The 57671-nt window shown below is 65.7% G+C and carries 43 protein-coding genes and 1 CRISPR repeat array (1 of these 44 running past the window's edge); of the genes, 17 read left to right on the top strand and 26 right to left on the bottom strand.

From position 1 onward, the window contains the following. The 8 genes from K6142_RS15225 to K6142_RS15260 all read left to right on the top strand — a co-directional run. A partial coding sequence (locus K6142_RS15225; RefSeq protein WP_190245403.1) for a UxaA family hydrolase occupies window positions 1–117 on the top strand: 117 nt, incomplete at its 5' end. A 114-nt stretch (window positions 118–231) separates the two neighbouring features. Further along, complete coding sequence (locus tag K6142_RS15230; protein ID WP_190245404.1) at window positions 232–1200, top strand: tripartite tricarboxylate transporter substrate binding protein; 969 nt, start codon at window positions 232–234, stop codon at window positions 1198–1200. 72 nt (window positions 1201–1272) lie between these two features. Beyond that, window positions 1273–1731 (top strand): tripartite tricarboxylate transporter TctB family protein, encoded by a 459-nt coding sequence (locus tag K6142_RS15235; protein WP_190245405.1) that lies wholly within the window; start codon window positions 1273–1275, stop codon window positions 1729–1731. A gap of 12 nt (window positions 1732–1743) precedes the next feature. Next, the gene (locus K6142_RS15240; protein WP_190245406.1) at window positions 1744–3252 is read left to right on the top strand and encodes a tripartite tricarboxylate transporter permease; all 1509 of its coding nucleotides are present in this window, start codon (window positions 1744–1746) and stop codon (window positions 3250–3252) included. A gap of 84 nt (window positions 3253–3336) precedes the next feature. Next, window positions 3337–4050, top strand: coding sequence for a TerC family protein (locus K6142_RS15245; protein ID WP_190245407.1), 714 nt, complete (start codon window positions 3337–3339; stop codon window positions 4048–4050). Between the two features lie 196 nt (window positions 4051–4246). After that, entirely contained in the window at window positions 4247–5497 is a 1251-nt protein-coding gene (gene larA, locus K6142_RS15250; RefSeq protein ID WP_190245408.1) for a nickel-dependent lactate racemase, read from the top strand. 471 nt (window positions 5498–5968) lie between these two features. Further along, window positions 5969–8002 carry a methyl-accepting chemotaxis protein gene (locus tag K6142_RS15255; RefSeq protein ID WP_190245409.1) on the top strand — a complete coding sequence of 678 codons (2034 nt, stop codon included), beginning with the start codon at window positions 5969–5971 and terminating at the stop codon, window positions 8000–8002. Window positions 8003–8334: 332 nt separating this feature from the next. Further along, the gene (locus K6142_RS15260) at window positions 8335–9384 is read left to right on the top strand and encodes an Ldh family oxidoreductase (protein ID WP_190245410.1); all 1050 of its coding nucleotides are present in this window, start codon (window positions 8335–8337) and stop codon (window positions 9382–9384) included. Between the two features lie 158 nt (window positions 9385–9542). On the opposite strand, the gene K6142_RS15265 is transcribed toward K6142_RS15260, so the two are convergent. From K6142_RS15265 to K6142_RS15275, 3 genes are all read right to left on the bottom strand, one after another. Continuing rightward, window positions 9543–10274: a GntR family transcriptional regulator gene (locus K6142_RS15265; protein ID WP_190245411.1), complete on the bottom strand. Its 732-nt coding sequence runs from the start codon at window positions 10272–10274 to the stop codon at window positions 9543–9545. A 297-nt stretch (window positions 10275–10571) separates the two neighbouring features. Then, on the bottom strand, window positions 10572–12032 hold the full coding sequence (locus tag K6142_RS15270) for a sigma-54-dependent transcriptional regulator (RefSeq protein WP_190245412.1): 1461 nt from the start codon (window positions 12030–12032) through the stop codon (window positions 10572–10574). After that, entirely contained in the window at window positions 12017–13135 is a 1119-nt protein-coding gene (locus K6142_RS15275; protein ID WP_012613110.1) for a sensor histidine kinase, read from the bottom strand. Before K6142_RS15275 ends, K6142_RS15270 begins: the two co-directional genes overlap by 16 nt. 342 nt (window positions 13136–13477) lie before the next feature. Here K6142_RS15275 and K6142_RS15280 point away from each other — a divergent pair, with 342 nt between their 5' ends. The 5 genes from K6142_RS15280 to K6142_RS15300 all read left to right on the top strand — a co-directional run bounded on the left by K6142_RS15280 (window position 13478) and on the right by K6142_RS15300 (window position 22392). After that, window positions 13478–13939 (top strand): response regulator, encoded by a 462-nt coding sequence (locus tag K6142_RS15280; RefSeq protein ID WP_190245413.1) that lies wholly within the window; start codon window positions 13478–13480, stop codon window positions 13937–13939. Between the two features lie 35 nt (window positions 13940–13974). Further along, window positions 13975–16809, top strand: a complete 2835-nt coding sequence (locus K6142_RS15285; RefSeq protein WP_190245414.1) for a PEP/pyruvate-binding domain-containing protein — start codon at window positions 13975–13977, stop codon at window positions 16807–16809. 419 nt (window positions 16810–17228) lie between these two features. Next, window positions 17229–18929 carry an ATP-binding protein gene (locus tag K6142_RS15290; RefSeq protein ID WP_190245415.1) on the top strand — a complete coding sequence of 567 codons (1701 nt, stop codon included), beginning with the start codon at window positions 17229–17231 and terminating at the stop codon, window positions 18927–18929. 202 nt (window positions 18930–19131) lie between these two features. Next, window positions 19132–19491 (top strand): response regulator, encoded by a 360-nt coding sequence (locus K6142_RS15295; protein ID WP_190245416.1) that lies wholly within the window; start codon window positions 19132–19134, stop codon window positions 19489–19491. 141 nt (window positions 19492–19632) lie between these two features. Next, a complete protein-coding gene (locus K6142_RS15300) occupies window positions 19633–22392 on the top strand; it encodes a PEP/pyruvate-binding domain-containing protein (RefSeq protein ID WP_223380928.1) in 2760 nt (919 codons plus the stop codon). Window positions 22393–22675: 283 nt separating this feature from the next. Here the strand turns inward: K6142_RS15300 and K6142_RS15305 are convergent, their stop codons facing one another. The 3 genes from K6142_RS15305 to K6142_RS15315 all read right to left on the bottom strand — a co-directional run bounded on the left by K6142_RS15305 (window position 22676) and on the right by K6142_RS15315 (window position 25738). Further along, complete coding sequence (locus K6142_RS15305) at window positions 22676–23392, bottom strand: superoxide dismutase (protein ID WP_190244620.1); 717 nt, start codon at window positions 23390–23392, stop codon at window positions 22676–22678. Window positions 23393–23769: 377 nt separating this feature from the next. Continuing rightward, window positions 23770–24489 carry a hypothetical protein gene (locus K6142_RS15310; RefSeq protein WP_190244621.1) on the bottom strand — a complete coding sequence of 240 codons (720 nt, stop codon included), beginning with the start codon at window positions 24487–24489 and terminating at the stop codon, window positions 23770–23772. Between the two features lies 1 nt (window position 24490). Further along, the gene (locus K6142_RS15315; RefSeq protein WP_012613102.1) at window positions 24491–25738 is read right to left on the bottom strand and encodes a sulfite exporter TauE/SafE family protein; all 1248 of its coding nucleotides are present in this window, start codon (window positions 25736–25738) and stop codon (window positions 24491–24493) included. A gap of 607 nt (window positions 25739–26345) precedes the next feature. Here K6142_RS15315 and K6142_RS15320 point away from each other — a divergent pair. Continuing rightward, complete coding sequence (locus K6142_RS15320) at window positions 26346–27101, top strand: HAD family hydrolase (protein WP_190244622.1); 756 nt, start codon at window positions 26346–26348, stop codon at window positions 27099–27101. A 51-nt stretch (window positions 27102–27152) separates the two neighbouring features. Here K6142_RS15320 and K6142_RS15325 read toward each other — a convergent pair whose 3' ends face one another. Further along, window positions 27153–30275, bottom strand: coding sequence for a PAS domain-containing hybrid sensor histidine kinase/response regulator (locus tag K6142_RS15325; protein WP_190244623.1), 3123 nt, complete (start codon window positions 30273–30275; stop codon window positions 27153–27155). 423 nt (window positions 30276–30698) lie between these two features. Here K6142_RS15325 and K6142_RS15330 point away from each other — a divergent pair, with 423 nt between their 5' ends. After that, complete coding sequence (locus K6142_RS15330; RefSeq protein WP_012613099.1) at window positions 30699–31298, top strand: ferritin-like domain-containing protein; 600 nt, start codon at window positions 30699–30701, stop codon at window positions 31296–31298. A 476-nt stretch (window positions 31299–31774) separates the two neighbouring features. Here the strand turns inward: K6142_RS15330 and K6142_RS15335 are convergent, their stop codons facing one another. The 10 genes from K6142_RS15335 to cas3 form a co-directional block, all read right to left on the bottom strand. Then, a complete protein-coding gene (locus K6142_RS15335; protein ID WP_190244624.1) occupies window positions 31775–32092 on the bottom strand; it encodes a hypothetical protein in 318 nt (105 codons plus the stop codon). A 282-nt stretch (window positions 32093–32374) separates the two neighbouring features. Next, complete coding sequence (locus tag K6142_RS15340; RefSeq protein ID WP_223380929.1) at window positions 32375–32629, bottom strand: hypothetical protein; 255 nt, start codon at window positions 32627–32629, stop codon at window positions 32375–32377. A 324-nt stretch (window positions 32630–32953) separates the two neighbouring features. Next, a complete protein-coding gene (locus tag K6142_RS15345) occupies window positions 32954–33112 on the bottom strand; it encodes a hypothetical protein (RefSeq protein WP_190244626.1) in 159 nt (52 codons plus the stop codon). 204 nt (window positions 33113–33316) lie between these two features. Further along, window positions 33317–37109: a CRISPR direct-repeat array (repeat unit 32 nt; unit sequence GTTTCTATCCACGCCCCTGCGTGAGGGGCGAC). 186 nt (window positions 37110–37295) lie between these two features. After that, window positions 37296–37586 (bottom strand): CRISPR-associated endonuclease Cas2, encoded by a 291-nt coding sequence (cas2, locus tag K6142_RS15350; RefSeq protein ID WP_190244627.1) that lies wholly within the window; start codon window positions 37584–37586, stop codon window positions 37296–37298. A gap of 2 nt (window positions 37587–37588) precedes the next feature. After that, on the bottom strand, window positions 37589–38620 hold the full coding sequence (cas1c, locus tag K6142_RS15355) for a type I-C CRISPR-associated endonuclease Cas1c (protein ID WP_190244628.1): 1032 nt from the start codon (window positions 38618–38620) through the stop codon (window positions 37589–37591). Then, window positions 38620–39387: a CRISPR-associated protein Cas4 gene (cas4, locus tag K6142_RS15360; RefSeq protein ID WP_190244629.1), complete on the bottom strand. Its 768-nt coding sequence runs from the start codon at window positions 39385–39387 to the stop codon at window positions 38620–38622. The genes cas1c and cas4 overlap by 1 nt, the downstream gene beginning before the upstream one ends. Before the next feature lie 9 nt (window positions 39388–39396). Continuing rightward, window positions 39397–40263: a type I-C CRISPR-associated protein Cas7/Csd2 gene (gene cas7c / locus K6142_RS15365; RefSeq protein ID WP_190244630.1), complete on the bottom strand. Its 867-nt coding sequence runs from the start codon at window positions 40261–40263 to the stop codon at window positions 39397–39399. Window positions 40264–40287: 24 nt separating this feature from the next. Further along, window positions 40288–42072 carry a type I-C CRISPR-associated protein Cas8c/Csd1 gene (cas8c, locus tag K6142_RS15370; RefSeq protein WP_190244631.1) on the bottom strand — a complete coding sequence of 595 codons (1785 nt, stop codon included), beginning with the start codon at window positions 42070–42072 and terminating at the stop codon, window positions 40288–40290. Continuing rightward, window positions 42069–42737, bottom strand: a complete 669-nt coding sequence (gene cas5c / locus K6142_RS15375; RefSeq protein ID WP_190244632.1) for a type I-C CRISPR-associated protein Cas5c — start codon at window positions 42735–42737, stop codon at window positions 42069–42071. Before cas5c ends, cas8c begins: the two co-directional genes overlap by 4 nt. 99 nt (window positions 42738–42836) lie before the next feature. Continuing rightward, a complete protein-coding gene (gene cas3, locus K6142_RS15380; RefSeq protein WP_190244633.1) occupies window positions 42837–45059 on the bottom strand; it encodes a CRISPR-associated helicase Cas3' in 2223 nt (740 codons plus the stop codon). Window positions 45060–45467: 408 nt separating this feature from the next. On the opposite strand from cas3, the gene K6142_RS15385 reads away from it, so the two are divergent. Further along, on the top strand, window positions 45468–46781 hold the full coding sequence (locus K6142_RS15385; protein WP_190244634.1) for a site-specific integrase: 1314 nt from the start codon (window positions 45468–45470) through the stop codon (window positions 46779–46781). A gap of 1242 nt (window positions 46782–48023) precedes the next feature. On the opposite strand, the gene K6142_RS15390 is transcribed toward K6142_RS15385, so the two are convergent. From K6142_RS15390 to K6142_RS15430, 9 genes are all read right to left on the bottom strand, one after another. Further along, window positions 48024–49619 (bottom strand): cobaltochelatase CobT-related protein, encoded by a 1596-nt coding sequence (locus K6142_RS15390; protein ID WP_190244636.1) that lies wholly within the window; start codon window positions 49617–49619, stop codon window positions 48024–48026. Between the two features lie 72 nt (window positions 49620–49691). After that, complete coding sequence (locus K6142_RS15395) at window positions 49692–50459, bottom strand: Fic family protein (protein WP_190244637.1); 768 nt, start codon at window positions 50457–50459, stop codon at window positions 49692–49694. A gap of 76 nt (window positions 50460–50535) precedes the next feature. Continuing rightward, window positions 50536–51561 (bottom strand): DUF3150 domain-containing protein, encoded by a 1026-nt coding sequence (locus tag K6142_RS15400; protein WP_190244638.1) that lies wholly within the window; start codon window positions 51559–51561, stop codon window positions 50536–50538. Between the two features lie 45 nt (window positions 51562–51606). After that, on the bottom strand, window positions 51607–51894 hold the full coding sequence (locus tag K6142_RS15405; protein WP_190244639.1) for a hypothetical protein: 288 nt from the start codon (window positions 51892–51894) through the stop codon (window positions 51607–51609). 76 nt (window positions 51895–51970) lie between these two features. Beyond that, window positions 51971–52267, bottom strand: a complete 297-nt coding sequence (locus K6142_RS15410) for a hypothetical protein (RefSeq protein ID WP_190244640.1) — start codon at window positions 52265–52267, stop codon at window positions 51971–51973. 104 nt (window positions 52268–52371) lie between these two features. After that, window positions 52372–53349, bottom strand: coding sequence for an AAA family ATPase (locus K6142_RS15415; protein WP_190244641.1), 978 nt, complete (start codon window positions 53347–53349; stop codon window positions 52372–52374). 101 nt (window positions 53350–53450) lie between these two features. Next, entirely contained in the window at window positions 53451–53810 is a 360-nt protein-coding gene (locus K6142_RS15420; protein WP_190244642.1) for a hypothetical protein, read from the bottom strand. Beyond that, a complete protein-coding gene (locus tag K6142_RS15425) occupies window positions 53752–55044 on the bottom strand; it encodes a hypothetical protein (RefSeq protein ID WP_223380930.1) in 1293 nt (430 codons plus the stop codon). Before K6142_RS15425 ends, K6142_RS15420 begins: the two co-directional genes overlap by 59 nt. A gap of 94 nt (window positions 55045–55138) precedes the next feature. Further along, window positions 55139–55852 carry an ERF family protein gene (locus tag K6142_RS15430; RefSeq protein ID WP_190244644.1) on the bottom strand — a complete coding sequence of 238 codons (714 nt, stop codon included), beginning with the start codon at window positions 55850–55852 and terminating at the stop codon, window positions 55139–55141. Window positions 55853–57283: 1431 nt separating this feature from the next. Between K6142_RS15430 and K6142_RS15435 the strand changes: the two genes are divergently transcribed. Next, on the top strand, window positions 57284–57671 hold the start of the coding sequence (locus tag K6142_RS15435; protein ID WP_190244645.1) for a DUF499 domain-containing protein. 2432 nt of this gene lie beyond the right edge of the window; the window shows 388 of its 2820 coding nt (coding positions 1–388); the start codon lies at window positions 57284–57286; its stop codon lies off the right edge, out of view.

Raw genomic sequence — 57671 nt, forward strand, 5'->3', positions numbered from 1 at the left:
GGCGCCGGCGACAAGCTGGTGGAAATGGCCATCCGCACCGCCAACGGCCGTAACACCGCCGCCGAAGTGCTGGGCCACCGCGAATTCGTCCTTACCCGCCTGTACGAAAGCGCCTAGTCTGTATGCCTGCTCCCCTCGTGGACGACCACGGGGGGAGTTTTCCCTTGGTATCTGGGACTGTAGGTTTATAGGTCAACAAGCCCGGCCTTCCTGGCCGGCAGGAGAAAGGCCATGAAGAACCGGTGCTACAGCCTCCGTAACGTTCTTGCCATTGCGTTCCTGTGCGTCGCCATGCTCTGGACCGCATCTGCCTCCGCAGAAGACAAGTTTCCCTCCAAGCAGCTCACCTACGTGGTGACCTTCGATCCGGGCGGTCAGTCCGACCGTGAGGCCCGTCGCCAGCAGAAATACCTGCACCAGATCCTGGGCCAGCAGATCGTTGTCGACTACGTGGTAGGCGGCGGCGGCGCCGTGGGCTGGAAGGAACTGACCCGCACCAAGCCCGACGGCTACACCTTCTACACCATCAACACCCCGCACATCATTCTGCAGCCCATGCAGCAGAACGTAGGCTACAAGACCGAGCAGATCGTGCCCGTGGCCATGTTCCAGAGCACGCCCCTCGGCCTTGCGGTGAATGCCGACAGCCCGTTCAAGACCATTGACGATCTGCTGGCCGCGGCCAAGAAGGATCCGGGCGGCGTGACCATCGGCGGCTCTGCGGCATTCTCCGGCCACCACATGGCCACCCTGCGTCTTGAAAAACTGGCGGGCCTGAATTTCAGCTACGTGCCGTTCACCGGTTCCGCCCCCCAGATGACCGCCATCCTCGGCAACCATGTGGATGCCGTGTTCGCCAACTCCGACGACCTCGTGCGTTTCAAGGACAAGCTGCGCGTGCTGGCGTTCTCTACCGAGCAGCGCTTCCCGCACTTCCCCGACGCGCCGACGCTGAAGGAAAAGGGCTTCGACATGGTCGACTCCATCGACCGTGGCGTGGGCGTTCCCGTGAACACCCCGGCCCAAGCCATCGCCACCCTTGAAAAGGCCTTCCTGGAAATTGCCAACAACCCGGATATCCAGAAGGAAATGCGCGACCAGGGTTTCGTGCCCCTGTCCATGGGTCATGAAGCCAGCGTCGCGTACATCAAGAAAGTGACCGCCGAGTACACCGAACTGGCCAAGTCCATCAAAAAGTAACGCGCACACGGGGGGCAGGGCCGGTAGTGCCACCGGATCTGCCCCCTTATGCATCCGAAGAGGGGACATTCTATGCGGACACTCCGCTCTGCCGACATCGTGAGCGGCATATTCATCTGCCTGTTGGGCGTGGCCGTCACCATCGCGGCCATGAACATTCCGGCACTCATGGGCGAGCGACTGCCGTCCAAGGCGCTGCCGCTGCTGTGCGGCGTGCTGACGGCTATCGGCGGCGTGCTGCTGGTCGTGCGGGCCATAAACTACAAGGGCGAGGAAATTCCCGTCGACTGGCCGGCCGCCGACGGTTGGCGGCACATCATCGTCACCCTGGTGGCGCTGGTGGTGTACATCGCCGTCATCAACCTGCTGGGCCTGCCCGTTGCCAGCATGGTTTTCGTCGCCGTGCTCGTGCCTTACCTCGGCATGAGTGTTCTCGCCGGGATTCTCTCCGGCCTCGGCACCGCAGTGTTCATCTACCTCATGATCCACTACCTCTCGCTTAGTTTCCCGCTCGGCGTGCTGGGTTCATAGGAGAGTCCGCTCATGTTCTTCTCATTCGACTTGCTGTTCCAAGGGTTCGTGGTAGCCATGAGCCCGGAAAACATCATGTGGGCTTTCGTGGGCTGCTTCATCGGCACCCTCGTGGGCGTGCTTCCCGGCATCGGCCCCTCCAGCGGCATCGCCATCCTGCTGCCCCTGACCACCTTCCTGCCGCCCACCCCCGCCATCATCATGCTGGCCGCCATCTACTACGGCGCCATGTACGGCGGCTCCACCACCGCCATCATGGTTAACATCCCCGGCGAGGCCTCGTCCGTGCCCACGGCACTGGACGGCTTCGAGATGGCAAAACAGGGGAGGGCAGGCGCCGCACTTGCCATATCGGCCATATCATCGTTCGTGGCGGGCACGGTCAGCCTGCTGGGCCTGACCTTCTTTGCGCCCACCCTGGCCAGCTTTGCCCTGTACTTCGGCCCGCCCGAATATTTCGCCCTGATGGTCATGGGCCTGTCCCTGGTGGTCAGCCTGGCCGGCAAGGCGCTGTTCAAGGGCCTTGTCAGCGCCATCCTCGGCCTCACCGCCGCCCTTGTGGGCCAGAATCCCCTGACCGGCGTTGCCCGCCTGACCTTCGGCTCGGACGAGCTGATGGCCGGGGTCAACTTCATCAGCGTCATCATCGGCCTGTTCGCCCTTGGCGAAGTGTTCTGCAACGTCGAGCAGCGCATCACCTACATGCTCGACAACCGCAAGGTCGAGTGGATGCCCAAGTGGGCCGACGTGTACCGCTGCCGCTGGGTCATGCTGCGCTCGTCCATCGTGGGTTTCTTCATGGGGCTTCTGCCCGGCTGTTCCCCCGCCGTGACCACCTTCGTGGCCTACGACATGGAAAAGCGCCTGTCCAAGAACCCCGAAAGCTTCGGCAGGGGCGCCATTGAAGGCGTGGCCGCGCCCGAAGGCGCCAACAACGCCACCTCCAGCGGCGGCTTCGTGCCCCTGCTGGCCTTCGGCCTGCCCACCGGCCCCGCCCTTGCCGTGCTGCTGGGCGGCCTGATGATGTACGGCCTGCAACCCGGCCCGCTGCTGTTCCAGTCCGATCCCACCTTCGTGTGGGCCATCATCGCCTCCATGTACGTGGGCAACCTGATCTGCCTGCTGCTCAACCTGCCGCTGGTGGGCATGTGGGCGCGCATCGCCCTCATTCCCTTCCCCGTGCTTGGTCCGCTGATCCTTGTGTTCGCGGTGCTTGGCGCGTACAGCATCCGCTTCCTGCTGTTCGACGTGTGGGTGACCCTGGCCTTCGGCGTCGTCGGCTACCTGATGCGCAAGCTGAAGTTCCCCATGGCGCCCCTGGTGCTGGCCAGCGTGCTGGCCCAGATGCTGGAAACCTCTCTGTCGCAGTCCCTGCTCATGTCGCGCGGTTCGTGGATGGTGTTCTTCTCCCGTCCCATCGCCTGCGTGTTCATGGTGTTGGCCATCGGCTCGTTCGTGCGCGGCCTGTGGGTCCAGTACAAGAGCGGCGAAGCCGAGGCCCTGGCCGACGGCGACGATTAACCACCGCTCCCGAAACGCCCGGCGTGGCGCGTTGTACGTCACGCCGGGCGTCTTTTCGCCGATCATTTTCAAGGAGAGAGTCAGATGATGGACGTCCTGTTTCCCGGCGGCATAGCGTTTACCTGGGAATTCTTGAGCGCGCTGCTCAGCATCGTGCTCATCGACCTTGTCCTTGCCGGGGACAACGCCGTGGTTATCGCACTGGCGGTACGCAACCTGCCTCATCGGCAAAAGATGATGGGGATCATGCTCGGTTCCGGCGCGGCCGTGCTGCTGCGCATCATCCTTACCTTCTTCGCGGCCAAGCTGTTGGGCCTTGCCTACGTCAAGCTGGTGGGCGGCGCGCTCATCCTGTGGATTGCCGTCAAGCTGCTGATGGAGAGTGGCGGCGAGGAAAAGGACTGCCATGAGTGCAAGGGCCTGTTCGACGCCATGATCACCATCGTGGTGGCCGACCTCGTCATGTCCACGGACAACATCCTGGCCGTGGCCGGCGCGTCCAAGGGCAGCCTTGGCCTGCTCATCTTCGGCCTGGCGCTCAGCATTCCCTTCGTGGTGTTCACCTCGAACCTGCTGTCCACGCTCATGGAACGCTACCCCATCATCATTACCATCGGCGCGGCTGTGCTGGGCAAGGTGGGCGGCGAGATGATCGTCACCGACCCGTTCATGCATTCGGTGCTGCCCCAGACCGCGGTGGTGGAATACGGCGCCATGATCCTGGGGGTTGCGCTTGTGCTGGCGTATCCCCGCCTGCACCGTGCGGTGGTGCGCAACCGGGTTTCCGATGACGGTTGATGCGGTCCGGCGCGACGGGGACGTGATGCTGTTGGACGTCCCCGCCGCCCTTTGTGCGCCCGATGCCCGGGGTGGGCCGTAGGCGCCTTCCGCTCTGCCCCCGTCGTGCGTGTTCCCGTGCTGGTACCGCGCGGCGGGGGTTCGATCTTTTCGGGCACCCCGTTGCGGCAACATTTCATGCGAGAGGTTTCGTTCCATGCGCATCGACCTGAAGTACGGGCACGGCTACGTGCCCCTGGATTTGCCGGATTCCGTCCACGTGGACGTGTTCGAACCGAACCCCGTGCAGCCGCTGGCCGATCCTCTGGCCGCCCTGCACGCCGCCCTGGATGAACCGCTGGGCTGCCCCCGGCTGGAAGACCGCCCGGCACCGCGCTCCGTGGCCATCGCCGTGCCCGACGAAACGCGCCCCGTTCCGGTGCGGCTGCTGTTGCCGCCGCTGCTGGACCGGCTGTTTGCCGCGTATCCGACGCTGAAGCCGCAGGACGTGGTGATCGTGGTCGGCGGCGGCCTGCACCCCCCGGCGGACGAGGCCCAGCTGGCCCGCGTCCTGCCGGAAGACCTGCGCGGCTGCCGGGTGGTTGCCCATGACGCCGAGCACTCCGGGCTGGTGCGGTTCGGCGCCACCACGCGCGGCACCCCGGTGGAGGTCAACGCCGCGTACGGCGCGGCGGAACTGCGGCTGGTCATCGGCATGGTGGACGCGCACCAGTTCGTGGGCTTCACCGGCGGGGCCAAGGGCGTGGCCATCGGCTGCGCCTCTGCCGCCATGATCGAGGCCAACCATCGGCTGATGCGCGATCCGGCGGCCACGGTGGGCGCCATAGACACCAACCCCGTGCGTCTGGACCTGGACGAGGCCGGTGAACTGGCCGGGGTGGCCATGGCCGTCAACGTGGTGCTGGATGCGGCCAAGCGGCCGGTGGCAGTGCTGGTGGGCTGGCCGCCGCTGGTCATGCGCGCGGCGGCCAAGGTCACCGCGCAGGTGTACGGCCTTGCCTACGACGCCCCGTATGACATCGTCATCGCCTCGTGCGGGGGCTCCCCCAAGGACCTCTGCCTGTACCAGGCCCAGAAGGGGCTGAACACGGCGGTGCAGTGCGCCGCGCGCGGCGCGAAGGTGCTGCTGGTGGCCAAGTGCGACCAGGGCATCGGCGACGAGGTGTACCACGACTACGTGCGGCGCTTTCCGTGCGCGCATTCGCTGAAGAAGGACTTCGAGTCCGGGGCGTTCCGCATGGGCGCGCACAAGGGGTTCCTGTTCGCGCGGGCCACCACCAGCTTCGAGGTGGTGGTGCATTCCGACCTGGGCCCGGACCGGCTGCGCGAATGCCTGCTGACGCCCGGCGACATGCAGGAAACCGTGAACACTTGGCTGGCGGGGATGCGGAATCCGCGCGTGGCCGTGGTGAAGAACGCCAACTCTTCGTTCTTTTACCGGAAATAGATTCCTCGCCTGCCTCCTCCTGAGGCGGCGGGCGGATTCCGCATGGCGACCGGATCGGCCCTGAAGGGCCGTCACGGCAAGCCGGTCGGGAAAACGCCGGGCTCGCAAGGGCCCGGCCCATACGGAGTCCGCCCGCCCTGCAGGCGGCAGGGGCGCGGATTGCCCGGCAGTCCGCTTCTGTCCGCACGGGGGATCTGCGGTCAGAGCGCGTTCCCGGGGCCGTCCGGGGAGCCCGGTACATCCCATGCAGCGGTGGCATCCGCAGCAAGCAAGGCAACACAGGCAGGTGCCTGCCCGGGGGGGCGGGGATGACCGGGGTCGGCAGCGCCCGCATGCATCGAACCTGCAAGCAAGGGGGCGGGACAGCAGTCAGGCGGGGCCGGTCCGCGCGGACCGGTAGAGCGCTCCTGCGGCGGCCTGTTGGCTCCGGCGGGGCGTCGGCGGAACAGCAGACACACTCCGGAGGGCAGCATGCTTCTGAAGACCAAGCTTTATCTGGGTTTTCTTGCCGTACTCCTGCTGACGGTCGTCGTCGGCGGCATCGGGTGGCGGGGAATGCACGACATGGTCAGATATGGCGGGTACGCCACTGCCATCGAAACGGGCATGCGCCGAATGTCCTCGGCCGAGGCGTCCATGGGGCGCTACATGCTGCTCGGCGAGGAAGCGCAGGCCGACGTTACAGGCCAGCACCTTGACGGTGCGCTGTCCATCGTCACCGAAGTCATGGGCACCCTGAGCGAAGAGTGGGCCGCCGCCGACGGCAAGGCCCTGGTGGAGAACCTGGAAAAGTTCAGGACGGCCTTCGGACAGCTGGTTTCCTCCACCCAGGAAATTTCGGTCATGCGCGAGGGCCTGGTGCGCAACGCAGAGGCCGTGCAGGCTGCTGCCGCCAGGCTTGAAGAGACGCTTTCCGCCTCCATGCGGGCTGCGCCGGATGCTGCCCGCTTTGGCAGCTACCGGCATTTGGCCGCGGCCATGGCGGGCTTCGGCACCGTGCGGGTGCATGCGGGCCAGTTTCTGGTCCAGCCCGACAAGGATCTGCGGCGCAAGGTGACCCGCCATCTGTTCGAAGTGCGCAAGCAACTGGAACAGGCCGGAGAGGGCCAGCTTGATCCCTCCGTGGCAGAGGCCCTGGGGCAGTTGCAGGGGCTGGTCAACGATTACGGCATGGCTTTCGGTCTGTGCGCGGGCACCATGCAGGCGCGCTTTGCCGCGCTGGAGCAGCAGCGCCACGTGCTGGAGGCGGCCCAGGCGGCAGCCGGAGAGGCCCTGGCCCACGCCGGAGAGGCCCTGGCCGCCGCGTCCAGAACGGCCACATGGCTTCTGGCCGGGGTGGCGCTGGCGGCAACGTGCGTCGGCGGGGTCATCGCCTTTGTCCTGCCGCGCGGCACCGTGCGCCAACTGGGCAAGGACCCCGGTGAACTGGCCGCCATCGCCCGGCGGGTCACCGAGGGCGACTACGACATTGATGACGGCAGCCCCCGCGCAGGCGTATACGGTCATATCGTGGACATGGTGCACTCGCTGAAGAAGCACCTTGCCAGCGCGGAAGAGGAATCGCAGCGCGCGAGAGAGGAATCGGAACGGGCCCGGCTGGCCATGCAGCAGGCGGACGAGGCCCGCATGGGAGTAGAAGCGGCCAACCGGACCATGCTGTCGGTGGCGGACGAGGCCCACGCCATTGCCGCGCGCATCGCCGCCGCGGCGGAAGAACTGGCCGCCCAGGCCGAACAGGTGGGCGCCGGGGCAGAGGTGCAGCAGCAGCGCATGGCCGAAACCCTGGCCGCCATCACCCAAATGAACGGGGCCGTGGCAGAGGTGGCCGCCAGCGCCGCCGCCACCAGCCTCAGTTCCGACGATTCGCGCCGCAACGCGGAAGAAGGCGCGCAGGTGGTGGCCCGCACCGTCACCGCCATCGAGAAAGTGGCGTCGGGATCGGACGCGGTGCGCCGCAACATGCAGGAGCTGGGCGTGAAGGCGGAAGCCATCGGCAAGGTCATGGAGATGATCGCCGACATCGCGGACCAGACCAACCTGCTGGCGCTGAACGCGGCCATCGAGGCGGCGCGGGCCGGCGACGCCGGGCGCGGCTTTGCCGTGGTGGCAGACGAGGTGCGCAAGCTGGCCGAACGCACCATGCAGGCCACGGCGGAAGTGGGCGGCAGCGTGCGGGGCATTCAGGACGTGGCCCGGCGCAACGTGGACGCGGTGGAGCATTCCGTGGCGGCGGTGGGCGAGGCCACCCGCTCGGCCCGTGAATCGGGCGAGGCGCTGACGGCCATCGTGCGCATCGTGGGTGACTCCGCCGCGCAGGTCAACGGCATCGCCACGGCGGCGGAGCAACAGTCCGCCGCCAGCGAACAGATCGGGCGCACGGTGCAGTCGGTCAGCGACATCGCGGCGGAAACGGCGGGCGGCATGCAGCAGTCGGCCGTGGCCATCCGCGAATTGTCGGAAATGGCCGCGCAACTGGAACAGGCCTTGACCCGCCTGCGCGCGTAGGATGTGCCCCCGGCGGGACTTTTCGCCCGCCGGACCGACCCGAAGGGCGCGGAGCGTGCCCGTTACGCGAGCCTGCAAGCGTTGCCCCAGCCAGGGGTGAGCCTGCGAACCGCACGGATGGGGACGGCAACGATACGGGCACGGTGCGCAGGGTGGTCGAAACTCCGCCCGCCACTTCGGTCGAATGCCGAAGAGCATGCTTCTTTCGTGGCAGGCTTGTTTTCCCTGCCAGCGAACGAGAATCCTGCCTTGAGGCCCGCGTGGATCCTGCCCTTGGCGGGGTCGGCAACCTGGCGGATACTTTCCGGATTCAACCTGCCGCAGGAGCAACCATGAGCGTGATCCTAGGGCCCGACGACCTTGCGGCGCTGTGCCGCACCGTGCTGGAGCGGGCGGGCGTGCTGCCCGCCGCCGCATTTTCCGTGGCGGGGGCGCTGGTGGCCGCAGAGTGCATGGGCATACCCTCGCACGGGGTGGCCCGTTTGCCGCAGTATGCCGACCAGGTGGCGGCGGGCAAGGTGCGTGGCGATGCCGTGCCCCGCGTGGAAAAACCCCTGCCCGCCACCGTGCGCGTGGATGCCGGGTGCGGCTTCGCCTATCCGGCGCTGGAGGCCGGTCTGGACGTGGCCGTGCCGCTGGCCCTGCGCATGGGGTGCGCGGCGCTGGGGGTGACCAATTCGCACCATTGCGGGGTGGCCGGGCTGCACGTGGAGCGGGCCGCCCGGCAGGGGCTGGTGGCGCTGCTGTTTGCCAACACCCCGGCGGCCATGGCCCCGTGGGGCGGCAACCGCGCCTCGCTGGGCACCAATCCGCTGGCCTTCGCCTGTCCGGCGCCGCCGGAAGATGCCCCGGAACCCACGGCTGCCGCCGGTGCCGGGCCGGAACACGATCCGCTGGTCATGGACCTTTCGCTCAGCACCGTGGCGCGCGGCAAGATCGTTGCCGCCGCGCGCGAGGGCCAGCCCATTCCCGCGGGCTGGGCCGTGGACGCCCACGGCAGCCCCACCACCGATGCGCGGGCCGCCCTTGGCGGCATGCTGCTGCCCTTTGGCGGGGCCAAGGGCGCGGCGCTGGCGCTGATGGTGGAACTGCTGGCGGCATCGCTCACCGGCAGCAACCACGCGTACGAGGCCTCGTCGTTTCTGGATGCGGCGGGCGGCCCGCCCCGCACCGGGCAGTGCATGCTGCTCATTGCGCCGCAGGCCTTCGGCGCCGATTTCGCCGGGCGCGCCGCCGCGCTGCTGGGCCACGTGCTGGACCAGCCTTCCACTCGCTTGCCCGGTGCGCGACGTTTCGAACTGCAACGGAGGGCGCACCGCGAAGGGGTGGCCATACCGTGGTCGCTGCACCAGGATCTGCTGCACCGCGCCGGGGGGGCGTGAGCGGGTACTCTCCGCCCTGAAAACTTGCGGCGGTGAGGCGACCGCAACGCCGACTCCGCCGTATGCGCAAGAACGGGCCTTCCCCTTGGGGAAGGCCCGTTCCGTGTGTTCGCATGCGGCGCGGGCGTGCGCCCGTCCCGTGGTGTCCCGGCGAGGGATCAGGAAAGCTTGGTGCGGTAGTGGAAGTTGGTGGTCACGCAGCGGGTGTGGCGCAGTTCCACGGGGTTGTCCTCGATGTCCATGGCCACGCGGCGGATGGCCAGCAGCGGGTGCCCCACCGGGATGCCGAGGCGCTCGGCGTCGACCTTGTCGGCAGCCACGGCGGTGATGCTTTCGTCCGCCTTGGCGATGGTGACGTTGAACCGCTTCTGGAAGAAATCGTACAGCGTGTTGGGCAGCGACCCCACGGGAATGGACTCGACGCCCGGCATGCGCGAGCAACTGAGGGTGATGCGTTCGTTCAGCAGCGGCACGCCGTCCAGCGAGCGCACGCGCTCTATGCGCAGCACCGGCGCACCCAGGGCAATGTCCAGCGCCGCCGCCTCTTCGGCGTCGGCCTTGGTGTGGGCGGCCCCGTACACTTCGGAAATGGGCAGGGTGCGCCTGTCCTCGCAACTGACGATGCGGAAGAAGCGGAACAGCGCCTCGTCCGCGTCGAAGGTGGCCACCGCCGTGCCCTTGCCCTGGTAGCGCACCACGCGGCGCTCCGCGGTCAGCTCGTTCAGCGCCTTGCGCAGGGTGCCGTGGCTGACGCCGTATTCTTCGGCCAGCACGGGTTCGCTGGGCAGGAAGCTGCCCGGTGCCCATTCGCCTGTGGCAATGCGGCGGAGCAGCGATTCCTTGACCTGCTGGTATAGGGGGTTGAAGGCGGGCTTTACGGGCATGTGCATCTATGGGTGCTTCCGGAAGCCGGGGGCTTCCTGTTTCTGGTCAGGTCTTGCAAAAAATATAAGATAACAGTCTGGCGATGCGCTGTCATGCACCTATCCGAGAAACGGGCGCAAGACAAGGGGGTGATAATGAATCAAGCAGCCAGACGCGCGGCGTGGCGGGCCTTTCGTTGATGCTGGTTGATCGGGCAGCCGCCCTCCCCGTCATGGGGCGGACAGGCGGAGGGGCGCCCGTGCGGTGCAATGCCGGTAAAGTGCCAGTGAAGTGGCGGAGGCGTGACGGCCCGCCCGCCGTCGTCAGGAAACCTGCGTCTCGATGCGCAGGCCGTATTTTTCGATCTTGGCCAGCAGGGTGGGGCGCGAAAGCCCCAGCAGGCGCGCGGCACGGGTGCGGTTGCCCCCGGTAAGGTGCAGCGCCTCGCGCACCACCAGCCGTCCCACGTGGTCCATCAGCGAATCGAACACGTTGTCGCCGTCGCTTTCGCTGAGGGTGCGGCGGATGAGCTCCTGCATGGTCTGGTCGGCGGCCAGCGAAAGGTCGCAGGCCGGGCCTTCGCTGCCGGGGCGCACGCCCCGGCTGGCCTCCAGGGCCTGCTTCAGGTCCGGTTCGCCCAGCGGCCCCCCACGGCTGAACACCAGCGCCTTGTGCACGGTGTTGCCCAGTTCGCGCACGTTGCCCGGCCACGGCTGCGCTTCCAGGTAGGCCAGCGCCTCGGGGGTGATGCCGGGGTTCGGCATGTCCATCTCGCGCGAGAAGCGGGCCAGAAAGTACCGCGCCAGCGGGGGGATGTCCTCGCTGCGTTCGCGCAGGGGGGGCAGCCACAGGGTGACCACCTTCAGCCGGTAGTACAGATCCTCGCGGAAGCGCCCGTCGGCCACGGCGGCCTCCAGGTCGGTGTTGGTGGCCGCGATGATGCGCACGTCCACGGGGATGGGCTGCCTGCCGCCCAGCCGTTCGATCTGCTTTTCCTGCAACAGGCGCAACAGCTTGGCCTGGATGCCCAGCGGCATGTCGCCTATTTCGTCCAGGAACACGGTGCCGCCGTTGGCCTGCTCTATCTTGCCCACCCGGCGATTGGTGGCCCCGGTGAAGGCCCCCTTCTCGTAGCCGAACAGTTCGCTTTCCAGCAGGGTGTCCGGGATGGCCACGCAGTTGATGATCAGGAACGGCTTCTCGCCGCGCAGGCTGTGCTGGTACACGGCGCGGGCCACCAGTTCCTTGCCGGTGCCCGATTCGCCCCGCACCAGCACCAGGGCGTCGGTGGGCGCGGCCCGGCCGATGGCCTTGTACACCTGGTGCATGGCCCGGCTGGTGCCCACCAGGGCCTCGCCCAGCGTCTCCTGCCCGGTGCCGTCGTCGCCGTCGGCCACCATGTCCACGCGGGCGCGCATGCGGCGGCCCGCCTCCACGGCCTGCTCGATGAGCGCGAGGATGTCCGGGATCTCGAACGGCTTCAGGATGTAGTCGAAGGCCCCCAGCTTGGTGGCCTCGATGGCGGTCTCGGTGGTGGAATAGGCGGTCATGATGACCACCGGCAGGCGGGCGTCTATCTCGCGGATGGCGCGCAGGGCGGTCAGGCCGTCCATGCCGGGCATGCGCACGTCCATGATCACCAGTTCGGGCAACTCTTCGCGCACCAGCTTGATGCCCTGCTCGCCGGTGGAGGCGGCGCGCACGTCGTGGCCTTCCCCGGCCAGCAGGCGCTGGAAGCTCTGGCGCAGTTGCAGTTCGTCGTCGACGATCAGGATCTTAGCCATGAGTCGTCCTTGCGGGCGGGCAGCACGATGACGAAGGTGGCCCCCTTGCCGTGCGCCGAATGCAGGTGCAGCCAGCCGCCGTGCTCCTCGAAGATGCGCCGGGCGATGGGCAGGCCGAGGCCGGTGCCTTCTTCCTTGGTGCTGAAGAACGGCTGGAAGACTTCCTCGCGGATGTGCTGGGGCACGCCGGGGCCGCTGTCCGCGATGCGGATGACCACGGCCCGGCCCAAGGGATTGATGATGCCCTTTTCTTCCGTGATGTCCAGCGTGCCGTCGTAGCCCATGGCCTCGCACGCGTTCAGGATGAGGTTGACCAGCGCCTCCTTGAGCTGCTCCGCGTCGCCGTCCACCACGGGCAGGCGTTCGGCCCGGTGCACCGCAACCGCCACGTTGAACGATTCCAGGCGGTGCTTGAGCAGTTGCAGGGTCATGTCCACCACGTCGGACGGGCTGACCGGCTGCATGCGCAGGCGCGGGCGGCGCGAGAATTCCAGAAAGTTGGTGACGATGGCGTCCAGGTGGCGGATTTCCGCGGCGATGACCTCGAAGTCCTCCTGCTGTTCCTTCTGGTCCGGCCCCAGCTTCAGGCTGCGTTCCAGCGCGAACAGGCGCAGCTTCACCGAGGTCAGCGGGTTGCGGATGGAATGGGCCACCCCGGCGGCCAGCTTGCCCACCAGGGCCAGCTTTTCGGTCTGGCGCAGGGTTTCGTGGCTTTCTTCCAGCTGCACCTGGGTGCGGTGCATGGTGTCCAGCAGGTGGCGCAGGCGGCGGTCCAGCACCTCCACCTCGTTGCCGTAGGCGTCGGCATCCTCCAGCCCTTCCAGGGCCAGGCGGCGGATGGGCCCCAGCACCTGGCGGAACACCACCACGGCCAGCAGCCCGGCCAGAAACAGCACCAGCAGCATCAGCCCCAGGGCGTCGGTGGCCGGGTCCGCCGTCCAGGTGCCGAAGGGCGTGGGAAGGGACAGCCGGCCGCTGGCCATGAGCAACGGCAGCGCGGCGGCAGCCATGGACGTGGCCGCCAGCGCGGCCAGCAGCAGGCCGATGCGTACGCGCAGGCTGGGGCGAAAGCGCACCACCCGGGGCAGTATCCAGTTCACCATGGCGAATCCGTGGGCCAAATGTGAGGTTGCGGTACCGGTATGTCAGTGGGTCAGGGGCGGTTCTAGCCCAATTTGCGCGCGGTAACAACGAGAGGGGCGGGTGGCCGGGCTGTCCGCCTGCGCGCCCCCGCGTGACCCGGCATGTCCCGGCCCCGGTTTTTCACGACATGTCTTTGCATGACTCTGCACGTCTCCACATGACAGGGGCACGAGAGTGCGACTGTCGTGTGTCCAGCCACCTTGTGGCCCATCCCAAAGAACGGTAGGAAGGCAGGGCGGACCTGCACCCCGCTGCCGCACGCGCACGGGGGCAGGCCCGCCATCCTGACGCCGGGAGGCTCCATGACCGACACGCCGACATCAGATGCCCACACCGGCGGAGCCCCGTCCGGTGGCGTTCGCACCTTGCCGCGCGTTCTGCTGGTGGACGACGAGCCCGAAAGCACCGAAATGCTGGCCCTGCGCCTGGGCAAGCGCGGCTTTCCGGCGGCGCGCGCGGCCAGCGGAGAAGAAGCGCTGGAACATCTGGCCCGTGAAGGGGCCGACGTGGTGGTCATGGACGTGAAGATGCCGGGCATGGGCGGCATGCGCGCGCTGGAGCGCATTCGCACCGAGTTTCCGGGGGTGGAGGTTATCATGCTTTCCGGCCACGCCGACATGGAGGTGGCGGTGGAGGGCATGCGCCTTGGGGCCTTCGGCTACCTGATGAAGCCCACCGATTTCGACGAGTTGCTGTTCAAGATCGAGGATGCCTACACCCAGTGTCAGCTTGAGCGCAGGGCTGCGGCGCGCAAGGGCTCTTAGGGGCATCCAAAACCTGCATCCACCCGGAAACCGCCATGGGTCTGTTCTGCTGGCTGCCCTTCCGCCGCAAGCGGCGGGACGAGGAGCGCGCCGCCGCCGAAGAGGCCTTCGCGGCGCGGTATCACCGCTTCAAGCTGGTGCTCAACGCCTGGGCCAAGTTGCAGGAAGTGATGACCGAGATGGAACTGGCCCTGTGCTGTGTCCATCCCTTCGGCATGCAGACGGTGCGCTCGCTGTGCACCCGCATCACCACCCAGGTCTACCAGTGCATCCGCCAGCTGGATGAACTGGCCCCTGGCCGCTACCCGGAACTTTTCGCCCGCTTCGACGCCATCCAGGCCGAGGTTTCGGCCATCGTCTATGGCCGCCCCGCCACCATGGACGGCCCGCTTGCCCTGCCGTTAGGCCATCCGGACCTTACCCTGCCCGACCTTGCCGACCCTGCCCTGACCCGGCTGGGAGAACTGCGCGCGGCGCTGGCCCCGCGCGACGGAGAGGCTGCCGCGTCCGCCACGCCGGGCGGCATGCCGGGCGGGGGTGTGCCCGACGGGTTCATCATCACCGCCGCCGCCTGTCAGCGGCTGTTCCGCCATCAGGCCCTGCAAGAGGAGATCGGGCGGCGGGTGCAGGCGTCGGGCGGCATCAGGCCGGACAACCTGCTGGATCTTTCGCCGTCCATCGTCGGGCTGATCCAGGCGGCGGAGGTGCCGGACGAGGTGGCCGACGCGCTCATGGACGCCCTGTACGCCCTGCGCAAGCGGATGGCCGCGCGGCCCGGCGCGCACGGGCGGGACATGCGCCTTCTGCTGCGCGGGCGGGTCTGGCCGCAGGGTTCGACGGGCGCCGCCGAGAACACGGACGACGACGCGGGCGGCATGACCCTGTGGGGGCCGTCCATTCCCCTGTTCGAACAGGGCTCCGGCCCCGACGCCCAATCCGACAGGCAGCGCGTGCTGGACGCCCTGCGCGCCACCCTGGCCCTGAAGTATTCGCCCCAGGCCATCGCCTACCGCCGCAACCGGGGCCTGCGCGACGCGGGCACCTGCGTGTGCGTGGGCTGCTTTGCCGTGGATGCCCCGGTGGCCGGGGGCATCGCCTATACCGGCAACCCCCTGCACGCCCGCGACACCTCGGTGCACGTCTACGCCGCGCGCGGCCTGTCCGAGGCCGTGGAGGACGGCGCGCACGATGTGGACGCCTACCACGTCTGCCGCGTGGGCGGTTCTGTGCGGTTGCGCAGCATAGCCCCCAGGGCCGACGCGGCCACGGGGGAGGCGCTGCCCGTTCCGCCCGTTCTGCCCGTTCCGCCCGTTCTGCCCGTTCCGCCCGTTCTGCCAGTTCTGGATGACGCGGCGGCCCGCGCCGTGGCCGAACTGGCCCTGGCCGTGGAGGAGCGCTGCGGCCTGCCTCAGGAGATCGACTGGCTGCTGGAGCCGGACGGTTCCGTCTCGCTGCTGCATGCCCGGCCCTTGCCCGCGCCGCGCGCCCATCTGCCGGAAAGCTACGCCGAGTCGGAAGCCGAGGACGCCGCCCAGACCGAATGCCCGCCCCCGGCCCTGCTGGACGGCGGGATCACCGCCGGGCCGGGCGTGGTGGCCGGGCCGGTGCACATCGTGCGCCAGCGGGACGACGTGCGCAGCTTCCCCGATGGCGCCGTGCTGGTGGTGGCGCGCGACCTGGCCGACTGGGGCATGCTGCTGGACCGCGCCAGCGCCGTGGTGGCCGAGCGGGGCCGCATTTCCAGCCAGCTGGCCGCCGTGGCGCGCGAATTCGGCAAGCCCGCCGTGTTCGGCCCGTTCCGGCAGGGCAGCCCGCTGGACCTTCTGGAGCAGGGGGCCATGGTCACCGTGCATGGCGACGTGGGCGTGGTGTACCCGGGCCGCATCGAAGCCTTCATCGAATCGGCCCCGCACGAATGCAACTTCATGCCCGGCAGCCCGGTGTTGCAGGCGCTGGACGCCGCCGCCCACCACATGCTGCCCCTGACCCTGGACCCGGATTCGCCCGACTTCAAGTCGGCCAACTGCCGCACCTTCCACGATCTGGGCCGCTTCTGCCACGAAAAGGCCGTGGCAGAGATGTTCCGCTTCGGCTCGCAGCAGCGCCACGCGCCGCAACGGGTCAAGCAGTTGCAGTGCGACGTGCCCAAGCAGTTCTGGGTGGTCAATCTGGACGACGGCTTCGACGGGGATGTCAACGGCCCGCTGGTGCCCATCGCGCGGGTAACCTCGGTGCCCATGCGCACCCTGTGGCGCGGCATGAACGCCGTGCCGTGGCAGGGGCCGCCGCCGGTGGACGCCAAGGGCTTCCTGTCGGTGATGTTCGAGGCCACGGCCAACCCGCATCTGGATCCGGCTGCCCAGAGCGCGTTCTTCACCGAGCGCAACTACTTCATGGTTTCGCGCAATTATTGCAGCCTGCACTCGCGTTTCGGCTTTCACTTCGTGGCCGTGGAATCGCTGGTGGGCGACCGCACCCCCGAAAACTACGTGGTCTTCCAGTTGCGCGGCGGGGCCGCCAACATCGAACGCCGGGTGCGCCGGGTGGAATTCGTGGCCGGGCTGCTGGGCGAATTCGGCTTTGCCTGCACCGTGCGCCGCGACGCGCTGTCGGCCCGCATCGAAAACCTGCCCCAGCCGGATGCCCTGCGCATGCTGCTGGTGGCCGGGTACATGACCATCCATACCCGCCAGCTGGACATGATCATGAACGACGGGCCGCAACTGGCCGAACGGCGCGCCGCCATGCTGGCCGACTGCCGCCGCCTGCTGGAAGAGGCCGATCTTGCGGCAGCGGCAGAGGCCGAACAGGCCATGTCCGGCGACGACGCCCGCCCGCGCCGGGCCGTGGACCCCGCCGCCCCCATCTGATCCCCCTGGCGGCGGTGCCGCATCAAGCTCGGACCGGACACGGACCGGACACGGACCGGACACGGGACGAAGACGGAACGAAAACCGGCGGAACGGGTGCCGGTTGCTTCCCTGTTTCGCCCGTTTCGGTGGACCGGACGCTTCCGACGATTGTAAAATGCTGGATGATCGGGTAATTGTAGCACATGGGGTGACCCCTGCGCGGCCCGTGTTTCAGAAGTGTGCCGCCGGGGGAGAGAGGTTGCCGCGCTGATGTTCCGGCGTATCCGTCGTGAAGCGGATGTTCCGAAGCCGCAACGTTTTCACGCCGTGGACGGCGCGTTCCTTCCTTTTCCCCAGGCCCCTTTTCCCGGTGATCGTTCCCGGGCGGTCTTTTCAGGGTGCCCCCCGTCGCGGGGGGGCCCGCCCACGGAGGCTGGATGGACATCGGCGGATATACCAGGCTGCGGCGCAGGCTCACCTTCGCCATGCTCGCCTTTTCGCTCGTGCCGCTGTTCGCGCTGGGCTTCTTCATCCATCTCCAGTTTTCCAAGACCTACCACGAACGCATGGTTTCGGGCATCGAGGCGGTGACCGAAAGCAAGCGCCGCGCGCTGGATACCTTCCTGGCCGAGCGCGTCTCGCAGATCAAGAGCCTGGCCTGGACCCACCCGTTCAGCGAACTGTCCGACCCCGCCAGGCTGGGCACCATCTTCGGGGTCATCCAGTCCAACGCCCGCTCCTACGTGGACATCGGCGTCATCAACGACCAGGGCCAGCACGTGGCCTACGTGGGGCCGTATTCGCTGGAAGCGGCCAACTACCGCGACGAGCCGTGGTTCCACGAGGTGATGCTGAAGGGCCAGTACGTCAGCGACGTGTTCACCGGCTTCCGCCGCTTTCCGCACTTCATCATCGCGGTCATGCGCCGCGAGAACGGCAGGGCCTGGATACTGCGGGCCACCATCGATTCCGCCGCCGTCAGCGCCATGCTGCACCGCGCCTATTCCGGCACCAACAGCGATGCCTTCCTGCTGGCGGTGGACGGCACCCTGCAATCCGATTCGCGCAACAACGGCGCCATCATGACCAGGTCCGGGCTGCACCTGACCATGCCCGACAGGGCCAAGCGCGGAGTGGTGGTGGATACCGTGGCCAGCACCGACGGCAGGCCCATGATCACCGGCATGACCTGGCTCGAGAACATGCCCTGGCTGCTGGTGGTCATGGACGACCCGCGCGAGCCGCTTTCGCCCCTGGCGCAAACCCAGATCATCGTGGTGCTGTTCCTGCTGGGCGGGGCCGTGGTCATCTGCCTGGGCACCTTCTTCACCACCCGCGTCATCGTGGACAAGGTCATCGAGGCCGACCGCAGGCAGGCCATGCTCGACGCATCGCTCATGCAGTCCAGCAAGATGGCCGCCCTCGGCAAGCTGGCCGCCGGGGTGGCGCACGAAGTGAACAACCCGCTCATGCTCATCCGCGAAAACGCCGGGTGGATCCGCGACCTGCTGTCCGAAGAGGACGCCGCCCGCATGGGCCACCACGCCGAAATCGAGGAAGCCGCCGTCAAGATCGAGCAGCACGTGGACCGGGCCAAGGGCATCACCCACCGCATGCTGGGCTTTGGCCGCCGCATGGAACCCATGCAGGAAGACGTGCCCCTCAACGTGCTGACCGAGCAGACCGTGAAGTTTCTGGAAAGCGAGGCCCTGCACCGCTCCATCACCATACACAAGGATTTCGACGCCGAACTGCCCGCCATCACCACCGATACGGCCCAGGTGCAGCAGGTGATCCTGAACGTGCTGGACAACGCCATCGACGCCGTGGGCCAGGGCGGCTCCATCACCGTGCGCACCGGCGCCACCGAAGGCGGGCAGGAAGTGTTCGTGTCCGTCACCGACACCGGCGGCGGCATCGCCCCCGACGTGCTCGAACACATTTTCGACCCGTTCTATACCACCAAGAAGGCAGGCGAAGGCACCGGCCTTGGCCTCGCCATCTGCTACTCGATCATGGAAAAACTCGGCGGCCGCATCGTGGCGGAAAGCACCCCCGGCAACGGGGCCACCTTCACCGTGTACCTGCCCACCGCGCCGCCCGCCTTCACGCAGGATACCCTGCTCAACTTGCGGTAGAGCCTGCACCGATTTGACCGGGGGAAGGGACCCTTTGGAAAGGGTCTCCTTCCCCCGGACCCCCATCCCCCCAAACTTTTTGGTTGGGGGGTAGCCCCGCAAGGGGTCAAGGGGGCATGCCCCCTTGCGGGGTGCGGGGCAGGGCCCCGCGTTCCACCGGTGCGAAGCATAGTTTTTTTGGGGAACCATACGGGGCAGAGTCATGAAGATTCTCATCGTGGATGACGAGACGGAATTCCTGGACCTCATGCACAAGCGGCTTGCGCGGCGCGGCATGGAGGTGGACACGGCGGACAACGGCACGGACGCGGTGGCGCGCGTGGAGCAGGGCGTCTACGACGCGGTGGTGCTGGACGTGAAGATGCCGGGCATGGACGGGCTGGAGACGCTGCGGCGCATCAAGGCGCTGCGGCCCGAGGTGCCGGTGGTGCTGCTGACCGGGCATGCCAGCCTGGGCGCGGCCCTGACCGGCATGGAACTGGGCGCGTTCGACTACATGCTCAAACCCGTGGCCATCAACGAACTGATCTTCAAGCTGGGCGAGGCCGTGCGCCACGCCTGAGCGGCGGCGCGCGTGCGAATGGCGACAGGATGGCGGCCCACGCAGGCGGGCCCGGTGACACTCGGCGGTCGCATTGGCGGCTTTATCGGCGGCCTCATCGGCTGACGGCGGACATCACGACGCAGACACGGCGGACGCGACATGGGCGGCTTTTTCCACACACTCGGCGCGCTGTTCCGGCGGCAGGACGCACCTGCGCAGGACGGCGGCGTGCCCGACGCCGAAACCGAACGGCTGCGGGCGCTGTACCGCGAACGCTGTTCGCGGTTCCGGCTGCTGCTGTCCGCCAATAAGAGCGCCCTCGAGATCATGGCCGACATGGAAGAGGCCCTGCGCGGGGTGCGTCCCTTCGGCATGACCTACGTGCGCGGGGCCTGCACCCGCGCGTGCGCCAGCGTGTTCCAGATCGTGCGCCACCTCAACGCGCTGTCCGACGACCGCTGGCCCGAACTGGAAACGAAGTTCAACGAGATACGCGCGGCCATCGAGGCCGTGGTGGCCCCCCACGTGCGCGCGGGCGGCGGGCCGCTGGTGCTGCCCATTGCCGAAACCGGCGTGGACATGGCCGACCAGACCGGCGGCAAGATGGCCAACCTGGGTGAAATCCGCCGCCGTCTCGGCATCACCGTGCCCGACGGCTTCGTGGTCACGGCCACGGGCTATCAGCGCTTCATGGAGGCGGGCGGCCTACAGGAAGAGATCGACCGGCGGGTGCAGGCGGCGGACGCCACCCGGCTGGACGAGGTGTTCGCGCTGTCCGCGTCCATCCAGCAGCTCATTCTGGCCGCCCCCGTGCCCGACGACCTGGCCGGGGCCATCACCGCGCAGGTGGAGCGCCTGGCCGGGCCCCCGCAGGATGCGCGGATGGGGCCGCATCCCGGAATCAACGCCTGTTCCGGCGCCGAGGTGCGCTTTGCCGTGCGCTCCAGCGCCGTGGGCGAGGATTCGCTGGATGCTTCCTTTGCCGGGCAGTACCGCTCGGAACTCAACGTGCCGCCCGAAGACGTGCTGGACACCTTCAAGGACATCGTGGCCAGCAAGTACGGCGTCACCGCCATGACCTACCGTCTGGCGCGCGGCATCCCCGACGAGGACGTGCCCATGTGCGTGGGCTGCCTGGTCATGGTGGACGCGGTGGCGGGCGGCGTTGCCTACAGCCGCAACCCGCTGGACCTGCGCGACAACACCGTGGTCATCAACGCCGTGCCCGGCCTGCCCAAGGCCGTGGTGGACGGCAGTTTCAGCCCCGACGTGTTCGTGGTCTCGCGCGAGGTGCCCATGCAGGTGGCGCAGCGCCAGATAGCCGCCAAGCCCCAGCGCTTCGTGCGCGACCCCATCGAGGGCGTGCGGCTGGAGGACATGCCGTCGGACATGGTGGACGCCCCGTGCATCGACGACGCCCGCGCCCTGGAAATCGCCTCGCTGGCCGCCGGGTTCGAGGTGTTCTACGGAGAGCCGCAGGACATCGAATGGGCCGTGTGCCCCGAAGGCGTGCTGACCATCCTGCAAAGCCGCCCCCTGCGCGAGGCGCGCCACGACGAGCTTCCGGAGGGCGAATGCGCGCCCGTGGCCGGTGCCAACGGTGCGGACGCCGCCGGAGCGGATGTCGCCGCCGCCGAAACCGGCCCCCTGCCGGGCGGCTACAATTGCGGCGAATCCGGTCCGCCGGTGCTGCTGCTGGGCGGCACCCCGGTCAGCCCCGGCGCGGGCGCGGGCCTGGCCCACGTGGTGCGCAAGGACATGGATCTGTTGTCCTTCCCCGACGGCGGCGTGCTGGTCATCGAGCGTGCCCTGCCGCGCTGGGCGCCGCTGCTGTCGCGCGCCTCCGCCGTGGTGGCCGAGGCGGGCGGCGCCGCCGGGCATCTGGCCAGCGTGGCCCGCGAGTACGGCGTGCCCGCCCTGTTCGGCTTGCCGCGCGCCGCCGAACTGCTGGAGCATGCAGGCATCGTCACCGTGGATGCCGACAACCGCCGCGTGCACCCCGGCCGCATCGAAGACCTGTTGGGCCACGCCCCGCGTCGCAACCTGATGGAGGGCAGCCCCGTGCACACCGCGCTGGCAGAGGCCGCGCGGCTGGTGTTGCCCCTGAACCTGCTGGACCCGGAATCGCCCCGGTTCGCCCCCGCCCATTGCCGCACCCTGCACGACATTACCCGCTTCTGCCACGAGAAGTCCGTGGAGGTGCTGTTCGGCGTGTCCGATCACATGGGCGCCACCGGCCCCGGCACCCAGCGGCTGGGCAAACAGCTGCGGGTCAACGGCACCAGGCTGCAATACTGGCTGCTGGACATCGACGGCGGTTTCCGCAAGCCCGTGCCCGGCCCCGTGGTGGATCTGGCCGACATCGCCTCCGCGCCCATGCTGGCCCTGTGGGACGGCATGACCGCCGTGCCCTGGGCCGGGCCGCCCGCCACCGACGCGCGCGGGTTCCTGTCCGTCATGATGGAATCCACCGTGAACCCGGACCTGGAACCCACCGCGGCCACCACCCTGGCCAACCGCAACTTTCTCATGATCTCGCGCGACTACTGCAACCTTCAGGCGCGCTTCGGCTACCACTTCTGCACCGTGGAAGCCATGGCCACCGACAACCCGCACGAGAACTACGTGACCTTCCAGTTCAAGGGCGGCGCCGCCAGCGCCGACCGCCGCACCCTGCGCGCCCGCTTCGTGGGCGAAGTGCTGGAAGCACGCGGCTTCCGCGCCGACGTCAAGGACGACGCCCTGTTCGCCTCCCTCGAAGGTCTGCCCAAGGACCGCATTCTCACCCTGGTGCGCGGCGTGGGCTACCTGCTCATCCATACCCGACAGATCGACATGGTGGCCCACAACGAACGCGTGTTCGGCCCCATCCGCGACCGCATCGCCGCCGACCTCGCCAGGATCGCCCCTGTTACCTAGCTTTTGAGAAGTTGAAGAGTTGAGAAGAAGGAACCGGGGAAAGAAACCTTTTAAAAAAGGTTTCTTTCCCCGGACCCCTATCTTCCAAAACTTTTCAATTGGGTGGGGTTTGTAATTCTAGTCGGATGCTCATGTTACGCCATGGCACCTGCGTGTGCACTACGCATAAAAAAACCCTCCCCCCCTAACAAAAAGTTTGGGGGGGAGGGGGCCGGGGAGGGAGACCTTTTTTAAAAGGTCCCCTCCCCGGTTTGTTCTTTAAAAAATCTTAAAGAGCGGAATGCTACAACCGCTTGGCCACTTCGTCCCAGTTCACCAGCTTGTCGAAGAAGGCTTGGACGTAGTCGGGGCGCTTGTTCTGGTAGTCCAGGTAGTAGGCGTGTTCCCACACGTCGATGGTGAGGATGGGGGTATAGCCTTGGGTGATGGGATTTTCGGCGTTGCCGGTCTTCAGCACCTTCAGCACGTCCTTGCCGTTTTCGCGGCCCTTGGCCAGCCAGGCCCAGCCGCTGGCGAACTGGGTTTTGGCGGCGTCGGAAAGTTGGGTGATGCAGGCGTCCACGGAGCCGAAGGCGGCGGACAGGGCGTCGGCCACCTTGGCGGGGGGAGTGCCGCCGCCACCGGGTTTCATGCCTGCCCAGTAGAAGGTGTGGTTCCAGGACTGGGCGGCGTTGTTGAACAGCCCGGCCTTGGCCGGGTCACCCGCCACGGATTTGATGACGTCTTCCAGCTTCATGGTGGCCATGGGGGTGCCAGCCACGGCCTTGTTCAGGTTGCCGTAGTAGGCGGCGGTGTGCTTGCCGTAGTGGAACGAGATGGTGCGCGCGCTGATGGCGGGCTCCAGGCCGTTTTCGGGGTAGGGCAGCGGCGGCATGGGAAAGGCGTCCGGGGCGTCGGCGGCATGGGCAACGGTGGGGCCCAGCAGGCGGGTGCCGGCGGCCACGACGGCTGCCGAGGCGCACAGGGACATGAAGCAGCGGCGGGTGAAGCTGGACGGCATGGCGTTCTCCTTGCGGATGAAGGTGGGCCGCGCCGAGCCCCCCGGAGTGTGAAACGGGGGCGGTGCGGCGGAACGGGGCACATGCAGGCCCCGTGGATACCGGATGCCGAGGCCCGCAGGGTGCGCAGGGAAGGCGGAGAACCCGGCAAGTGCCGGAGCTGCGGGCGATTACCGTCACCATAGCACAACGTGTACATGGTGCAACAGGCAGGTGTGGCGCGTGGCGGGTGGCTGCTGCGGGCAACTGGCGGGACGCGGGGGCGCGTGGCGAATCGCGCCCGGAAAACGGAACGGCCCCCCGCACAGGTGCGGGGGGCCGTGGTCGTCATGAGAGCATGCCCGTCAGGCAGTGGCCGACGACGCCGATGCGGCGTGCGCTAGGCTTCCTGCTTGATCTTGGACTTCTTCATGGTCAGGCCGACGCCGTCGAACAGTTCGAAGATGGCGAAGCCGTACCACACGGTGTACAGCACGTAGAAGAGCAGCAGGCCGACCATCACGCCCATCTTGTCCATGACCTTGGCGGCGGGGATGCCGTAGAAGTTGTAGCCGGTTTCAACGGCGCGCTTCAGCACCGCGTCCACCACGTTGGCTTCTTCCACCATCTTGTTCTTCTGCAGGGCCTTGATCATGGGGTTCAGGCCTTCCCACCAGGCTTCCATGACCACCATGTGGTCCATGCCAGCGTAGCGTGCGGCCACGGTCTTGCCGTCGTTCTTGTACATGGCGTCGGCGTCGGCCACGGCGGCGGCAAGCAGGGTGCCCAGGTCGCCCTGCACCTTCAGGGTGGCGCCGTCGGCGGTGGCGGTGATGCCGACAGCGGCGAACACCTTGGCGGCGTCTTCGGCCTTCTTGGAGGTGTAGGCCACTTCAACCGTCTTGCCCTTCAGCGGATCGACGCGCTTCTGCACTTCGGGGATGAAGTAGGACGAACCCTTGGACAGCTTGTTGAACAGGTCGTCCGAGTATTCCAGGCCGTTCATGGCCTTGCCGCCGTCACCGGGGAAGAGCGGCATGAAGATCATGAAGAAAACCGCGCAGAAGGAGCCCATGAGCAGCAGGCCCTTCATGAAACTGCTCTTGCTATGGATAAGCATGTTACGCCTCCGCTCTCAGCTTGCCGATGTTGGCGAAGAACTTGCCGAACACCCAGGCACCAAAGATGGCAACCACCACCCAGAACACGATGTTGCCCACGAACTCGATGTTGTTCACCAGTTCCTTGGACATGGAGATCATTTCCAGTTCCACCATCTTCTTGGGCAGGGTGGCCACGCGGTTGATGAAGCCCGCGATGATCGACATGGCGTAGAAGCCGCGGATGTGGATGCCCTTGACCACCTTGGTGGTAAGCGCGCCCACCTGGATGCCCAGCAGCGAACCGATCAGCATGCCCATGGCCAGGGTGTAGAACACGTAGCCGTAGATGGCGTACTGGGCGATGGCGCCGAGACCCGCGGTGAAGATGATCTGAAGGATGTCGGTACCCACGGTGGTCATGGAGGACACGCCGAAGATGTACACGAACATGGGGAAGGTGATGAAGCCGCCGCCCACGCCCATGATGGCCGCCAGGATGCCCACCACCACGCCGCCCGCGGCGACGATCCAGCCGGAGATGCGACGGCCGCCGGGCACGAGGTCTTCGTCGAAGGTGATCATGGGGGGCACGTTCATGGCCTGCAACTTGACGGACAGGCCCGTGGCGCCGCTGCTGCCGCCGTGGGCATCACCGCCGCCGCCGGAACGGCTGGACTTGATGAAGTCGAACAGGGCGTAGAAGCCCAGGAAGCCCAGCAGCACCGCGTAGATGGAGCTGATGAACATTTCGGACAGCAGCGGGTCCTTGTTGTACAGGCCCTTGTTGATGGCCCCGCCGATGAACGTGCCCGCGCCCGACCCCACCAGGAAGGCGATGGCCAGCTTCACCGACACGTTGCCCAGTTTCTTGTGCACCGTGGTGCCCATGATGGCCTTGGCGAAGATGTGGAACAGGTCGGTGCCAACGGCAAGGATGCCCTTGACCCCGGCGGCCATGAGCGCCGGCGTGATGATGAAGCCCCCGCCCGCGCCGATGCAGCCGGTGATAAGACCGGCGGCCAGGCCCACCGCGATGGAGACCAGGAAGATCTTGGTGGAGTAGAACGCGGGCGCGTAGGCAGTCTTGCTGCCCAGCATGGAGCCCGCTTCGGCAAAGCTGAACATCAGGATCGGCAGCAGCAGGATGCCGAGGATGATCAACTTTTTCCGGTTCTTGATGATGGACGTGGATACCTCGATATCCCACTGCGCATGGGCGATGGAACTCGCCTTCAGGAATTCGAAGACTTGTCTTGGAAAGCTCATGGTTCCTCCGTGAAACGCGATGCGTGATGCATACCCTTTACCCAGCCTCCGCCCCCGTGCACCCCTTGCGGCACAGTGGGACACCCCGGAACTAGCAACGGTTGTGCCAAAAGGTGCACAGATGGCGCTGTTTGCGTACCACGCTGAAAATGAAGGAAATATTTTGCGACGTGCGGGGCGCGGTCACCCCGGTTGCGGAATCCGGCCAATCCGAGGGGGGAGCACTGTCCGGAATCTTTGCGCCACCTCGCAAAACAGCCACCGGTATCACTCTGCGCCCTGGGTACGGCTGTCGCCCGCATGATCCGGCACCGCATTGCGGAAGCTTTCCTGTGCAGGGTTGCGCCGTGTGTTTCATGAAATATTTTGCAATGCCGGGTGCATGCAGGTGTTGCGGGCGCGCCGCGTGGGTTGCGGTGCGGTTCCGCCGCCTTGGGCCGCAGCGGGGTGTCAGCTTTTTTTACGCGGCAGCAAGGAATCTGGCGTCCGGGCGGTCGCGGGAAGGGCGGGGGTGTGCCGGGGCTCGTCTTCTTCGTCCGGCCTCGGCACGTTCCGGGTACGGCCCTTCGGTCTGTACAGTCCGGGCCGGACGCGCTAGGTGAGCACCATGCCCATACGCGCCATCATCTTTGATCTGGACGGCACCCTGCTGGACACGCTGGAGGACCTGGCCGACGCGGCCAATGCCTGCCTGCTGGCCCAGGGACTTTCCGCACACCCCGTGGACGCCTACCGCCAGTTCGTGGGCGACGGGGTGGAAACCCTGTTCCGCCGGGCGTTGCCGCCCGGCTTCCCGCCCGGCCACGCCACCGAACAGGCCGTGGCCGCCCTGGTGGCCCGCATGCGCGACGAATACGGCGCGCGCTGGTCGGTCAAGAGCGCGCCGTATCCCGGCATTCGTGAACTGCTGGCCGCGCTGGCCCCCGCCGGATTGCCGCTGGGGGTGCTGTCCAACAAGCCGCACGCCTTCACCCGGCTGATGGTGGGCAGTTTCTTCGATGGCGCGGGCAGCGGCGCGGGTGCGGCTTCGGCCGGTTCGCCTGCTTCCACCGGTTTGTCCGCATCCGGCGGTGCCCCTGTGGAGGACGGTCCGCTGGGTCCGTTCGCCGTGGTGGCCGGGGCGCGCCCCGGCGTGCCGCGCAAGCCGGACCCGGCGGCGGCCATCGCCACCGCCCGGGCGCTGGGAGTGGACCCGGCACATGCGGCCTTCGTGGGCGACAGCAACGTGGACATGCGCACCGCGCACGGCGCGGGCATGTTGGCCGTGGGCTGCTTGTGGGGCTTCCGGGGCGAGGCGGAACTGCGCGAGAGCGGGGCATCCGTGCTGCTGGCGCATCCGTTGGAGCTGCTGGATCATATCTAGCCGGGCGCGGCGCTTCGGCCTTCCGTGCCGTCTGGCCGGTCCCGCACGGGCCTAGTGCAGGCCCTCCGGCTCACGCTCGCGCAGGCCCTGTTCGTGGATGGCCCGCACGATGGCGCTGGCCAGCGTGGCGGCCTCCACGGGCTTGGTCAGGTAGCCGTCCATGCCCGCCGCCAGGAATTGTTCACGGTCGCCGCGCATGGCGTGGGCGGTCAGGGCGATGATGGGCGTTGCCGAGCGCGCCCGAAGGATGCGCGGGTCGATGCGGCGGTCTTGCAGGGCGTCGGACCCTGCATCGCTTTTTGCGTCGGGCTCGGCATCCTCCGCGGGCGGTGCGTCACCCGTGGTGCCCGGCGCCCGCGCATCCTCCACTGCCGCCCGTGCGCCCTCGTGCGCCCCTTCGCGGGCACTGTCGCGCGCGCCGTCGTGCGCAAGGGCCCGCAGGCGGCGGGTGGCCTCCATCCCGTCCATGACCGGCATCTGGATGTCCATGAGCGCGCAGTCGTAGTCGGCGGTCAGCAGGGCCTGCACGGCGCGTTCGCCGTTGTCGGCGGTGGTCACCCGCGCCCCCATGTTCTCCAGCAGGCGCGTCACCGCCAGACGGTTCACCGCGTCGTCCTCGGCCAGCAGAATGGCCCTGCCACGCAGGGAAAGGGCGTCGGCGGCGTGCGGTTCGACCACGGCTTCCTCCACCTTGTTCACGAAGCGGAAGGGCAGACTGACGCTGAAGGCAGTGCCCGCGCCCGGCGTGCTTTCCACGGTGACGGTGCCGCACATCAGCCGCACCAGGCGCCGCACGATGGGCAGCCCCAGCCCCGCGCCCTGATAGCGACGGGTGCTGGCCGTCTCTGCCTGCACGAACGGCTCGAAGATGTCCTTCAGCCGTTCTTCGGCAATGCCTATGCCGGTATCGCGCACGGTGAACACCACCCTGCATCCGCGCGAGCGCGATGCCTGCACCCGCCATGCCTCCACCACCACCTCGCCCTGGTCGGTGAACTTCACCGCGTTGCCCACCAGGTTGAACAGCACCTGGCGCAGGCGCATGGCGTCGCCGCGCAGATGGCGGGGAATGCGCTCGTCCACGCTTACCCTCAGGGCCAGCCCCCGTTCGGCGGCGGGGCCTTCGAACAGGCCGCGCACCTCGTCCAGCACGGCCCGCGCCTCGAAGGGCTCGTCGTGAAGCTCCAGCTTGCCCGCCTCTATGCGCGAAAGGTCCAGGATGTCGCCCAGCAGCAGCCCCAGGCGGCGGCACGACTGGGTGGCCGCTCCCACGTACACCGTGCGCATGGCCTTGGGCGGGTCTGTCTGCAACAGTTGCAGCATGCCCATGATGCCGTTGAGCGGGGTGCGGATTTCGTGGCTCATGTTGGCCAGGAACTCGCCTTTGGTGCGGCTGGCCGCTTCGGCCACCTCCTTGGCGCAGCGCAGTTCGCTTTCGGCCCGCTTGCGGGCCGAGCTGTCGCGCACGATGGCCAGCAGCAGCGGGTCGCCCTCCGCCTCCCCCGTTTCTTCCACCTGGGCCATGCGCACTTCCACCGGCAGCGGCGTGCCGTTGCGCGTGCGGTGCGTGGTCTCGAAGGTGGCCTTGCGGGCGGATTCCAGTTCCGCGCGCAGCCGGGCGAAGCCGCGCTGGTCGAGTCGCTCGTCGATGTCGAACAGGGTCATGCGCAGCAGCTGTTCGCGGGTGTGACCGGTCTGGTGTTCCGCCTCGGGGTTGGCATCAAGGATGTGCCCTGCGCCGTCCGCCAGGTAGATGGCATCGCCCGCGCTTTCCACCAGCATGCGCAGCCGCAGTTCGCTGTGCCGCAGGGCTTCTTCCGCCCGGCGCTGTTCGGTGACGTCGGTGATGATGGAATACAGCAGCGGCTCGCCGTGCAGCACCAGAGTGCCGGTGTTCGATTCCACGTCGCGGGTGGTGCCGTTGGCCAGGCGGTGGCGAAAGCGGAAGCGTTGCCTTTCGCCCCGCGCCGCCGATGAAAGTTCGCCGTGCAACGTGCCCGGTGGCAGGGTGTTGATGTCCGAGATGTGCATGGTGCGCAGCACGTCGCGCGGCCAGCCGTAGAATTCTGCTGCGGCGGGGCTGGCGTCGCGGATGGCCTTGGTGGTGGGATCGATGAGCAGGGCCACCACGTGGTTGTTTTCGAAAAGACCCCGGTAGCGGGCCTCGCTTTCACGCAGGGCCCGCCCGGCGCGCAGCCGTTCCAGTTCCGCCGTGGCGCGTCCGGCAAGGATGCGCATCAGCGCCATGCTCTCGCCCGTGGGCGGGGCCATGGGCAGGTCGTGGAACACTGCCAGCACGCCAAGGGGGGTGCCCCGCGCATCGCGCAGGGCAAGGCCCATGTAGGAGCGGATGCCCAGCGAGGCGTGCAGTTCGGCCTCGGGAAAGTTTTCCTGCACGCCGTCGGGGTAGACGCACAGGTCCGGCGAATTGAGGACGCGCGCGCAGGGGGTGCCGTGCAGCGCATAGTCGAAGGATTCGCCGGGCGCGTCGCCCAGCCAGGCGGCCAGCACGCGCAGGTAGTCGTCATCGCCCTTTCCGCCATCCTGCCTGGCCTGTCCTGCCTGACGGGCCTGTCCTGCCGACTCTCCCCGTTTACCCTGTTCACCCAGTTCGCCGACAAAGGCGTAGTGCGCGCCAAGGGCCTGGGCCAACTGCTGCACCAGCACCCGAAAGAACTCCTGCTCCACCAGCGGCGAGGTGACCTGCACGATGCTGCCCAGGGTGTTTTCCGCCCGGTTAAGGGCGCGGCGGGTGCGGCGCAGACGCAGGGTCAGCCACAGCAGCAGGGCGGCTGCCGGAAGAATGAGCGCGGCATCGTCGATGAGGCGCATCCACCAGGGGGCGGGGGGCTGGACGCCGGTGGGGACGGCCTGTGAGGCGGTGCCCGACAGGGCGTCGGACGTGGCGGACTCCATGGCCCCCAGAGGCTGGGAAAACAGCACGGACAGCGAGGACAACATGGACAGCGGGGACGGGTGGGACGGGGGGGACGGGGGGGACGGGGCAGCGGCACGCGCCGTTTCCGGCACATGGAGAGCGGGATCGAGCGGCGCCGCCGTGCCCGATGCGGCAGCCGTCCGGTACGGCACGGTCCCGCACAGCACGATCGCCAGGGCAAGGGCCACAAGCCGGACTGCAACGGATGCGGCTCCGGAATGATGCACGCTGGGCATGGCGGTTCCTCTGATCGGTGGTGCGCCATAAGCGGCGCGGTGTGGTCTGCGGTCAGACTATACGCGAAACCGCAAATTTCGCGATAGGAGAATGGGGCATTGTGGATATGTATCATGCCGGTGCGCGAGAACGATGCGCTGGCTGGCGCGCTGGCGGGCGGCGCCCGATGCGCATGCCGGACGGCCATGCCGGGCATGTCTGCCGGTCACGTGTGCCAGCCACGTGCGCCGACCACGTGGTCGGGCGGGCATGGCGCACGCGAGGGGCCGGGCAACAAGGGCAGAGGAGGCCGGAACCGCCATTTCGCTGCCGCCGGGCATGCCCGCAGGTCTACGAAAATGATGCAGCCTCGCCGTGCCTGTGGTAAGTGGAAGGTCAGGTGGTCAATGCCCACCCCAATTCCCTGCAAAAGGAGCGGACGCATGAACAAAGCGACGAAACCGGCAAAGGCCAAGCCCGCCAAGCCCGCAGCGGCGGCGCCCTCCCCGCGCGAGGCCCGCAAGGCCAAGGTCATCGAGGTGCTGAACAGGGCGCGCGCCATGGAACTGAACGCCATCACCCAGTACATGAACCAGCACTACGGGCTGGACAACATGGACTACGGGGCGCTGGCGGCGGACATGAAGCTGATCGCCATCGACGAAATGCGCCACGCCGAGATGTTTGCCGAGCGCATCAAGGAACTGGGCGGCGAGCCCACCACGGAGCGCGAGGGCGACCTGGTCAAGGGGCAGGACGTGCAGACCATCTTCCCCTACGACGCCGGGCTCGAGGACGACACCATCGACGCCTACAACCAGTTCCTTCAGGTCTGTCGTGAAAACGGCGACAGCATCAGCATGAAGCTGTTCGAGACCATCATCGAAGAGGAGCAGGTGCACTTCAACCACTTCGACAACGTGGGCGAACACCTGAAGAACCTGGGCGACACCTACCTGTCGAAGATCGCGGGCACCTCTGCCTCCACCGGCCCTTCCACCAAGGGCTTCCTGATCAGCAAGGGCGGCGCCGCGGCGGGCTAGCCCGGCGTGCCCGCACCACGGACGGACGCGCCGTTCCCCCCGGCAGGGCCGGGTGGCACGTCCCGGACTCCCGGACTTCGCACCTTACGGCGGCACGGCAACGTGCCGCCGTTTTCGTTGGCGGGGGGCGGACGACGCGGGGTTCGCCGGGGGATTGCGGGAAGGAGCCGGTCCGGTGGGGGGCTGCCCGGCGGGAGGCAGACCGACAGGGAGGACGGCGGCAACGTCGGCAGCGGCGGTGGGGGCAGGCCGGAACATGGCTCCGGCTATTGCGGGCCGTGCCGGGGCAAGGGTGGCGGCACCGGGGCCGCCCGGCATGCGCGGAACAATCGGGGTGGGGTGATCGACCCCGCGTCGTCGGTCATGGCATCAATTCCGGCTCACCCCGTCTGCCGACTGGCCACGATGACAGAAACGGCGCACTCCGCGAGGGGGGCGCCGTTTCTGTCAGTGAGGGTAGGGGGGCGTGCCGTCAGCTACTGGCAGACCGGCTTGGCGCCCGGCTGCTGCGCGGCCAGCCAGTCCACCACGGCGGGCTTTTCGGCTTCGCTGACCTGCGCGCCCTTGCCCATCATGCGGGTGACGGTGGTGTTCCAGGCGGCCTTGTCCTTGGCGCCCAGATTGGCGCAGATGCGCTGGGTGTTGTGACACTTGGTGCAGGCGGACATGACGGTGCCCGCCGGGTCCTGCGCGGTGGCAGGCACGGTAAGCGAGAAGGCGGCAACTGCGGCGAGGGCGGCGGACACGGCCAGGGTGGCCAGCATCCGGCTGCGGCGGGTAGGCGTACGGCGCATGGGCGACTCCTTGGTTAAGGGGATTGTCGCCAGTATACACGCGGGCGCGGCGGGTGCAACGGGATGATGCGCGGAAAGGCTTCTCGCGAAGGCCAGGCGCCGGGCAGGAGTTTCATTCCCGCAGGCGTCCGGCGGCGTGAAGCCAGCTTCCGGCGTGTTCAGTTCCGGCGCAGGGCTGCCTGCGGATGCGGCACGCAAGGCGCAGTGGGGCGAGGTCTTTCATGCGGCATTCGAAGGCATCCGACAGGCATCCGACAGGCATCCGGAAGGTGTCATGCTCGCCTACGGGCACAAGGGCTTGTCGCCAGGCTTGCGTGTGGACAGCCAGTCGATGACGGCGGCGCGCTCTTCGGGGGTGACGCTGGCCCCGCCCGCGATCATCCGGTCCACGGTCTTTTCCCAGCCCGCCCGGTCCAGCTTGCCGATGTCCGCGCAGATGCGCTCCGTGCCGTGGCAGATGCGGCAGGCCCGCATGACCACCGTCTCGCCTGGGGGCGTCTTGTCGCCGCAACCGGTCAGCAGGGTGGCCAGCGCCATGGCCACCCCGACGGTGCAAGCCTGCGGGCCGAGCAGGGCGCCCAGCCACCGGGACGGGGCGTTGCTTCCCGTGGTGTTGCCGGTGGTGCGGGGTGCGTGCGGGTCTGAGGGCTCTTCGAAGGCATGACGCGCGTCATGTGCGGTGACACGGGCGGCGACACGGGCGGCGGCACGGGGAGCATGAAGGGGCTCTGCGTGGGGTACGCGGCGGGCATGCGGCATGGCGGCCTCCTGAAGCGGGATTTGTTCCACCATACCGGAAAGCGCGCCACTGGCAACGGGGGCGGTACTCCCGGCTCCGGCGTGCGCGCGTTCGCCTGCCCTTTAACGAAGCAGCTTGAACACCTCCGGCGCCTCCACCTCGCAGGCCACGTCGCGCCCGCCGCGCCCGCAGGGGGGAAGGCGCCTGCGTTTCACGGTGCACATGGCCGTGTCCGCGAACAGGTTCACCGATTCCTCGCCCACAACGCTGCGGGAGGCCACGCAGCCCTATGGATCGATGTGCAGCCGGACCATCCCAAGCCTTCCGCCCGCTGGCGGCGGGTCGCTGTCGGTGAGAGGCTGTGCCGCGTATAGTGGTTGGGCCTCGCGGTCGCCGTCCCGTGTCTACGGGCGGCTATCTTCTTGTTTCTATACCCCGGGTGAGGGGCGACCCTGGAAGTCGACGCGTTCAATTTTGTAGCCATGGTTTCTATCCACGCCCCTGCGTGAGGGGCGACGGGTCAGGGTGGGGCGGCGCAGCACCTCCCGCGCGTTTCTATCCACGCCCCTGCGTGAGGGGCGACAGGGTCAGGTCCGCATCGCGCCAACTGGGCATCCAGTTTCTATCCACGCCCCTGCGTGAGGGGCGACACCAGACCGGCAGAAGCCGCGCAACCAGAGTAGGGTTTCTATCCACGCCCCTGCGTGAGGGGCGACCTGCGGGGCATGGGCGGGCATTTCGATGCCGCCGTTTCTATCCACGCCCCTGCGTGAGGGGCGACCGTCCCTTTCGCACGGCAGCGATATGACGGTGGAAGTTTCTATCCACGCCCCTGCGTGAGGGGCGACTAGCCGAACCTGCGCAGCGCCTTGACGAACCGCTGGTTTCTATCCACGCCCCTGCGTGAGGGGCGACAGACCCACACGGGCTGGCACGCCAGCCCCACCAGTTTCTATCCACGCCCCTGCGTGAGGGGCGACTAACACCCCGGTATCTTGCGCGTACATGATAGCAGGTTTCTATCCACGCCCCTGCGTGAGGGGCGACGCGACGCAATACGAGGCGGAGGCCCGCGCCTTCGAGTTTCTATCCACGCCCCTGCGTGAGGGGCGACCTGCCGAAGTCCGGAGAAATCCGGCTGGATGAAGTTTCTATCCACGCCCCTGCGTGAGGGGCGACCTTGCCGAACAAATAAAAAACGGCACCAAACCCGTTTCTATCCACGCCCCTGCGTGAGGGGCGACGCTAGGGCGGTCGCTCCGGAGAAAGCCCCTGCGGTTTCTATCCACGCCCCTGCGTGAGGGGCGACATACACGGCTCGTCGTACCACCCGCCGCGCGTCTTGTTTCTATCCACGCCCCTGCGTGAGGGGCGACGTCGTAGAGCAGCAGGTTGTTTTCCTGCACCGTGTTTCTATCCACGCCCCTGCGTGAGGGGCGACAGATTGGTGCCGTCAGCTACGTTGATGATGACGGTTTCTATCCACGCCCCTGCGTGAGGGGCGACCTCTGGCCTGCACCACAGACACCGGGTCACTCACGTTTCTATCCACGCCCCTGCGTGAGGGGCGACCCTGCACGCCCTGTGCTCGTTTACCACGGACAAGGTTTCTATCCACGCCCCTGCGTGAGGGGCGACGCGATCATGGTCATGCGTCACCCCTCCACACGTGTTTCTATCCACGCCCCTGCGTGAGGGGCGACGCCAAAAGCCCCCTCTCGTTATTCCGCGATGCGGTTTCTATCCACGCCCCTGCGTGAGGGGCGACGTTCGTCCATCACCATCAAGTACATGGGGATAGATGTTTCTATCCACGCCCCTGCGTGAGGGGCGACCGGCCTTGATGCCGTCCGGCCCCTTCATCTGCGAGGTTTCTATCCACGCCCCTGCGTGAGGGGCGACGCGTGCCGCTGACGATTTCCAGCACGTCGCGCAGGTTTCTATCCACGCCCCTGCGTGAGGGGCGACCAGACAGCATCGTTTGGCCACCCGCACCTACGATGTTTCTATCCACGCCCCTGCGTGAGGGGCGACATGAACGGCATGACTACCTCACCCCTACGGCCACGTTTCTATCCACGCCCCTGCGTGAGGGGCGACCGGTCATGCTGACGCTGGCCCGCCCGAGGTGGCCGGTTTCTATCCACGCCCCTGCGTGAGGGGCGACCTCCGGCGCATGCTCTGCGGCATTGTCCGAATAGTTTCTATCCACGCCCCTGCGTGAGGGGCGACTGGCTTCGCAGCCGATGCACTATCGCCTTTCCTGTTTCTATCCACGCCCCTGCGTGAGGGGCGACCCCATTTCCACGGGTCGTTTGCTTGCGCACGCTCGTTTCTATCCACGCCCCTGCGTGAGGGGCGACTCGCTGGCCGTGATTGACACGTCCGCCGAGGTGGTTTCTATCCACGCCCCTGCGTGAGGGGCGACGCCCGTAACAGCGAACTGTGGAACTCCGGAGTGAAGGTTTCTATCCACGCCCCTGCGTGAGGGGCGACCATCGAGCGCGGAAGAGCACGGCCAAGCGTGGCCGTTTCTATCCACGCCCCTGCGTGAGGGGCGACCGTCTGGGTTTGTCCGGTTGTCTTGGCAGCAAAAGTTTCTATCCACGCCCCTGCGTGAGGGGCGACCCCGGCGGATTGTGTCCGCGCGGTCGGGTACTGCAGTTTCTATCCACGCCCCTGCGTGAGGGGCGACCTGCACGTCGCCCCTGCGGATGCCGTTCAGCCAGTTTCTATCCACGCCCCTGCGTGAGGGGCGACTCCATCCGCGTCCCGGATGGCCCTGCCCCACAGGTTTCTATCCACGCCCCTGCGTGAGGGGCGACGCCGCCATGGCTTCGGCGGCTGCTCCCAGAACGGGTTTCTATCCACGCCCCTGCGTGAGGGGCGACACCGCTTACGCGGAAGCCTGTGGCATAGAACTTGTTTCTATCCACGCCCCTGCGTGAGGGGCGACGGGGGCCGCTTCGCTACCCCCTACGCCCGCAAGGGTTTCTATCCACGCCCCTGCGTGAGGGGCGACGCCCCTGCCGGGCCTGCGCAAGTGCCCACACGCGGTTTCTATCCACGCCCCTGCGTGAGGGGCGACAGCGGAAAGAAGAAAACTGATAGACGGCCTCAAGTTTCTATCCACGCCCCTGCGTGAGGGGCGACGCACCTGGGCGCGCACGGACATGGCGCGATGGTGGTTTCTATCCACGCCCCTGCGTGAGGGGCGACTGTGGTACCGGTCATGTGCCCGCCGTTACGCCCTGGGTTTCTATCCACGCCCCTGCGTGAGGGGCGACTTCTGGGGTATCGTCTTCACCGTGCCGGAAGAGGTTGTTTCTATCCACGCCCCTGCGTGAGGGGCGACCTGCGGGGGGCGGGGGGGACGGCTGGCGGGCGGGGTTTCTATCCACGCCCCTGCGTGAGGGGCGACGATGATGACAGCCCGCAATGACTTTCACGGAACGGTTTCTATCCACGCCCCTGCGTGAGGGGCGACCGGTGGCGCTGTTGGACTTTGGCTTGCCGCTCAAGTTTCTATCCACGCCCCTGCGTGAGGGGCGACGTTGGCCGGGACGGACACGCGCCTCTCCGGGATGGTTTCTATCCACGCCCCTGCGTGAGGGGCGACCGGCGGGGTGAGCCTCGACCCTCGGGCCGCCATGGTTTCTATCCACGCCCCTGCGTGAGGGGCGACAAGGAAATCGGGGGTTAGCCATGGCCGCCAATATGTTTCTATCCACGCCCCTGCGTGAGGGGCGACCTGGTGCCGGTGGAGGATGCAACCCCCACCGAATGAGTTTCTATCCACGCCCCTGCGTGAGGGGCGACCCGCGTCTAACCCCACGCCCGCAACACGAAGGAGTTTCTATCCACGCCCCTGCGTGAGGGGCGACAGTACTTCTTCGACATCGACCACCCGGTGCTGGACGTTTCTATCCACGCCCCTGCGTGAGGGGCGACGGTGACCTCGCTGATGGTGATCCGCAGCGCGGTGTTTCTATCCACGCCCCTGCGTGAGGGGCGACGGCAGCGCCCCGGCCCCCGGCGCTCCGGAAGGGCGTTTCTATCCACGCCCCTGCGTGAGGGGCGACCAGCAGTTGTTTGAGGTAGCGCGCCAGGATTTTGTTTCTATCCACGCCCCTGCGTGAGGGGCGACCAAGGGGGGCGGGCGCAAGCGGGTGGTCAGCCTGGTTTCTATCCACGCCCCTGCGTGAGGGGCGACGTCACCGTTGGGGGTGGTTTCGGGTTCATTTTCGTTTCTATCCACGCCCCTGCGTGAGGGGCGACCGCCATCCTGAAAACGTATGCGGGGCGGGGATCACGGGGATGGCATCCGCGAACCTCGCGCCATTTGAACAGTGTCCGTGCCTTTCAGAAGGCGTGGCGTTGTATCCTGCTTCCACATTAAGGCTTTATCCCGCGCGAACCTGCCGGGAAATATCCGTACGCCCCAGGTTCGCGCGGCAATGGCCGCTACACCACAAGGGGGCCTTCAAGGTCCACGGGTTCCTTGATCCCCACGTGTTCAACCCGGCGCTTGCCGTCGCGGCCAAGGCGGTAGAAGCGCAGGCTGTCCTTTTCCGGGGCGATGGTGGACACAAGCTTATGGCGCAGGGTTTCCCATTGGCCGGGGTCCACCTCGCACTCGAATACCGAAAGCTGCACGCGCTGGCCGTAGTCCAGGCAGAGCTTGGCTACCCGGCGCAGGCGGGTTTTGCCTTCGCGGTCTTCGGTGTTCACGTCGTAGGTAATGAGCATGAGCATGGCTATTTCCACAAGAACGGGGGATAGGCATCCAGTTCGCCGCGCAGATGGCGCGCCAGCAGCATGGCTTGCGTATGCGCCAGCAATCCTATGGGCATCCGTTCATCCAGAAAGGGGTGCAGCACTTCTTCCTGTTTGCGCTTCTGCCACGCCACAAGCACATCCTTGCGAGCATCGTCGGCCAGCACCACGCCGCCGGAGCCGCTGCGCTTGAAGTCCTTGGGGTTCAGTTGCCCCCTGTTGACGAGCGAAAGCACCAGCCTGTCCGCAAGCCAGTGGCGGAACTCTTCCATGACATCCAGGGCAAGGCTTGGCCTGCCCGGCCTGTCGCGGTGCAGAAAGCCCACTTGCGGGTCCAGCCCCACGGTTTCCAGTGCCGAACGTACGTCGTGGGCAAGCAGGGTGTACACGAAGGACAGCAGGCAGTTGACCGGATCCAGCGGGGGGCGGCGGCTGCGCGTCGTGAAGGTGAAATCCCTGGTGCGCGTCAGGATGAGCCCGTCGAACACGCCGAAGTAGAGCGATGCCGCCTCGCCCTCGATGCCCCTGATCTGTTCTTCCGTGGTGGCGCGCGCCACCCTGTCGAGCATGTCGGCCATGGACGAGGCCGCCGATGCGATGGCCGGAGCATCCGCGCTGTCGCCATGGTCGCGCAGAAAACGGCGCAGCACCGTCCGGGCGTTGATGATCTTGCCCTGTACGAAGCATCCGCAAAGCAGGGCGCGGGCCTCGGGCTGGTCGGCACGGCGGTATTGCTCGCGCCGCAACAGCACGTTGCCCGAAACCGGCCCGCGCACCGAGGCCAGAAACCGTCCATGCTCGGAAAGAAAGCTGACGCCGATGTCCTGTTCGGCGCAGGCTGCAAGCAGGGGCGGGCTTGCCGATACCAGCCCGAAGCACACCACCCCGCCAAGCCCGTGCAAAGGCACCCGCAGGCGGGTTTCCTGTTCCACCCGCACGGCCACGGCCTCGCCGTCTTTGGCAAGGTAGGCGCCTTGGGTGGTCACGTAGAGCGTATTGAGCAGGCGTCGCATCAATCGTCCTCCTGGCGGGGCGGATGGGGCGGGCGCGGGGCGGGGGGCATGTCGATGTCCCGCGCGCCATCCCGCGTCCCCTTCGGGACGCTGTCTGGGATGCCGTCGGGGACGTTATCACGCGCTCCGGGCCGGGCATCCTCGTCGCGCACTGCCCGCCGGGCCTGCGCCAGATAGCGGGCGGCGCTGCGCCCACCCTGCGCGAACGTGCCGGGGCGGCAACGGTCCGCAAGCGAACATCCCTTGCACTTCGGGCCGGGTTCCGGACGCGGGGTGATGCCCGTGGCGACAAGCGCATGCAGGGCCATGGCCGTCTCGCGCACTTGCCGTCGCAGGTGTTCGTCCAGTTCCACCGTCTGGCGTTTTCGCGTGGTGGCGTAAAACAGCACGCCCAGCGGCACGGCGCGCCCGGTCATCTCCTCAAGGCACATGGCCTGCGCGCAAAGCTGGATGTGGTCGGCGCCGTGGCGTTTGGGCCGCCCCTGCTTGTATTCCACGGGGCAGGGACCGTCGGCGGCAAATTCCACCGCATCGGCCCGGCCCGCAAGGCCAAGCGCCAGCGAGCGCAGGGGCACGCCGAATTCCGTGCGCACGCCCCTGCGCCGCTCCATGCCCGGCCTGTCCACCCGCTCGTGCAGGATATTCCCCAGCGCGGTGTGCACATTGTCGTCCCACACCTGTTCGATGTGGATGAGCGCGCACTGGCGTGGGCAATAGATCAGATGCTGCAACGCCGAGACCGGCAGCAGGTCGGACTCCGGGTACATGGGGGCCGCCTACAGCCGCCGGATCACCCGCACACCGGCGGGCGCCCCGGCATCGTTCACGGTGATGGCGTAGTCTTCGAACGCGCGCGCCGGTCCGGTCGACCCTTCGGCCCTGGGCGAGGCCACCAGCCCGAACAGCGTGTGCGCGGGCGCGTTGCCAAGGGCGCCTTCATGCTCGAAGACGATCAGGGCGCGGGACGCCATCTTGCCGCGCGCGGCGGAATGGTCGTGCTCGAACATGTTTTCCAGCGCCTGCCAGAACAGTTCAAGGTCGTCGTCGGTGAAGCCGGTCTGTGCGGCCAGGTGCGCGGAAACGAAGCCTTCCGCCCGGTACAGGCCGTAAGGGATGATGGACTTGCGGCCCATGGTGCGGTTGTCGCCTTCCTGCGCTTCCGCCTCGCGTTCGGTGGCCACGGCCATGCGGGTGATGGAGATGTCCAGTGGCACCACCGGCTCCACGCTGCGGGCAAAGGCCATCTGCACCGGGCCGCGCACCTGGCCGCAACTGACGTCCTTCAGCGACATCACCGCGCCAAAGGTGCGCACGTCGTAGAAGTTGCGGCACATCCACTTGCGGGCCTGCTCGGTTTTGTCCGCCTTCTTGTCGACCTCGCCGAGCGCCTCGTGCGCCCGCTTTTGCTGCAACGCAAGCACGGCCTTTTCGCGCACGTAGATTTCGTGCGGGGCCGTGTTGCCCTTCACCAGTTCCACGAAGTTGCGCACCTTGCGCTTCAGGCACACGTCGGTGACGAGGCCACGGCTGGTTTCCGGGTCCAGCCGGGGCAGGTTGCCCGCGTCCGGATCGCCGTTGGGGTTGCCGTTCTCCACGTCGAAAAAGAGCACGAATTCGTACCGCTTGCTGATGGGCTGGGACATTGGGGCTTCCTCCTGTGTGTGCTGCTAGTCGTTCGCGGGAACGGGGGCCTGCGCGGTGGTGTCGGCCTTGCGCCACAGGGCGTTACGCTGGTGGTAGTAACCAAGCGCAAAACGTCCCTGCTGCTCCATGGTCAGATGGGCGGGAAAGTCGTTCAGGCCTTCCATGACCTCGCCCAGGCGTTTGTCCGAGATGTAGCCGTATTCCGCCTTGGAGATGTGGAATTGTGCAAGGTGAATCAGCCGGGGGAACACGGCCCGTGGCGTGGCCGAGGCCGCACCGTAGAAGCGGTCCCGGATGGTGGCGTTGATGCCGGGCAGGGCGTCCTGCTGCGCCTTTTCAAGGATGGCGAACAGCCGCCCCAGCCTGTAGCCGATGTCCGTGGATGCGGGATCCAGAGTCACGCCGACCTCCCATGTGTTGTCGCCCTTCGGGGCGCGGGTGAAATAGCCCTTGAGCAGCGCGGCGCGCAGGCAGGAAACCTCGTGATCCGCGCGGATGCGTCCGATAATGGCCGTCAGCAGGCTGCGGGGGTATGGGTGCCCGCCAAGAATGGCGCGCATCAGCGCGCCGGACAGCGTGGGCGGTATGTTGTCGCTCTTGCGTAGCGGGGCGAGTTCGATCAGCAGTTGCCACATGCTGGGGAATTCCGGATCGCGCGGGTGGCGGCGCTCCGTCTGGATGTCGCGGAAGTGGCTGCCCACGCGCGCCGCGATCTTGCCAGTGGTCGATACCTCGAAGAAGCGCACCGACAGCCGGGCGGCATTGGGGGCAAGGCCCAACACATAGAAACGCGCGTCGGGGTCGCCCAGTTCCTTGGGCATGCGGCCCTCGCGCATTGCTTCCAGAACGCGGCGAACTACTTGGGCCAGGCCGCCGTCGTCCGCAGCCTGCCCATCGGCATGCCCGGCCTCGTCCGGGGCAGGAGCCGGGCCTTTATCCAGAAACAGGCCCATCAGGTCTTCCAGCACGCTTGGCCGTTCGCTCCAGAACACCGTAGTGGCGTCGCCTATCTGCATGCGCCGGTTGCTGCCCGCCCGCAGCAGGTGGTTGAGCGCAGTGGTGTAGCCGAAGGTGGCAGCCTCGGACACGGGGGCGTTGTGGTTCTGTTCCTTGCCGTAGGAGGTGAAGGCGTCGAGGTTGAAGGAGACCAGGGCCGCGCCGGAAGACTGCGCCCCGCGCACGCCCTTTATGGCCGGGTGCAGCCGGACAATGGAGGCCAGCCTTCCGGTGACGAGGCAGAAGCCTTGCTCCGCATCGGCGGACTGGCCGTGCAAGGCCTCCCACGCGGCGCGGGCAGCCGGGCGATCGTGGATGTAGCCCATGTCGCCGTCCAGCCGGAACACCACGTTCCATCCGGCCACCTCGTCCCACGGCAGAAAGGGGGAGATTACTTCCGAGGCGCGCTCTGGTTGCCAGGCGCTGAGAAAGGCGCGCACGGCGGTGAGGCCTGCATCACCATCGTCGGGTATAGCTAGGACCTGCCTACGGAAGGCGAGGAAGCACTTTCGGGTATGGTCCGGCTTGCCTTTTGTGTCAGATCCCAGCACGTAGCCGGTGTTGTCCCACAGGAAGTTCGGTGGGGGATTCGTTCCGGCTCTTTTCTTTCCAGGATGGGGGACAAACAACTCCTTCGGCACAAGTTTTTTGCCATCCTGTATGCGCAGATCATGCACATCCAGCAGCGTTCCGTCCTGCCCGATGACCAGCGCGAAGTGGATTTTTTCGCGGCTGTAGCCCTGCCGGGGCACGTTTTCCGACGGGTCGTCGGCAAGGCGCTGGTAGTAGGCATCCAGTGCTTGCAGGATCATGCCCGCACCTCCGGAGAGCGCAGGGGCGGCACCTCGATGACACCGTCCTGCATGCAGGCCCGGAAGAAGCGCGGCTGCCGTTCGCCGTCGGACCCGTAGTCCAGGTCGTGCAGCATCCAGCCAAGGTCGCGCTCACCCTTCAGGGCATCGTCGAGGGCGGAGGATGGGGAATCATCCAGTGGCGCGAATGAGGCGGGGAACTCGCGGCAGCCCAGATAGGGCATGTGGAAGCACTGCCCCCTGGCCGCGCGCCGCAGGAAGATGTCGCGGTGCTTGGCGGTGTTGCGGCCATCCTCGTCGCGGGCTTCGAAATGGGCGTCGATGACGTAGCGCACGTCGCGCAGCAGCAGGGTGGCCCGTTGCTGTCGTTCGTCCTCTACAAGGATGCCCAGTGGCCGTTCCGGGTCCTTCATGGCCGCAGTGACGGCCCCGAGGGGAATCTTGCAGCCCACCTCGTTGCGCCGCACCGAATCGAACCGAATGGGGTTGAGTACGCGGATGCGGTCCACCACCCACGCAATGGCGGGTTTCCAGTAAATTGCCTCCAGCAGCCCGCGCGCCGCCGAAGGGGTGATGACGTCATAGCTGACGCGCTCGGTCTTGAACTCCGGCCTGGTGAAGCAGGCGTACTCTCCCCAGACCGCAAGACTGACGCCAAAGGACATGGGCACCTCCTCTGTGGGCATTCGGGACAGGGCGCGTTCGGCGTGTCCGTCGCCGGGCGTCCGTTCCGGGGCTTGATTCGCTGCGGGAATGCATCGGCTTCACCCCAGCAGACTTTCCGGGGTCCGGAAAGTGGGGTTGTCCGCGCACAGCCCCAGCCGATCATCGTACAGGTCTTTGTTTATCAGTACCGCGCATTCTTCTGTAGCCAGGTGCGCTGCTCCGGCCTGCACCAGCGCGGCCAGCACCCTGGGGTACACCCCCACCGTGTAGCGCTGGGCGCGGCGCAGCAGGCGGGCCGGGGCCGGTGTGTACGGCAGATCGGCAATCAGGGCGCGCGCGTCGTCGTCATAAGGAATGAGGAGCGGAATGGTGTCGTCGGGAATCAGCCGAAAGAGGTGCGCCACTTCCGGAAAGGGAAAGTCCAGGCGCGGCGCACTGTCCCGCATCAGGGGCAACAGCTTCTTGCTGTCCAGATTGTCCCCCTTCTGCCAGTAGAGTTCGCGGAAATAGGCCTCCACGGTGTCGAGGGCCAGCGGGTCCGGGTTGCGGCGCAGCGCCGTGCGCGCGGCCTGTGCGGCCTGCCGGACGAATGGCGGCGGGCTGTCCTGCGGGGTGAACAGATACACCTGCCCGCGCTCCAGCTTGCCTTCGCGGTTGCAGCGTCCGGCGGCCTGCGCAAGCGAATCCACCCCCGCCATGGCGCGATAAACCACGGGAAAGTCGATATCCACCCCGGCCTCCACCAGTTGGGTGGCCACCACCCGGCAGGGCTGGCCCTGGAGCAGGCGCTGGCGGACGCCGCGCAGTACTTCCGTGCGGTGCGCCGGGCACATGGCGGCGGAAAGGTGCACCGCATCCCCCTGCGGGGCGAGCAGTTCGTACAGGGCGCGAGCGTGGGGCCGGGTGTTGACCACGCACAGCACCTGTGGCTGCCCGGCCAGCCTGGCGGCCAGTTGCGCATCGTCCAGGGTGCCCGCATCGGTCACCTCCACCCGACGCAGCGCGGTGGCAAGCTGTTCCGGATTCGGAGCGATTTCGTGTGGCGATTCCAGGCCCCGGTCGAAGCCTTCGCGTTTGCCAAGGGCTGGCTGGGTGGCCGTGCACAGCACCACGCTGCATCCGTAGTCCAGCACGAGGGCACGCAGGACTTCCAGGCAGGGCAGCAGGTGTTCCGGGGGCAGCATTTGCGCTTCATCCAGAATCACCACGCTGCGGGCGATGTTGTGCAGTTTGCGACAGGGGGACCGCCGGGCGGCAAACAGGGATTCGAGGAACTGCACGTTGGTGGTCACCACCACCGGCGCGTCCCAGTTTTCCGCTGCGAGTATGGAGCGGCGGCCTTCGCCCGCGTCGTCGTCCTGTCCGTCTCGTCCGGGGGGGACCGGCGTGCCGTCGGCGCGCAGGGGCACGAAGTTGGAGTGGTGTTCCAGCACGGCGTGGTCATCCGTATCGTTCAATGCCTCGCGGAACACCCTGGCGGTCTGCTCGATGATGCTGGTGTAGGGGATGGCGTAGATCACGCGCCGCAGCCCGTGGGCCTGCGCATGGTCCAGCGCGAAGGCGAGAGAGGATAGCGTCTTGCCGCCCCCGGTGGGCACGGTCAGCGAGAACAGGCCGGGGGCGTTTGGGGCTGCATCGCGGCAGGCGGCAAGGATGCCAGCGCGCAGACTGTTCACCGGGGTGGCCGGGGCGTGGGCGGCAAGGTGGTCCAGATGGCGGTCCAGCCGGACTTTCAGTTCCGAAAGCGGAAGGTATCCGCGTCGCCATGCGGCCCTGTCCGGCGTGGTGAAGGCTTCGGTGCACAGGGAATCCGCATCCACGAGGCACGAGAACACCATGCGCACGAAGAGCATGAACTGGAACCCGAGCGACGGCGGGCGACCGGCCAGAGGCAAATCCGTGATGTCGGGCACGCGGGCGGCGATGTCGTCGTCGGGGCTTTGCCATGGCTCCACCGCGCGCTTCAGGCGGGGGGACAGCGACTCTATGCCGTCGGGCAGCCCCGCATGGTGCCCGGCAAGGACATAGGCCAGCAACCTGCCCACGCCTTTCCTGTAATGCCCGTGCGCCCACTGCGCCCCGGCGGTGGAATGGTCCGGCCCGCGACCGGGCCCCTTGCCTGCGGTCGAAGCTCGCAGGTAGGCTTGAAAGGCCGTCGACTGCTTGCCGACGTCGTGCAGCAGGCCTGCCGCCAGCCCCCATTCCCCGGCTCCGAAGGCGGAAGCGAAGTGCGCCGCGAGATCCGCCACCTCTTCAAGATGCCGGGAGAGCGGCTCCCAGTCCGATTCCGGTCGATTTGCGAGGGTGTGCGCATATTTCATGGGGCAACGGTATAGCAAGTGCGAATGCCGTGTAAACTTCCTTGTATCGTTGGCGCGAAATGGTGTGCGGCGCTGGCCAGAGGCGGCGTTGCCGTGCGCCGGGCCAGCGGCGTGACCGGAAGGCAACAACGGAAAAGGTCGCATGCGTCCGAACAGCGCGCATGCGACCTTCTGCTTCCTTGTGGTACCCGGAGCGGGGATTGAACCCGCACAGCCGTGAGGCCGAGGGATTTTAAGATTGGCCGCAGCGGTTTCACGGAGCGTCACTGGGAGTCACTATAAAAAGATAATACTCTGATTTGATTTGAATTTTTTTGTGTGCTAGGGTCACAGTGTTGCACGGAGGATCACTGGTTTTTCGTAGCGAACTGACACCAAAACTGACACTGGGTTTTGAGGAGGCTGACCTTGCTGACAGACAGTGCTGTGAAAAAATTCATCCGTGAAGCACATCCTGTTTTTGTTCCCGATGGTGATGGGGGAAGAGGGGAAGGCAGGCTGTATCTTCGTATTAGCCCCCGGAAAAATGGAGTTGCCGCAGAATGGTATCTGCAGTGGTTTGATGCGGCAAGCAAGAAACGGAGAATGAAACTGGGGAGGGTCGCACGACCGGGAGAAGAGGACGGGCAGACTGGCGTTGCCCTGACCTTGCGGCAAGCCCGTTTGCGGCGTGTCGAGATGGGGGACCTGGTCAAAAAAGGACTGGATCCGAAGATGGAATTGGCGCGACAGGCGGCGTTGGATGAGCGTAGGCGAGCGGCAGAAGATGCCTTGCTTGCGCGGGAACTACGAGAGTCAGTTACCCTTGAGGCGTACTGGCCGCAGTATCTGGAAACCGCTGCACGGAAGAAACAACCCCAAAGTCTCGACAAAGAAATATCCCACTACAGAAAGTGGTTGCATCCATATTTGGGCTCCATGTCGATTAAGGACATTGACCTGGATACATGGGATTATTTTCTCAACATCATGACGCGTGCGGGGTTATCCCCCCGTACGCGCCAATACGTATGTTTGACGCTTCGGCAATTACTCAGCCACGCGTTCGCGCGCAAGGTGATCAGTACAGCGCCACCGAGCGGGAAAATCATTGGAGCAGCGCATAACAGTGATGAAAGCAGGCGTACCCGAGTACTTTCGCAACGAGAACTGACCGCCATTTTGGACAGGTTACGCGAATGGTGTGTTCAAGACTACCGTTTCACACTTTTTTGCGCGCTTACTGGGTGCCGGGCGAGTGAGGCATTTAATCTAAAATGGGCGGCGGTGGACATAGGACTCCCCGCAGTCACCTTCTACCAGACCAAGAATGGGGATAGCCGCACGTTACCGATTTCGAATAGCCTCGTCGAGATGCTCAGGGAGATTGGCCCAAGAGGGCCTTCTGAACATGTATTCTTAAGTCGTTCAGGGAACCCGTACTGTGAAGCCCCTTGCTCCTATAAGGCAGCGGTTCATGATCTCGGCCTGAACGAAGGGAGGGCGGTGCATGATCGCGTGGTCTTCCATACGCTGAGGCATACGGCAGCCACCCGTATGGCGCAGTCTGGCATTCCACTGCGTGACCTCATGGATGTTGGCGGATGGAAAACAGCAGCGATGGCGTTGCGCTATCAGCATAGCGAAGACAAGGTGAAGAAACACGCCATGTCCGTTCTCGAAAGTGTACTCGCCCCCTCAGAGGCAAAGGTGATCTCCTTCAGTTCGGCCCGCGGGGCGTAGTGCTTATGGCAAGCCATCACTGTTCATCACTGGATGATTTGCGGAATAGGTTTTTTGAGGGTACATAGTTGGCGATTTGGATGCTATGGATACTTGATTGAAGCTATGTGGTTAAGCGTAGAATTCGCTCGGATGTTGTTTGGAATGCCAGTAATAGGGAGGTTCTTTTCAAAAAATTGGCAAATATTCTTGAGAAAAATAAGGGAAACATATGGAGGATGTTTCTTGCAAGAGTTTGAATGGGAAAGTTGCTGTGGCTGTATTGGCTTCAGCGTTTTACGGTAGATGTGTTGTGAAGCTACGCGCAACATGGGCGGGTGCATTCGACGATCGTCTACTGCTGAACCACGGAGAGATTTGAAGGAGGCATGGTCGTTGAGGCCCCCCTTGTAGGGTTAAAGGGGATGGATGTAGCTCTAAAAAGAGAGGTGTGGAGAACAAACCGACATTGCCTGTAAGCTGCCTCTGACGAGGAGGTTCGAGTGCGGCGCAAGACCTTGCGCTCGTGGTATGATGCACTTGAAAAATCGTCAGTTGGCGGGCTTTGTTGCGCCCAAAAAACGAGATAATGTGTTGTTTTTACCCCCCTCCCCCCCCATAAAATGGCTTTTTTACCCCTTTTACAGGGGCGGGGGGAGGCGAAGTGGAGCAACACACTGCCACGCTGGCTTCAATTTTTACGCGGCATCGCAAATGTTATCTGTGGTTAGGCCGATGAACAGGCTGGAAATGAGACTAGTTGGGTTATGAATCAAAAGTTTTCATTTTCCACAATCTCAATAAATTCAGTATCATTGCTTCTTATTTCTTCGCCATAAGCCCGGAAAATTTCTCAGGGGGTAGAAGCCCCCCTGAGTCAGTTCGACCGCATCATCTTTTTGTTAGCCTATGGGCCAACAGATTTCAGACGTGGCAGTTGGGTTAACTTGGCGGAGAGACCACCGGAGACGTTGGCCCAAATGCAATACGGTCTTAGTCATCAATATTCTCTTGAATGACCTGAAGCACCGCGATGGCGATGGCAATGAGCACCCCCCAGTTCATACTGACCGCCTTATCCGTCGGGCTCTCGGGCAGTCTGCGAAACTGACGCATATTGCAGGCGGAAGCCGACATATCCTCCAGCACAGAAATCGGCACAGATACATCCAGCGCATACGACCTCCAGGTTTTAGTGTGAAAAAGCAACGGGGAGGCATCACGCCTCCCCGTTGCTCGTTGCCGTTGATTTCCTTGCTTCCGTCATGCTCGGTGCCTTCCGACCAGCGCGCCTTGGAGCAGGCCGAACATCGCCGGGACAAGTTCGGCCATGGTGTTGATCGTCCGGTGCCGTCCCGGCAGGTGCTGCAGGATGTTCACCGCGCCGATGCCGATGGCGTAGACCTCGAATCCCAGCCGTTCGGCGTGCCGAATGGCTTCCAGGGCGCATGTCGGCGTATCGGGGTCGCCATCGGTCAGCAGCAGGATGAGCTTGCGAGCCTCACGCAGGGGAAGCATTTCCTGCATCACCCACCACAGGGACTCGGCCAGTGGGGTGGTCCCCACGGCTGCCACCTTCAGCCGCGGGTGTACCTTCTGGCCGTGCCGCACCAGACGGCCCACGGTTTTCTGTTCCGTTGATGTCGGGTCATGGCTGGCCGGAAAAGCGGTGATGGCCACGTTGATGCCGACGGTCTCAAGGGCCGAGGCCACGGCATGGCAAGCTGTGCTGGCCAGCCTGATGTTAGGGGTCATGGACCCGGAGCAGTCGAGGAGCAGATGCACGGCGGTGTTGATGCCGACGCGCGTTCCCTTGCGCATGAAGACACGGGCGTCATCCGTGGCGATGCGGTGGAGCCTGCGTGGGTCGAGTCTCCCGCTCCGTGCCCCGTGGGTCCGGCTGACTGTCGTGGCCTGTAACAGGCCATGAAGCCGCGTCCGCAGGGCCGTCGATGCCCGTTTGGCCTCGGCGATGTCGTCGGGGTGCAGGTCCCAGCTTACCTTGTGGGTAACGGTGGCCACGTTCACGGGCTGACCGTCGCTGGCGGGAGCCTCACGCTTCAGGGCCTCCCCAAGGATTGCCCCGAATTCCTGCGGAAGGTCGTCCTCCTGGGCGTGCAGCAGGTTCCGTATCCGTTCCCATGGCGATGCCGTAGGCTGGTTGCCATTGCCAGACCCACCCTCCGGGGCGCTCCCAGTTTGATTGGCGTCCGGATTCATACCTGACGCGGGTGGCGGCGTTTGCGCGGCCTTGCCCAGTTCCGCGACAATGGCCCGCGCATGGACAATGGCCTCGTCTGTTGATGCGCACGAGGTGCGCACCGCTTCCACAGCACAGGCCATGCGGGTAAGCAACCCAGGGCAGAGTTTGTTGAGACGGGCTGCGATGGTGTCGCGCCGCTTTCCGATGACGGGCACATCCCATGCCCTGACTGTGAGTAGCAGCCAGTTCAGGAACAGAGCCGCAGGGTCGTCTATTGTACCAGTTGCCTTGTCGCCGAAGAAGTGTTCGATGAGCCAGTCGAAGTTTCCCCGGCAGCCAGGAAAGGCGGCGACCAGACGGTTTTCCACCCTCCAGTCCTCGATGATGTTCCAGGCATGGTGCTCAAGCGGGGTAAGGTTCGCGGCCTTCAGCGCCGCGAAGTCGGTATCCCGCAGGTGGGCGGCCTCATGATCGATATAGCCACGAGCCAGTGCGAGAAAGGTGTCGGGCGCGTCTACAGGCAGGGCGGGGAGATGGATCGCGCTACCGTCCGTGTAGGCCTCCGTGCCTCCGATGGTCACGGTGACATCGTATTTCCTGCCGAGCACGCTCCCCACCAGCGGCAGCGAGCGCATCACGGCGCGTGTGTCCAGCATGTTGTCCTCCAAATGCGAAAAGGCCCCGAAGCGTGGTGCTCCGGGGCCTTTCGTGGCTTGGGCTGTGTGGGGTCAGGCGGCTGTGCCGAGCAGTCGCCAGTACGGTTCGAAGCTGGCCGCCACCAGCGCGCCGATCTGCGCAAGGAAGGGGGCGTAGTCGCCGCGCACCCCGATGGCGTCAAGGTTCTCGTAGTACGCGGCTCGCTGTTCCACCGGGATGATCACCGTGGGGAACCCGGCCCGCATCAGTTCAAGGTTCATCAGCAGCCGGGCGGTGCGCCCGTTACCGTCGGTGAACGGGTGGATCACCACGAAGTCGGCATGGACGCGTGCGGCCAGTCCCACGGGGTGCAGGCGCGCCGCCGCATCCGCGTACCACCGGAAGAAGGCGTCCATGCGCTCCTGCACGTGCAAGGCATCGGGCGGGGTGTGCCCCGCGCCGGAGATGATGACGTTGCGGGTCCGGTAGCGGCCCGCGTCATCGGCAATGCCCCGGAGCACAAGTTGGTGCAGATCCTTCAGGGTACGTTCGTTCAGTCCGCGTCCGTCTCGCACCACCTCTTCCAGAAAGCCGATGGCTTCCCTGTGGTTGATGGCTTCAAGGTGTTCGCGCATGGACTTGCCGCCGATGGTCACCCCGTCTTCCAGCACCACCTTGGTTTCCATGAGGGTCAGTGTGTTCCCCTCGATGGCGTTGGAATGGAAGGTATACCGCAGCACCATGTCCGCCCGCAGGTCGGCCACCATGTCGGGCGGCAGCGGGCGATGCAGGTCGAGCCGCTCCTTGAGGGCGTCGAGTTGGGCGAAGTCGATGGGCGGTGTGGGCGATGGCGTTGTCATGGCGTGCTCGCAAGTGGCTTGAAATCAAGTCAGCCGTCTCGATAGGTAAACGGGTTGGCGTGGCCTGTCCAGCCACCTACCACAACCCGCAATTGGGCAGGACGGGTTGCAGGTCGGGCATGACCTCGCGGGGGATGCCATCATGCGCAAGATCGTCCCCAAGGTCGGGCATGTCGTCTTCCTCTCCTTCGGGTTCGCCTGCGGACGTTATCCGTCCTCTCTCCGTGTCCCCATCCTGCCGCAACAAGGCATCCAGCAGATCGGACGGACGATGCCCCTCCATGATCCGCTGCCCATGCTCCATGAGCGCGGAGGGGTCACGCAGCAGGGCCACCAGTCCTTGCAACATGAGCAGGTGCGCCCCTTGTATCCTGCCCCGCTTGGGCAGGTTGGCGAAGGCCGTACCGATGAGGTCGGCCACCGGGGCCACCCTCGGTTCCACGAAGGTGAGTCCGGCCAGCTTCTGGTGGATGGTCCGCAGGGGGGACAGCGCCTTGTGGGTCACTTCGCTGCGGCCCGCGTAGCACTTGTGCCAGGCCTCGGTGGCGGCCTTGGCCACCTCGTCGAACAGGGTCCGGCCAAGCCCGCGCACCTCTTCCGCCAATCCCTGGGCGACCGGTTCCACATCGTTCTGGGCTGGCGGCACGATTCGGTATACCTGCCAACGAAAGCCCAAGCGACTGCGCACGTAGTCCGCGCTGACCGTGGAGTCAGCGATGATGCGCTCCCACTCGCCGTGCCGGGCTATCCAGTCCCGAACGGCTTCATCGTACCGGGTGAGGAAGGTATCCCTGGCTGCCAGGAATTCGTCCCGAATGCGGTCGAGTTCTTCCACAAGAACGGGGGCTTTTTCCTCCGGAATGCCCCAACCGCCGAGAAAGCGGACGCCGTGGCGGTCGAGCAGGTTCACCGCGCGCGCCTTGAGCGTTCCGAATATCTTCAGTTTATCGGGATCGCAGATGCGCTTGCTGCCGAGCGAGGCAAGTTCATCCGGCGGCAGGTCCGCGCCGCCGAAGTCCGCCGGGGTCAGCTTGCGCCGGGCGGTCCAGATGTTCACGTCGAGGTTGATGGCCATGAGGCAGTTCAGGATGGTGTCGTTCATGTGCGTGCTCCGTAAAAGCGGAACGCCCCTCGGGGGAGGGGCGTCCTAGCTTCCGTTGTGGAAGTGGTAGTGGTCCTTTTCGATCTTCTCCGCGGTCTGTCGCCACATCTCCTGTACCGGGTCCTCGTCGAGGCACCGGCCCCACCCGATGGTGTGGACCGTGACCCGCGAGGGATGGGGTTCCTCGTCATCCCCGGTCCAGGTGCTGACCTTGAGGAGGTAGAGTTCCGCTTCGGCCTTCCAATGGTGGCGGACGCCGTTGGTGTGGATATCCCGAACGAGGTGGATGCTGCGGGAGAAGGGGAAGATGCGCATGGCGGATGTCGCTTTCATGAGTGTGTGCTCCTCGTGGGTGCGGTGTAAGTCGGAGTCGTTCCAGAATGCGGAATCGTCGGGAGGGAAATCGCGGTTACGGGAGGGGACCGTATGACGAGACGAGCCGGTAGCCTTCCTTGAGTTTGCCGAGGGTGCGCGACCGCGCCTCGCGGATGGGGTTGCCTCGGTTGCACCGGGTGATGGCTAGTGCGAGCCGTTGCCCTTGCGTATTGAGCTTGCCCCAGTGGAGGTCGATGCCGTGCTCCTGGATGGTGCAGGACCAGAACTTGCCGCCCGAAGGCGTGTCCTTTTCGAGGCGCAGCCAGGGAGGCGCAGGGAGGGAGGCGAAGAAGGCGGGATCAAGAGACTGACGAGTGAGCAGGGAATCCATGAACTGGAGCACCAGGCCGGTATTGCCCGGAATTCGGGGAGACGCGGCATCCTTGCCGGGGGTGTCCGGATTGGACGTGTTCGGCGCGGTAGCAGCGTCCCCGTTCACTCCCCCGTGGGGAACATGCGCTGGGCGATCTCGTGGAGCAGCGTTCGGGTTTCGCGAGTGGCCTTGAAGCCGAGAGTCCGGTCGAGGGCGTATGCCACGGGCTGGATGCCCTGCCGGGCGAGCGGCTGGAACCGCTGGGTCAGGTCGGCCCAGCGAATCAAGGTACGGGTGGAGAAGGTCACCTCGATGGAGGCGCCATGCGCCGTGCCCGATTCGCCCATGAACAGGCGCCGAACCTCGTTGGCGTAGTCGATCATGGTGCGCCGCAGGGGGGCAGGGAGTTGCGGCGCGATACGCTCCAGCAGCCGTTCCTCCGCTGCGGGTTCGGGGTAACCCATCTCGTACAGCCAGAACCGGTCGAGAAACGCGAGGTTCTGGCGTAAGGTGCCCTGGTAAAGGCCCGTTTCGTCGGAACCGCCGTTGGTGTTGGCCGTGGCCGCGAACCGGAACATGGGGTGCGGCGTGACCAGTTCACCGCCATTCTCCGGGATGCACAGGGGCTGGCCGTCGAGTATGCCGTTGAGCCCCGTGGCCGTGGCGGGTTCCAGCAGGTCCAGTTCGTTGAGCAGGAAGAGCCCGCCATGCTTCATGGCCAACGCCAGCGGTCCGTACCGGAATTCCATGGAACCCTGATGCACGGAAAGGTGCCCCACGAGGTCGGGGAACTCCAGCCTGCCGTGCCCGGTGACCTCGAACACCGGGTAGTTGAGCCGGGCGGCCAGTTGCCGGATGGCGCTGGACTTCCCGCTGCCGGTGGGGCCGAACACGTAGAGCGGGTCGGATGCGGTCATCAGCCAGACCACGATGTCGCGCGTGGTCTCGTGGAAGATGTAGTCGGGGTCGGCCTTGGGGGTGTACGTCGAGGGCTGGGGGTAGCCCTTGATCATGCGGCCCGACGGGGTGCCGCTGAACACGGCGCCAGCGTCGAGATCGACGGGCTGCAACGCGTGCAGGCCCGAATCGGTATGGGGCATGGTGGTGCTCCTTTGATAATGTGGAGAAGAGGCGGAGGCGGTAGCGGTGCTGCCGATTCGGCAACAAGTGGAGGGCTGGTAGAGAGGGTAGCGAGGGGGAGCTAGCCGAAGTCGATGGTTCGGAACAGGCGCGCATCGAAAGGGTTGTCCCACCAGCCGCCGAGAATCTCGGCATCGTCAACATCCTCGCCGATGCGCAGGAAGAGGTAGTCGTCAACGTCAAGTTCATCCATGACGTCGGTGATGAATCGTACCTCCTCGAAGTCCGCGTACCATTTGACGCCTTCCCAGTAGTACAGCACGCCTTCCGAGTCCGGCGCGTCCTGCCTCAGACCGTTGTGCAGGAACAGTTCGATGTCGCCGGGGTTGGTGGCATGCTGCCTTGCCTCGTGCATCGCCGCATCAAGCCGTGCCCGCCCGTTGCCGGACAGGCACAGGGCGACTTCGCTGTAGTATCCCATGGTCTTCTCCTTTTCCGTTGATGGGGCTGATGAACAGCCGTTCATGGGGCTGGCCGGTCTTGCGGGCCCGCTCCAGGATGTCTGTCGCCGTTTGGGGATCGCCGGTCAGGGCTCGCAGTTCCTCCTGCAGGGCCGCCTGGTCGACGGTCTGTCTGCCGGGCATGAATGCGACCCGAAAGCGGTGCCTGCCCGCGGTTATCCAGTCCCTGGCCATGCTGTCGCATACCGCCGCGATGCGCTGGAAGGCGGTGCGGATGCGCCCTTCAATGACCGCGATATCGCCTTCGATGGCGAGTTTGCGCTCCTTCAGGCCTGCGAGATGGTCGAGGTCCGCCGCGTGGGCAGGGCCAAGGTCCACGGGCATGCCGTTAACCCGCATGGGTCGGAACTTGGGACAGGTGGCGTTGGCATCGCACCAGTCGCACAGGGGATGGAACCCCTGGCAGTACGGGAGGTCGTCAAGCGTCAACTGTCCTGCCTTGACGGCGCTGACGGCCTGCCAGAGGTCGGCGGCCGTGTTGCAGCAGATGCCGAGCATGGCCCGGTTGGGCGTGTACGGCCCGAAGGCCTTGGCGTCGGCCATGGACACGGAAAGCACCCAGCCTTCAATGGTCACGCCTTCCGGTGTGCCTGGCAGGTCGATGCCGAAGAGCAGACGGGCCGCCTCCGGGAAGGTCTTGCGGGTGAAGACCGGTTGGCCGTCTTCGTCACGCAGCGAGCAGCAGGGGCGATGCCAGTTCCTCTCCAGCAGGCCGATCTGCCCGTAGAGTTGTACCTCGTTGGAGGTGTAGAGGGTTTCGGGCAGGTGCCCGTTGCTCTTGAGTTCCAGCACCCGGATGACGGGTGTCGGGGCTTCGTGGATGAGGGTGCTGTCGAGGTGGGCCTTGATGGGCACGCCGTGGAAGGAAGCGCTGATTTCCAGTTGCGGGATGAGTCGGTGGCCGCTTTTTGTGAGGGCGTCGGTGATCCCGGCCTCCTGCCAGTGGCCTCGGTGCAAGGGGAGATGCCGCTTCAGGATGGAATCGACATGCTGAGGCGGGACGATGTGGGGCTGCGTGCCCGGCGACGCCAACTTGCGGGCAACCGCCGAGCGCAGGCATTCCGTTGCGGCGCCGATGTCGGACATGCCGACGTAGGTGCTTCGGTCGCCCAGTTGGGTTTGCGTGGTGTGGATTTCTTGCGCGAGCAGGGATTCGGCGAGGAGGCAGAGAGGATCCGGCAGTGCCGGAGGCATGGGGGATTGCGGGGTGTCTGTCATGGGGGACTCCATCGAGTGGACGAGGCTCCCCCACGGCGGGGGAATCCCCGCCCCTGGCGTGGTGTGTGGATCAGGCGGTCTCGGCGTACCGCCACCAGACTTTGCGCTCGGCGTTCCATTTGAACCCGGCAGCCGAGAGCAGTTGCTTGCGGGCAGACGTGTTGCCCGACGCCAGAATGCAAAGACGGCCATCCTGGGCGGTGGCCGTCGTGTAGGTTACTCCATCCAGCCGCGGCAGTGACGCCAGGGCTGGATGTGCTGTTTCTGCGGGCTTGGGCTGAGGTGGAGGGGCTGCGGGCGTGGCTTGTTGGGCTGAGACGACTGAAGGCTGCTGAGGCCGTGGCTGGCGAGGCGTTTTCTGCCGTGCGGGCCTGTCGCGGGATGCGGCCTCCCCGTCATCATCGTCTTCTGTCACCATGCCGAGCATGGCCGAAAGCGCGTACCGGCGGGCGTAGGTCATGGCGCTGCCGTACCCCTGCGGATCGGTCTTGGGCAGGGGCATGACCAGCAGCGACGACTGCCACTGGCCGGATTCGGCATGCGTGAGCTTGGTGACAAGGCCAAGGCGCCCGGCCTCGGCCGGAACCGGGTACTGGGTCACCCAGATGCCGTTGGCCAGCAGTGCATCCCGGCAGGAATCCATGACGGAATTGAGAGTTGCGTAGCGGGACTTGGCGAACGGGTTCTCACGATCCTTGATGGCCGGTTGCAGGGTGTGTTGGACGGCAATGAGGGCCTTGGCGAGGTCGGTGACCTCAGGGGAGGTGTACTGAAGGCTGTCCATGATGACTCCTTGGAAAGAGAACAGCCCTGACACACAGGGTATCAGGGCTGTTTTAGGTAAAAGACTGGGGGTCTAAAATTGTAATATATATTCAAAAAATTTTGAATTGCGTATGGGTATTGTCTTTGTGGTCATTCAGGAGGTCATGGATGGTTGCATTGAATGGGTAATCTTCCCAACGTCACTGCTGTGTATGGCTTGTCGCACGGCACGTCATCGGTTTGAATGCTCTGGTAGAGCGCAAGGCAAGCGGCATCATCAAAGTCGGCGGCACGACATTTGATGCCCCAGTCCGGCGGTGTTCAACGTACAGATTTACCTCCCCCCTCAACTTCGCTTTCACTAACAACCTCGCCACCGGGCAGCCGTGGAGCATCTCGGAAATCGATGCGCTCGAAGTAGGCGTGAAAATTGTGGCCTAATCAATCTGGCTTCAGGGAGAGCGACGAGAATGGCACAGTTTACTGAAACGTTTGCAGGCAACGCTGCGGGTACCCTGGTCCCAAGCGGCTTCGAGTCCATCTGGGCCGGGAACCACATGGGCGGCATCCGGCCGGACAAACCCTATACGGTTGTCTTGCCCTCCGGTTTGGAATGCGCAATGTACGGTTCCACGAAGGCTCGACGCACTGTCTGTCACGCTGGCGCCGGAAATGTAGCGGATGCAGAATTGTACACTTACGGCCTATTGTATTACGGCTGCTCAGGACTTGTAATCCGAACGTCGGGTAGTGTAGGCAATGAAAGCGCCTACTTACTCAATGGCGATATCTCAGCATCCTGCCTCAGGCTCTTCCGGCTTGCGGGAGGATCACTGTCCACCATCTGCTCGTGGGGTACCTCCGGTCTCTGGGGAGCGTGGTCGGGATACGCTTTCGAGTAACTGGATCTGCTTTGAAGGCTAGGGTCTGGGCTGCGTATGAGCCGGAGCCTGAAACTTGGCAGATTAAGGTTGCCGACACTGCCATCAGCGCAGGCGGCAAGCTGGGCTTGTACCACTATGATAGCACAAGCTCACGAGCCTTCCGGTGGTCATTTTTGAACATCGGCACCGGTGGTGATACTGCCCCTGTCTTTATCGGAGCTTATGGGGACGTCACGCTGCGAGGCATTATGGTCGGTTGTGCAACTAATGGTGTGATTAGCCAGCAGGCGAATACGGCAGCGCGTGCAGCGGTGGGGGCGATTACGTAGTGCCAAATATATCGAATAGTAACTGCTAAGCATCGCTGTGCATCTGAAAAAATTATATAAGGCATATCTATATCGCAAATGTAATGCAAGAACTCGATATCAACACGCAGAAAACATCGTTTTAACACAGCGGATATCAAGACCAATAGCATGCCATAAATCTACCTATCACGTGATGCCCCCAATTAACGATGATAAAGCCATGACAAGAAATCGCTACTATAAAGGAAGCATTATATGCTCGGGTTAAAACTAAGAGACGAGTTTCTCGGGACGCACATGCCCGGGACCGCAATTTCACTTCGCACGAGTGATAACCAGGGGGCGGCTCAAAAATCCCCGGATCACATTCTTTCCATCACGTATCCTACTGCAGATGTCCAGACGGCATTGAAGGCGATCAGCGCCAAGAAATCTGGACGCCCTATCGTCCTGATGGGTGATCGCGGGCGTGGTAAATCGCACATCATGGCGGTGATGCATCACGGCATTCAGTCTCCTGAAGTCGTTGAGTCGTGGCTCAAGGATTGGGGAAACAAGGTCGGCAGCGACGAGCTGAAAAATGCCGAAATGCTTAAAGGGTATGTGCCGATCTCTGAGCCGGTTCATAACCATGAGTACCCGC

The organism is Nitratidesulfovibrio sp. SRB-5, assembly GCF_019931275.1.
Taxonomy (GTDB): domain Bacteria; phylum Desulfobacterota; class Desulfovibrionia; order Desulfovibrionales; family Desulfovibrionaceae; genus Cupidesulfovibrio.

Excerpts from the sequence above, each read along its gene's own strand:
- K6142_RS15430 (WP_190244644.1), bottom strand. The coding sequence starts at position 55,852 with ATGGACAGCCTTCAGTACACCTCCCCTGAGGTCACCGACCTCGCCAAG.
- K6142_RS15325 (WP_190244623.1), bottom strand. The coding sequence starts at position 30,275 with ATGCCCAGCGTGCATCATTCCGGAGCCGCATCCGTTGCAGTCCGGCTT.
- K6142_RS15280 (WP_190245413.1), top strand. The coding sequence starts at position 13,478 with ATGACCGACACGCCGACATCAGATGCCCACACCGGCGGAGCCCCGTCC.
- K6142_RS15285 (WP_190245414.1), top strand. The coding sequence starts at position 13,975 with ATGGGTCTGTTCTGCTGGCTGCCCTTCCGCCGCAAGCGGCGGGACGAG.
- cas7c (WP_190244630.1), bottom strand. The coding sequence starts at position 40,263 with ATGTCCCAGCCCATCAGCAAGCGGTACGAATTCGTGCTCTTTTTCGAC.
- K6142_RS15255 (WP_190245409.1), top strand. The coding sequence starts at position 5,969 with ATGCTTCTGAAGACCAAGCTTTATCTGGGTTTTCTTGCCGTACTCCTG.
- cas3 (WP_190244633.1), bottom strand. The coding sequence starts at position 45,059 with ATGAAATATGCGCACACCCTCGCAAATCGACCGGAATCGGACTGGGAG.
- K6142_RS15240 (WP_190245406.1), top strand. The coding sequence starts at position 1,744 with ATGTTCTTCTCATTCGACTTGCTGTTCCAAGGGTTCGTGGTAGCCATG.
- K6142_RS15335 (WP_190244624.1), bottom strand. The coding sequence starts at position 32,092 with ATGCGCCGTACGCCTACCCGCCGCAGCCGGATGCTGGCCACCCTGGCC.
- K6142_RS15260 (WP_190245410.1), top strand. The coding sequence starts at position 8,335 with ATGAGCGTGATCCTAGGGCCCGACGACCTTGCGGCGCTGTGCCGCACC.
- K6142_RS15270 (WP_190245412.1), bottom strand. The coding sequence starts at position 12,032 with ATGGCTAAGATCCTGATCGTCGACGACGAACTGCAACTGCGCCAGAGC.
- K6142_RS15275 (WP_012613110.1), bottom strand. The coding sequence starts at position 13,135 with ATGGTGAACTGGATACTGCCCCGGGTGGTGCGCTTTCGCCCCAGCCTG.
- larA (WP_190245408.1), top strand. The coding sequence starts at position 4,247 with ATGCGCATCGACCTGAAGTACGGGCACGGCTACGTGCCCCTGGATTTG.
- K6142_RS15340 (WP_223380929.1), bottom strand. The coding sequence starts at position 32,629 with ATGGCGCTGGCCACCCTGCTGACCGGTTGCGGCGACAAGACGCCCCCA.
- K6142_RS15290 (WP_190245415.1), top strand. The coding sequence starts at position 17,229 with ATGGACATCGGCGGATATACCAGGCTGCGGCGCAGGCTCACCTTCGCC.
- K6142_RS15425 (WP_223380930.1), bottom strand. The coding sequence starts at position 55,044 with ATGCCTCCGGCACTGCCGGATCCTCTCTGCCTCCTCGCCGAATCCCTG.
- K6142_RS15305 (WP_190244620.1), bottom strand. The coding sequence starts at position 23,392 with ATGCCGTCCAGCTTCACCCGCCGCTGCTTCATGTCCCTGTGCGCCTCG.
- K6142_RS15415 (WP_190244641.1), bottom strand. The coding sequence starts at position 53,349 with ATGCCCCATACCGATTCGGGCCTGCACGCGTTGCAGCCCGTCGATCTC.
- K6142_RS15400 (WP_190244638.1), bottom strand. The coding sequence starts at position 51,561 with ATGAACGACACCATCCTGAACTGCCTCATGGCCATCAACCTCGACGTG.
- K6142_RS15390 (WP_190244636.1), bottom strand. The coding sequence starts at position 49,619 with ATGCTGGACACACGCGCCGTGATGCGCTCGCTGCCGCTGGTGGGGAGC.
- cas2 (WP_190244627.1), bottom strand. The coding sequence starts at position 37,586 with ATGCTCATGCTCATTACCTACGACGTGAACACCGAAGACCGCGAAGGC.
- K6142_RS15265 (WP_190245411.1), bottom strand. The coding sequence starts at position 10,274 with ATGCACATGCCCGTAAAGCCCGCCTTCAACCCCCTATACCAGCAGGTC.
- K6142_RS15315 (WP_012613102.1), bottom strand. The coding sequence starts at position 25,738 with ATGAGCTTTCCAAGACAAGTCTTCGAATTCCTGAAGGCGAGTTCCATC.
- K6142_RS15235 (WP_190245405.1), top strand. The coding sequence starts at position 1,273 with ATGCGGACACTCCGCTCTGCCGACATCGTGAGCGGCATATTCATCTGC.
- K6142_RS15300 (WP_223380928.1), top strand. The coding sequence starts at position 19,633 with ATGGGCGGCTTTTTCCACACACTCGGCGCGCTGTTCCGGCGGCAGGAC.
- K6142_RS15310 (WP_190244621.1), bottom strand. The coding sequence starts at position 24,489 with ATGCTTATCCATAGCAAGAGCAGTTTCATGAAGGGCCTGCTGCTCATG.
- K6142_RS15420 (WP_190244642.1), bottom strand. The coding sequence starts at position 53,810 with ATGGGATACTACAGCGAAGTCGCCCTGTGCCTGTCCGGCAACGGGCGG.
- K6142_RS15320 (WP_190244622.1), top strand. The coding sequence starts at position 26,346 with ATGCCCATACGCGCCATCATCTTTGATCTGGACGGCACCCTGCTGGAC.
- cas5c (WP_190244632.1), bottom strand. The coding sequence starts at position 42,737 with ATGTCCTTTGGCGTCAGTCTTGCGGTCTGGGGAGAGTACGCCTGCTTC.
- cas1c (WP_190244628.1), bottom strand. The coding sequence starts at position 38,620 with ATGCGACGCCTGCTCAATACGCTCTACGTGACCACCCAAGGCGCCTAC.
- K6142_RS15405 (WP_190244639.1), bottom strand. The coding sequence starts at position 51,894 with ATGAAAGCGACATCCGCCATGCGCATCTTCCCCTTCTCCCGCAGCATC.
- K6142_RS15410 (WP_190244640.1), bottom strand. The coding sequence starts at position 52,267 with ATGGATTCCCTGCTCACTCGTCAGTCTCTTGATCCCGCCTTCTTCGCC.
- K6142_RS15330 (WP_012613099.1), top strand. The coding sequence starts at position 30,699 with ATGAACAAAGCGACGAAACCGGCAAAGGCCAAGCCCGCCAAGCCCGCA.
- K6142_RS15395 (WP_190244637.1), bottom strand. The coding sequence starts at position 50,459 with ATGACAACGCCATCGCCCACACCGCCCATCGACTTCGCCCAACTCGAC.
- K6142_RS15295 (WP_190245416.1), top strand. The coding sequence starts at position 19,132 with ATGAAGATTCTCATCGTGGATGACGAGACGGAATTCCTGGACCTCATG.
- cas8c (WP_190244631.1), bottom strand. The coding sequence starts at position 42,072 with ATGATCCTGCAAGCACTGGATGCCTACTACCAGCGCCTTGCCGACGAC.
- K6142_RS15230 (WP_190245404.1), top strand. The coding sequence starts at position 232 with ATGAAGAACCGGTGCTACAGCCTCCGTAACGTTCTTGCCATTGCGTTC.
- K6142_RS15245 (WP_190245407.1), top strand. The coding sequence starts at position 3,337 with ATGATGGACGTCCTGTTTCCCGGCGGCATAGCGTTTACCTGGGAATTC.
- cas4 (WP_190244629.1), bottom strand. The coding sequence starts at position 39,387 with ATGTACCCGGAGTCCGACCTGCTGCCGGTCTCGGCGTTGCAGCATCTG.